The following is a 49,904-nucleotide window of genomic DNA, read 5'->3' as shown; positions in this document are numbered from 1 at the left end:
CCCGCCCCCCCACCCCCCCCCCCCCCCCCCCCCCCCCCCCCCCCCCCCCCCCCCCCCCTCCCCCCCCCCCCCCCTCCCCCCCCCCCCCCCCCCCCCCCCCCCCCCCCCCCCCCCCCCCCCACGCCGGCTCATGTCAGCGACGCCTGCGCGAGGGAGGAGCCGGCCACGCGGGGGAGTCCTCCGTACGGCCGGTCAGGGCAGGATCTCGACGTAGCCGTCGGTTCCGTGCACGCGGATGCGCTGTCCGTCCCGGATCAGCCGGGTCGCCTGGGCCACGCCCACGACGGCCGGCAGGCCGTACTCCCGGGCGATCACCGCGCCGTGGGTCATCAGGCCGCCCACCTCCGTCACCAGACCCGCGATCCCGACGAAGAGCGGCGACCAGCTCGGGTCCGTGAAGGTAGTGACCAGGATGTCGCCCGCTTCGAGATCGGCGTCCGCCATGTCCAGGATGACGCGGGCCCGTCCCTCGACGGTCCCCGCGGAGACCGCCAGGCCGGTGAGGGCGCCGTCCGGCACATCGTCGCGCTGGTACGACCCCGAGAGCGCTTCGCCGTCCGACGTGAGAACTCGGGGCGGTGTGAGCGCCTGGTACGCCCGGAACGCGTCCTTGCGCTCCCGGATGAGCCGGTCATCCACCCGGTTCGAGCGCACGGCGTCGTGGAACTCCTGGAAGGTGAGGTAGTAGACGTCCTCCCTCTCAGCGAGCACTCCTGCCCGGACAAGGCGGTCGGCCTCCTCCAACAGGGCCTTCTTGTAGATGAAGTAGCGGCTGACGATGCCGTACTTCGGGTACTCCCGGTATCCGGCGAACGCCCGGACCTGGTCGATCATCCGCTTGGTCTCGTCGGCTTTGCGGTCCCCGTCCGGCAGGGCCCGCAGCCGTGACAGCACGTCCTCTTCCTTGTTCTGCGCCTTCAACCGCCCCTGCTCGAAGCGCCGTTCGGCCGCTCCCGGTTCGAAGTTCCTGACGTTGTCGAGGATCACGGGCACGAGCGTGGTGGGGCGCTCGCGCCAACGTGGCCTCGTGATGTCGATCTCGCCGACGCAGCGCATGCCGTACCGGTCGAGGTAGCCCTCGATGGCGTCGCGCGCTTCGGTTCCGCCCGGGAGCTTGGCCAGCTCGTCCAGGAAGTCCTCGTCCTCGACGCCCTCCAGGAACGCCACCACCTCCGGCCACGGGCGGATCACGTCGGCGACGTCGAGCAGTGCCAGCCCCATCTCCGAGGTGACGTTGTCGGGGGCGGACAGCGTGAGCGTGTCAGCCACGTTCTTCTCGCCCAGCCACTCCTGCAGCCTGGCGTTGAGCCACCACGTGGCCTCCATCCCCGCCATGATCGCCTGCAGGTTCGGCGGATCACTGAGTACGCGCTTGTGTTCCCCGAACGCCTCCGTCAGGAACTCGAACAGCGCGGGCCCGGTCTTCGTCCGGATGTCGCGCGCCAGGGCGGCGTTGGACACCTGGCTGCGCTCGATCAGTTCGGTGACGATGGCGGGATCGGCCTCGGCCGGGGTGGGCGTACCGCCGGCCGGTGGCCCACCGGGGCCCGTGTCCGGGAGCGACGGGACGAAATCCTCGGCGAGTACGGTCTCCAGGGCATTCCTGACCAGCGGATCGCCCTTCCCCATGAGGTCCAGGAGGCCGGCCCGGCTCGCGGGCGAGGCCAGGCGCCGGGTGACGTCGACGAAGAGCCTCCCGCCGGCCGCGTGCATCGGTGCCATGGCCGTCAGCTGCCACATGGAGAGCCCCAAGGGCTTCATGGGGTCGGTCATCATCTGCTGATGGCCGACGGAGACGTAGACGTGATTCTCCTGGTCCTCGGCCTCGGGGATGGGGAACAGCGTCGTGATCGGCCGGCTCTGCACGATCTGGAAGCCGTCATCGACCAGGCACCACTCGATGTCCTGGGGGCGACCGAAGTGCGCTTCGATCCGCCGTCCGAGCCGAACGAGCCGTACGACCTGGGCATCCGTCAGCGACGGCTGCCCCTGCCGCTGCGAGTCGATTGTCACTTCCCGCGTGCCGCCGGCCGGCAGAGCATGGATGGCACGCTCTTTCGCGGCGATCGTCCTGGCGACGACCTCGCCGTCGCGCACCGTGAAGACGTCCGGGTTCACCAGGCCGGAGACCAGGGCCTCGCCCAGGCCGAATCCGGCGTCCACGGTGGAGACCTTCCGGTTGCCCGAGACCGGGTCGGCCGTGAACAGGATGCCGGAGGCCTGCGGGAAGACCATCCGCTGCACGACCACCGCCATGTGGACGGTGCGGTGGTCGATTCCGTTGCGTTGGCGGTAGGTCACGGCCCGCTCGGTGAACAGCGATGCCCAACACCGGCTGACATGCTGGAGGATCGCCGTCGGCCCCACGACGTTCAGATACGTGTCCTGCTGGCCGGCGAAGGAAGCCGTCGGCAGGTCCTCCGCCGTCGCGCTGGAACGGACGGCGTAGGCGTGTTGCTCGCCGAGCCGGCCGAGCGCATGGGTGATCGCCGCCGCGAGATCGCCCGGCATGGCGGTCCCCTCGATGGTCCGGCGGATCCCGGCACTGAGCGTGCGGATGGCTTCCCGGTCGTCGGGGTTCAGTCGCGACAGCTGATCGAGCTGCTCGTCGATCGAGGGCACTTCTGCCATGAGCCGCCGGAAGGCGTCCGTCGTCACGCAGAAACCACCCGGCACGCGGATGCCTTCGATCCGCGAAAGCCCGCCCAGATGCGCGCCCTTGCCCCCGACGAGTTCGGCCTGCGTCTCGTCCACGTCCTGAAGGCCCAGCACATACTGCTCGCTCACTTGGACACCTCCGTGGCAGCGATGCTCCGTCGCACGGCGAAGGCCGGTCGAATCACCGACGACTCCCACTCGGTCGAGCCTGTTGCCTGGTACGTCCTCATCCCCCGTTGCCTTCCTTCCGATGAACCGGGCGGCGGGCACCCCCGCACTTCCGCGCCGAGCCCCTGTAACCGAACTGCCGGTGCCACCACCGGTTCGGCGTCACCGCGTTTCCCATACGCCGACAACAACACACGCACGCCGTGCCCTCGTTTCCGCAGCTTGTGGCCTCGGCCGACGATTCTGCGCCGTCCCCGGGGCCTTGCCGCAAGCCCCCCTCTGCGTTATAACTTGAGAGAGGCAAGGAGAGTTCTCTCCTTGCCTTTGCCATGTGCGGTCCGGCGGGTGGACCCGGCTCTACGACTTCACGGCTGGTGGGTTCGGCCATGGACGTGCCCTGCCGGCGGTGGACATACGCGTATCGGGCTACGTAGTTCCACGGATGTCCGGCGTCGGGACAATGGGGAGACTTGCCCGGCGTGGGTATCGCCGGGTGGGTGATCCTTCCCGCGAGCCGGGGGCTGTCGCTGCGGCGCCGACGACTCGACGTGAACTGCCCTCGCTTTCACGCTTCGACGACCTCAACACAACGGAAGAGGCGACTTGTCCACGCGAACGGGCATCTCTGTGCAGGGGCGACACAACCCCATGCAGTTTTTTCTCTTTTTCGTACGCCTGACGATCGAGATCGACGGAAAGGCCCAGAGCGGTTCTTGGCGCGACCGCTTCATTGCGTTGACCCCCGGGTCACACAAGGTCGACGTCTATTTCCGGTACCTGTTCAAGGCACGCTGCTGCCCGGCCGGCACCACCGTCCAGGTCGCGGCCGGTGAGACGGTCACTCTGCAGTACCGCACTCCGCAGCTCATGACATCGCCCGGCCGTCTCGAGGTCGTCCGCTGAATCGCGCGCATCGAGTGCGGATACGACACGCCATGTCCTCTCCGCTGCTTTGACGAAGCCACCGGTGTCCCTCTGCGGCGGCTGGGCAGATGGCCCCCGCTGATTGTGAGACTCGCTCCATGATTCCCAAGTTGTCCTTGCACAGCCCGCGTTGGCGGGACCTTGACGGTGTGACCGCCGAGGAGGTGCAAGCGCTCCTGGAGCAGATGGCCTCCACGGCCTCTGCGGCCGCCACCGCCAGCAACGGGACCGGCGACGAATGGAAGCAGACCTGGGCGTATCTGTCCCAGGGCTTGATGGACGACGGAGTCCTCTTCGACGGGGCCTACGCAGCGCTGCCGTACGTCGTCGAGGCGGCCGCGACCCTGCCTGCGGGACAGACCGTCGAGTTCTGGGTGGACCTGGGGTTCATCGTGACCGCGGACCACAGGCCCCCCGTCCCGGCCGATCTTGAGGCGGGGTTCGGCGCCGCACTGTGTCTGGCTGAGCGGGCTGCCGTACGCAGTCTCCTTGCCGCCGGCACTCCCGCCCAGGTCTGCGCCCTCGCGCTCTCCTGCGTGGTCTTCGTCGGCCACCACATGGGCGAAGCACTGGGGCGGGTCGTCGATCTCCAGGAAAACGGCCTGCTGCTGTTGTCGTGTCCCGGGTGCGGGAGCGATACCGAGATCCCCGACTTCTTCGAGGAACCGGCACCTTTGCCCTTCGGTGCTCCGGGACTGCCTGATCCCGCCCCTGCCCGCCAGGAAGGGCATCCCTGGGACGAGCTCGCCGCGACTCTGCAGGAAGGTGCGCTGGGGGAGGAGTGGAAGCCCTTTATGCGCGTGGCACGCGAAACCGCGGTGGCAGGGGTAGCCCCCGGGACACCGGCGCAGGCCGTCCTGTGTCTGGTCGCCGGAACGGTCGCGGCCAAGGGCATCCCGCAGCAGGCCGGAAGGGAATCGGCCCGCCAACTGATGGCGCTCAACGGCCACTTCCGCTGCTGGGACTGCGAACAGACATGGACGATCGCCGACGGCCTGGCGGAGAACCCGTACGGTGCGCGCCCTCAGAACCATGTGATGGTGACGGAGCCGGACTCCGACAAGCCCGCTCCCGCCGGGCAGCCGACAGCGCCCGGCCGAACGACACAGGCGGCGACCCGGTTCCGGCAGGACGGGAACGCACTGCTCGCGGGCGACGGCACACCCTGGGGCCGTATGTCAGTGTTCTCGGATTCCGTGTCCGGCCCGTTCGGGGGTGTCGACTCGGTGACGGTGGTGGCCCGCCCCGGTCTGCCGGCACTCGTGGCCGGTGGCGGGGAGCAGGGCGTGGTGGGCCTGTGGGACGCGGCCGACGGCCGACTCGTCCAGGAGCCGATGCCGGGACATCCTGACCGTGTCCGCTCGATGACGTCCCTGCTTTTGCCCGATGGCCGCACCCTCGTGGCGAGCGGAGGCGACACCGGGACGATCGCCTGGTGGGACCCTGCCACCGGGCGGCCGGTTCGCGAACCTGTCGGCAACCGGCCGGGTGGAGTGACCGGCATGTGCACCGCGACCGTCCCGGACGGCCGGACCCTGCTCGTCACCGCCACTCCCCGAGGTGCGGTCAGCTTGTGGGATCCGGTCACCGGTGAGTCCGTCGGACGCCTCAACCCCTATGGCAGCCCGATCCAGTCGATCGCCGCCGTCCCGATCGCGGTCGGCCATGCCCTGGTCGCGGCCGCGGACACCGCAGGCCGCGTTCATGTGTGGGATCCAGCGGTGGACGACCCGTGGGAACGAGGGGCGGCCGTAGGGCTGAGCGGACGTGCGCTCGACGATGCCGATCACCGCGCGGCGGCTGTGGCGGCTGTGCCCACACAGGACCGGACCTTGCTGGCCACCGCTGACAACCGCGGGACGGTCATGCTGTGGGACCCTGCGACCGGCGCCCCGGTCGGTGACGGTCTGCCCGCCTCGACAGGCACCGCCGGCCTTCCCGTCCTCGCTGCCACCACCCTGGACGGTGGCCGTACCGTCCTGGTCACCGGCAGCAAACTGGGGCACAGGCTCCGGGTATGGGAACCGGAGACCGGCACGGTGCAGCACATCGCCCTGGACGTGGCGGTCACCTGCCTGGCCACGGCCGGCCCCGACCTGATCGTCGGACACGCCGGTGGAGTCCTCGGACTCCCGCTCACGAGGCAGTGAACGTTGCGGCCTCCCACTGGAGACGGGGGAGCCGCAGTCCCCTGCCGTGTCATCAGTGGGCGAGGTGGCGACTGATGACCAGCCGCTGGATCTGGTTCGTTCCCTCGAAAATCTGCATGATCTTCGCCTCGCGCATGTAGCGCTCGACGGGGAAGTCACGGGTGTAGCCGTATCCACCCAGCACCTGGACTGCGTCGGTGGTGACCTTCATCGCGGCGTCCGTGGCCACCAGTTTGGCGACGCTGGCCTGGCGGCTGAAGGGGCGGCCGAGATCGCGACGGCGGGCGGCGTCCAGGTAGGTGGCGCGGGCGGAATCCACCGCCGCGGCCATGTCTGCGAGGAGGAAGCCAAGCCCTTGGTGGTCGACGATTTTGCGGCCGAAGGTGGTGCGCTCGTTGGCGTAGGCGACGGCCGTGTCCAGGGCCGCCTGGGCGAGCCCGGTGGCGCACGCCGCGATCCCGAGCCGACCACTGTCGAGGGCGCTGAACGCGATCTCCAGGCCTTGGCCCTCGGCGCCGATGAGCCGATCGGTGCCGATGACCGCACCGTCCCACATGGCTGAGGTGGTCGGGATGGAGTGCAGCCCCATCTTGCGTTCGGGCCGCCCGAACGAGAGGCCCTCCGTCGCACCTGGAGCAAGGAAGCAGGAAATCCCCTGGCTGCCCGGCGCGGTGCGGGCGAAGAGGGCGTAGAAGTCGGCCTTGCCGCCGTGGGTGATCCACGCCTTGGTACCGGTGATGCGGTAGCCCTCCGCGGTGCGTTCGGCCTTGCAGGCCAGGGCTGCCGCGTCCGAGCCGGCCTGCGGCTCGGAGAGGCTGTAGCCGCCGAGGAGCTCACCGGCGAGCATCCGGGGCAGCCAGCCCTCCTTCTGCGCCGGGGTGCCGAACGCGTGCAGCGGGTGGCAGGCCAGCGTGTGCACGCTGGTGGCCACGGCGACCGCGGCCCACTGGCTCGCCAGTTCCTCCAGGACCTGCAGGTACACCTCGTACGGCTGACCTCCGCCCCCGAACTCCTCCGGGTAGGGCAGACCCAGCAGACCGGCCTGTCCGAGGACGGCGAACAGGCCCTCGGGGTAGGCCTCGTCGACCTCGTGCTCCTCGACCCGCTTGCCGAGTTCCTTCTCGGCGAGCTCGCGGGTCAGGGCGATCAGGTCCTCGGCCTCCTGAGTGGGAAGCATGCGGTCGACAGTCATCGGAGCTCCAAGCGGTACTCAGAGAGGTACGTCAGTACCGCTTAGCGTAGCTCTTATCGGTGGGATGTCACGCCTGGGATACTGACCGGATGATCAAGGCCTCCACCCCAACCGGCCCGAAGCCCGCGGGCCGGGGTGCCGCCCGGCGCTCCGAGCTGTTCGAGGCGCTCGTGGCGCTGCTCACCGAGGAGGGCTTCGTCCACTTCACCCTGGACGACCTCGCGGCCCGACTGCGGTGTTCGAAGCGCACGCTGTACGGGCTGGCCGGCAGCAAGGAACAACTGGTCCGGGCCGTGGTGGTGCACTTCTTCCGGGGGGCCACCGAACGAGTCGATGCGGCCTTGGCCGCCGAGAGCGATCCGGCGGCCAGGCTGGCGGCCTATCTCCACGCCGTGGCGGCGGAGCTCGGCCCGCTGTCTCCGCGGTTCTTCGACGACGTGGCGGGGTTCGAGCCCGCTGCGGAGGTGTACGAACGCAACACGCGAGCGGCCGCCGGTCGAGTGGAGCAGCTGATCGACGAAGGCGTCGCGGCGGGCGTGTTCCGCGAGGTGCACGTGGCCTTCGCCGCCGACGTGATCACCTCGGTGATGGTCCGGATCCAGCAGCGTCGGGTCACCGCGGCCACAGGCCTCGGCGACGCCGAGGCCTACGCCCAGCTCTCCGAACTCCTGCTGCGAGGCCTGACTCGCTGGACGCGCTGCAGTGCGGGCGGCTCATGAGCTGCCTCTGACGCAAGCGGAAGGCCCGGGGGACGTCAGCACCACGAAGTCCCCCGGGCCAAGACGCGGCAAGGGATCAGCCGCCGCACGCACTCCGCGGCGCGGTGACCGCTCAGCGGTCGGAATAGCTGAAGTCGCCCATGGTCCAGGCGCTGACGTCCTCGATCGCCACGCGGTACATCCCGCCCGTCTCCGGGATCCCGACCGTGCCCTGCAGGATGCGGGCGACGTGGAAGTGCAGGTAGGTGGGTGGGTCGTCCTTCTTCGCTGGGGTGGAGAACACGGCGGAGAACTCGCTCAGACGGGCGGAATCCATCAGCACGTCCGACACCCTCTGCCTCCACACTGCTTCGGGAGCCAGCCGGCCGGTGATGACAGCTCCACCGGTCACTACGGTCAGGGACATCTGATTGCTGTGCCCGGACTCCACCAAGGTGGCGATGTCAACGAGCAGTTCGTCAGGCTTCGGCATGACGCAGATTATATTTACCGGCCGCCCCGCTGATGACCAGGTGGCGCGACCGGGAAGTGCGGGCGGTCACCGTTGTGTCCCGGAGGGGGTCCGATGACCGCGTCGGCGCGGCCGCGATGACGTGGGCGAGGTGGTCCACCCCGGGCCGGCCGAAGCCGCCGGGGCTGCCCGGTCCAGCCGGGGGCACACGCTCGGGTCCGGATGTGCGGCTGTCGTACGGCACCGGGTCACCACCCGTCTCGCCGCGCCGTCACATGAGTGAACCCGACGGCGGCAGGGGGAGATGAGCGTGTTCGTCCGCGTCCGCGGGCGCCGCGCGCACAGTCTCGTGTGCAAGGTGATCGTTTCCTATGGTGACGCGGAGTGCGGGCGTGTAGCGTCAGCGTCAGCTGTCGTGGTTCGGAGTTCTCTCTAGCCCGCGCCTTTGGTGTGGGCATTTTGCTGTGCTGTGCCGCAGGGACCAGGGCGATCACCTCCGCCTGCCACATGGAGTGGGAGGCGTCACCGACTTGGAAGGCATTGACATGGCAACGGGAACTGTGAAGTGGTTCAACGCGGAAAAGGGCTTCGGCTTCATCGCCCAGGACGGCGGCGGCCCGGACGTCTTCGCGCACTACTCCGCGATCAACTCCTCGGGCTTTCGTGAGCTCCAGGAGGGTCAGGTCGTGACGTTCGACGTCACCCAGGGGCAGAAGGGCCCGCAGGCCGAGAACATCACCCCGGCCTGACTCGGGGCTCTGCCCGAGCGATCGCGTGCAACGCGGCAGGTGGCCGTCGCCCGTAACGGGGGCGGACATCGGACGTAGGGGCCTGCTTTCGTGCCGGGCGTGAACAGGAGCGGGGCCGCGCAGCGATGGCTGCGCGGCCCCGATCTGTTGTGGCGCTCCGGGGGACACGGTCACCCGGAGCAGCACACCCCCTTCGGCCCGGCCGAGGGCTTACCGGAACGGGACCGGAGAAGTCCCCGAGTCATCGCCCCGGACCGGTCCATCCCGTCCGTGATGCGGCGGAGGCGTCGCCGAGGTCGGCGCCGGTGTCGGCGTCCCGCTGGGAGTTCCCGACGCCGCGCCAGTCCAGGCACATGACGGTCGCGTCGTCCAGCAGGTGGCCTTGGTTGGCGTCCACGACGGCCGCGATGAGGGTGCGAGCGGCCTCACGGGGGTGCAGCGCACGGGTGCGGGTGATCAGGTCCGACAGATCGACCCGATTGGCGTTGCGCTCAAGCATGCCGTCGGTCAGCATCACCAGCCGGTCGCCCTCACGCAGGTCCAGCGTCTGGACCCGGTAGCTGTGAGGGGCGTCGAAGCCGAACGGCAAATCGACCTTCGGAGCGATCTCACGCACCTCACCGTCCCGCATCCGCAGCGGCCAGGGATGCCCGGCGTTGACGAACTCGGTCCTGCCGTCGATCAGGCTGATCCGCAGGAGCTGGCCGGTGACATAGCTCCCGCGGCCGTGTTCGCGCATTGCCTGGTCGGCCTGACGGGCCTGTTCGGCGAGATCGGCACCGGCCCGCCGGGCCCGGCGCAGGGCACCCACCAGGAGTGTCGCGAGCAGCGCCGCCTTCACATCGTGCCCCATGGCATCGGTGACGGAGAGCTGGACCGTGTCCCGGTCGATGACGTAGTCGAAGGTGTCGCCTCCGACGTGGTCGGCGGGTTCCAGTGCCCCGGCCACCGCGAACTGCGCCGCCTCGGACGCCAGCGACGCGGGAAGCAGCCGGTGCTGGATCTCCGCGGCAAGGCTCAGCGGGACGGTGCGGCGGCCCCACTGGTACACGTCGGTGAAGGACCGGTTCGCGATCACGATGTACGCCAGAGCGTGCGCGGCCTCGCCGATCTCCCGCATCACCTCCGCGTCCGGCGCCGTCGGCAGGAACAGTTCGAGGAGTCCGATGGCGTCCCCGCGATTGGTCACAGGAGCGACGATCCGGACCAGCGCGCCCTCGTCGCCGACGTCCACGCGGGGCCGCTGGGTGCGGATCACGTCGTCGTACAGGGTGCCCCGCAGTGTGATGCGCTGGGCGGGCTTGTCGGTCTCGACGCTGCCGGCCGCCCCCAGTCGTACGACCGAGCCGCCCGTGAAGTCGGTGATGAGGAACGACACGGACGCCGCCCCCAGATGCTCCTTGAGTATGCGCGCCACCACGTCGAGTGACTCCACGGGTGCGGCGGTCTCCGCGGCCGACAGCATCCCGGCCAAGGACATCGACCCGCTGCCCCGGCCGTCTGCGTTCTCCGGAATACGGGTGGTCGGCCCACCCTCCCCGTCAGGCCCGCATACGGTCACGGTGGCTCCTCGCCGCTCGCTGGTTGTCCAGGGTTGCGTCCCGGGTGCACGAGAGCCCGCGTCGAGTCCGGTGCCGGGCAGATGATATTGCACCGCAGGGTCCCTGAACGGCATTCCTCGGCCCAGTTCCGGTTTTCCCGTCGGCCGGCTGCCGGATCCGATCGGATGAGGCCAGGTGGTGTGACGCAAGGTCGGCGCTCGTGGCCGTTGCGGGGCGTCCAGTGGGTTCGTCGCGGTGGGGGCGGTGTGCAGGGGGCGGGGTTATCGGTCCGCTCGACACCCACGGTCACGGTGCGCGAGGCGGTGAAGGACGGCGGAGCCCCCGGGAAGAGGACGGGGACGTCGATGCGTACGCCGACGTCGCCCTCCACGACGGGTTCCGAGATGACGACGCCGTCCACGCCCTGCTCCAGCAGGGCCGCCACGGCGCCGGCGATGCTCGTCGGGTCGCCCGTCCGGGGTGTTGACCATGCGGAGCGCGTACCCCGCGTCGCGCACGGCCCGCTCGATGTGCACGAGCAGGGAAGCGGTTCCGTACCCGGCGGTGACCAGGGCGACCACACCGATGGACCCGGTACGCCCGGAGGCCGGTGTCCTGGCCGCCTGGTTCAGCCGGTGGCCGAGGTCCTCGGCGGCTGCGAGGACTTTCGTGCGGGCTTCCTCGGAGACGTACGGTTCGCTGTTGAGGACACGGGAGACCGTCTTGCGCGACACCCCGGCCAGCCGGGCTACGTCCGCGCTGCGCGGCACGGAGGAGCCTCGCTCCGTCCCACCACTGGCGCCATGAAGTCTCCCGACGGCCGTACGTCTGCATCGATCCAGGTCACCTGTATGACCACGCGGTCAGACCGCGTGGTCATGTCGACGCAGCCGGGAGCTGTACGTCAAGGGTTTGGGCGGCGACGGTTCCGACGGACGGTGGCGGACCGGGCCCTGTCACCCAGCCGCTGTGTATCCTCAGGCGGCCTTGCGCCCCCTTTCCGCGTGCGCCCTGACGATGTCCGCGTACCGGTGTCCGGTGCCCTTGATCGTGCGCTTCTGTGTCGTGTAGTCGACGTGGACCAGACCGAACCGCTTGTCGTAGCCGTAGGCCCACTCGAAGTTGTCGAGCAGGGACCAGGTGAAGTAGCCGGCCAGCGGGGCGCCCTTGCGGGCGGCGGACGCGCAGGCGGCCAGGTGGCTGATCAGGTAGTCCTGGCGTTCCGGGTCGTCGATGGTCCCGTCGGGCCGTACGACGTCGGGGTAGGCGGAGCCGTTCTCGGTGACGTACAGCTTGCGGGCGCCGTACTCGTTCGTGAGGCGGAGCAGGAGGGTCTCGATGCCGGAGGCGTCGACCTCCCAGCCCATGCCGGTGCGGGGCACGCCGGGTCGTGGGACCTGACGGGCCCGCGGCGCCGGTCCTGTGGGGTCGTCGGCGACGGTGGCCGGCATGTAGTAGTTGAGGCCCAGCCAGTCCAGCGGTGCGGCGATCACCGCCAAGTCGCCCGGCTTTTCCGGGAGTTCGACGCCGTACACGGCACGCATGTCGTCCGGGAAGCCGCGGCCGTGGATCGGGTCGAGCCACCAGCGGTTGGTGTGGCCGTCCATGCGGCGGGCGGCGTCGAGGTCGTCCGGCCGGTCGGTGGCGGCGTGGATCGTGGAGAGGTTGGTGACGATGCCGACCTGGGCACCCGGAGCCGCCGCGCGGATCGCCTGTGTGGCCAGGCCGTGGCCGAGGAGCAGGTGGTAGGAGGCGCGGACGGCGGCCGTGAGGTCGGTGAGGCCGGGGGCCATCGTGCCTTCCAGGTGGCCGATCCACGCCGAGCAGAGAGGTTCGTTGAGGGTGGTCCAGTGCTTCACCCGGTCACCCAGTCGCTCGGCCATCACCGAGGCGTACGCGGCGAAGTGCTCCGCCGTGTCGCGCGCCGGCCAGCCGCCGCGGTCCTGGAGCACCTGGGGCAGGTCCCAGTGATAGAGGGTGACGGACGGGGTGATGCCTGCCTCCAACAGGCCGTCGATCAACTCGTCGTAGAAGGCGAGCCCCTTGGGGTTGGCCGGGCCGTCGCCGCCGGGCAGCACGCGTGGCCAGGCGATCGACAACCGGTAGGCGTTGGTGCCGAGTTGCCGCATCAGGCCGATGTCCTCGCGCCAGCGGTGGTAGTGGTCGCAGGCCACGTCGCCGGTGTCACCGCCCGCGACCCTGCCCGGCGTGTGCGAGAAGGTGTCCCAGATCGACGGGGAGCGGCCGTCCTCGGCGACGGCTCCTTCGATCTGGTAGGCCGCCGTGGCGGTGCCCCACAGGAAGTCGTCCGGGAGTGCGGCGAGGTCGATGGTCACGCGGGTCCTTTCCGGTTCGGTCACTTGACGGCGCCCGCCGTCAGCCCCGCGACGAGGTAGCGCTGCAGCAGGAGGAATCCGGCGACCACGGGCACGCTGACGACCAGCGAGGCGGCCATGATCTGGTTCCAGTACACGTTGTTGAGCGTGGAGTAGCCCTGGAGGCCGACGGCGAGGGTGCGGGTGGTGTCGTTGGTCATCACCGATGCGAAGAGCACCTCGCCCCAGGCGGTCATGAAGGCGTAGACGGCGACCGCGACGATGCCGGGGATCGCGGCCGGTACGACGACCCGGAAGAGGGCGCCGAGCGGGCCGCAGCCGTCGACCAGAGCCGCCTCGTCCAACTCGCGCGGCACCGAGTCGAAGTACCCGATCAGCATCCAGATCGAGAACGGCAGCGAGAAGGTCAGATACGTCAGGATCAGGCCGCCGCGCGAGCCGAACAGGGCGATGCCGGTGGCGTTGCCGATGTTGACGTAGATCAGGAAGAGGGGCAGCAGGAAGAGGATGCCCGGGAACATCTGCGTGGACAGCACGGTGACCGTGAAGACCCGCTTGCCGCGGAACTCGTAACGACTGACGGCGTACGCGGCGAACACCGCGATCACCACCGAGCAGACGGTCGCCGCGCCCGCCACGATCAGTGAGTTCACGAAGTACCGCGCGAGCGGGATCGTGGACCAGATGTCGATGTACGGCCGGATGGTCACCTCGCTGGGCAGCCAGTGGAACTCGCCCGTGACGTCGGCGAGCGGCTTCAGCGAGCTGGAGACCATGACGTAGACCGGCAGCAGGACGAAGCCGGTGAGCAGGGTGAGGAAGATCCGCCGGGACCAGAAGAACGAACGCGGCGGAGCCATGGGCGAGTTGGTGCTAGCCATGGGCCGGCTTCCTTCCCCGTGAGGTCAGCAGGAGGTGGACGCCCGTCACCACGAGCAGGAACAGCAGCAGGAGTACGGACATTGCGGAGCCGGTGCCGAAGTTCCAGGTGACGAAGGACGCCTGGTAGATGTGCACCGAGATGAGGTCCGCCGCCTCCGGCGCCGACCTGCCGAACAGGACGTAGGGCGTGTTGAAGTCGTTGAACGTCCACAGGAACAGGACCAGGAGCAGGACCTGGTTGACCGGGCGCAGCGACGGAAGCGTGATGCGGCGGATCTGCTGCCACATCCCGGCGCCGTCCAGGGCCGCCGCCTCGTACAGCTCGCCGGGGATGTTCTGCAGGCCGGCCATGAGGATGAGGAAGGCGAACGGCCAACCCTTCCACACGGACACCGTGAGCAGTGTGTAGAAGCTGTTGTCGCCGATCAGCCAGAACGAGGGCTTGTCGGTGAGGTGGAGCTGGTCGTGCAGGACGTGGTTCACCAGTCCGTTGTCGTGCTGGAACATGAACACCCAGGTGATGACGGCCGCGTAGACCGGCAGGGCGTACGGGATGAGGAACAGGGCGCGCAGCAGGCCCCGGCCGCGGAAGGTGTCCTGAAGGTAGATCGCCGCCGCCGTGCCGATCAGCCAGCACAGGCCGACCGACAGGAGGGTGAAGGCGACGGTGACGAGGAAGGAGTGCAGCAGGGCCTGGCCGACCGGGGCGTCGAAGTCCACCGACACCTTGTAGTTGTCCAGGCCGGACCAGGGCGCGGTGCCCCAGTCGCGGATGTAGAACTGCGTGAGTTCCTTGAAGCTCATCACGATGCCGATGGCCATCGGCACCAGGTGGACGAGGAGTTCGAGGAGGAGGGCCGGCAGCAGGAGCAGATACGGCAGCCCGATGCGGCGGATCCTTCCGGGGCGGCGGCGGGGACCGGGCTCGGCCCCGGAAGGGTTCTTGCGCACGGCGGCCTCGGCGGGCGCGGTGGTGGTCATCGTGCTCACTTCGTCGGCATCTGCTGCTGGGCCTTCTCCAGCGCAGCCTTCACCGACTCGGTGGTGACCGCGCGTCCGGCGGCCGCGTCGGCGAACAGGTCCTTGACGGCGGTCCCTACGGCCGTCTCGAACTGCGACTCGTCGGCGACCTGCGGCAGCGCGGCCGCGCTGGTGGCAAGGGTGTCCTTGAGGACCGCGTTGGCGCCCGAGGCGAAGACGGAGTCCCCCTGCACGCTCTTCACCGGCGGGATGGAGCTGTATGCGGTGTTGAGGATCTTCTGCTCGGCGTCGCTGGTCATGAACTTCACGAACTTCTTGGCGCCGTCGATGTTGTCGGTGTTCTTGAAGACGGCCAGGTTGATGCCCATGACGGCCGAGTTGACCTGCGTGCCGCCGCCCGGGGCGCCGGACTGCACGGGCACGGGCGCGATGCCGTACTTGTCCTCGCTCATGCCCTGGGACTTGAAGTTGGCGGACGCGGACTGCCACAGCAGCATGGCCTGCTTGCCCTTGGCGAAGTCGCTCACGGACTGGTTCTGGGCGTACTCGGCGTCGCCGGTCGGGATGACCTTGTCCTTGGCCATGAGGTCGACGTACTGCTTGACCGCGGCCACCACGTTGTCGTTCGTGAAGTCGGGTTTGCCGTCGGAGGTGAAGAAGTCGCCGCCGTGCTGCTTGGCGAAGACGAAGACGTGGTGGATGTTCTCCGAGAGGTTCGCGCCCTCCGCGCCGAGCGCCGACTTGCCCTTGGCCTGGATCTTCTTGCCGTCGGCGATCAGTTCGTCCCAGGTGGCCGGGGGCTTGGTGATGCCGGCGTCGGCGAAGATCTCCTTGTTGTAGTAGAGGGCGTAGGACATCGAGTAGAGCGGGATCGCGGCCGGATCCTGGCCCTGGGCGCCGGTGGAGCCGAGGGCGGAGTCGACGAAGCGGTCCCGGCCGCCGATCGCGGCGAAGTTCTTGGCGTTCCAGGGCAGCAGCGCGCCGGTGGCCTGGAGAGAGGCGCTCCAGGTGTTGCCGATGTTCAGGACGTCGGGGCCCTGGCCGGAGGTGGTCGCGGTGAGGATCCGGTTGAGCAGGTCGGACCAGGGGACGACCTCGACCTTGACCTTGATGCCGGTCTGCTTCTGGAACTTCTCCAGCTCGGGCTGGAGGACCTTCTTGTCGACCTCGATGCTGGCGCCCTGGTTGGAGGCCCAGTAGGTCAGGGTCTTCGGCGAGTCGTTGGACCCGCCGCTGGTCGACGAGCCGCCGCCACAGGCGGTCACGGCGGTCAGCAGGGAGATGGTGACCGCACCGGCGGCCGCGGCTCGGGTTCTGCGCATGGCTCTGGCGTCCCTTCCAGGGGGGACCCATGCGTGCGTTCGCTTCCCGAACCACAGCGCATGAGTTAATTTAGAGCGTGATTTAAGACGCGAAGGAAAGGTGCGTCAAGGGATGGGACGGCGGTATCTTGCAGGTCGAGCCGATCGAAGGGGCGCAGCATGGCGGGGCGGAGCGGGCGGACAGTGCGTGACCTGCGGCGGGGCAATCGCACCGCCGTCATGCAACGGTTGTATTTCGACGGGCCGATGAGCCGCTTCGAGCTGGCCCCGGCCACCGGTCTGAGCGCCGGCTCCATCAGCAACGTGGTGGCGGAACTGGTCGAGGACAACCTCGTCGAGGAGGCCGGTACCGTCGAGTCCGACGGCGGCCGCCCCCGCACCCTGCTGCGCGTCGCCCCCGCCAGTGGCCACATGATCGGCGTCGACGTCGGCGAAACCCGCGTCCGCATCGAGCTGTTCGACCTCACGCTCACCGAACTCGCCCGCACCGAGCGGCCTTTGGAGCATCACGGTTACGACGTCGAGGTCATCGTCGGCCACATCCGGGACGGCATCGCCGAGGTTCTCGCGGAGGCCGGCATCGCCCCCGAACAGTTGCTGGGGGTGGGCATCGGTGTCCCCGGCATCGTGGCCCGTACCCCCGAGGACGGAGCCGTGGTCCACGGCCAGACGATCGGCTGGGACGCCGTCCCGTTCGAATCCCTGTTGCGTGCGACCTGTGAACTTCCCGACTCCGTCCCGTACTTCATCGACAACGGTGCCCGCACCCTGGGCCAGGCCGAACTCTGGTTCGGCGCCGGCCGCGGCTGCCGCAACGCGGTCGTCGTCCTCTTCGGCTCGGGCATCGGCGCCTGCCTCGTCACCGAGGAGGTCGAGTACGGCCGGCCACTGGAGTGGGGGCATGTGACCGTACAGGTCCGGGGGCGACGCTGCCGCTGCGGCGCCCAGGGATGCCTGGAGGCGTACGCGGGCGCGGGGGCACTCCTGGAGCGCTGGCGCGAGGACGGCGGGCACCCGCCGGAGGACACCGACGAGGAGACGGCGCTGGCCGCGATGCTCGCTGCCGCCCACCCGGCCGAGAGCGCCGACGCCGACCCGGTGGCCCTCGCCGTCCTTGACGACGCCGCCGAGTTCGTGGGCGCGGGCCTCTCCGACCTGATCAACCTCTTCCAGCCCGAGCGCATCCTCATCGGTGGCTGGGCGGGGGTTCTGCTCGGTCCCCGCTTCCTGCCCGCGGTACGCCGGCATGCCGCCGCGTACTCCCTGCACCACCCGGCCGAACGCGTCTCGATCGACCTCGGCAGGCTCGGCCCCGATGCGGTCACGGTCGGCGCCGCGATCCTGCCCCTCGCCGACTTCTTCGCCCGGGGCGGAGAGCGCGGGCCGCGCAGGCGGGAGGGCGAGGTCGCGCACGGTTGATCAGGCGAGGGCCGACGTGCTTCCCGTCCTCGCGGGGGAGGCCATCGGCCGGCGCGGCTCACCTGCCGGACCGGTGTCAGTGAGGCGATCGCCGCCACCGGTCGGGCCCCGGCTTGCGGGCCATGGCGGGAGCATGACCGTGGTGTCCGGCGTGGGCGCAGGGTTCTCGGTGGGGAGAGGCATCGAGGGCTGCCTCGGTGGGGGAGAGGCATCGGAGGGCTGCCTCCGCGCCGTACCGGTCGGTCCCCGCCAGCACACACCGTCGGCCGAGGAATCGAAGGTGCTGTCCGGGGCGGTCCCGCTCACCTCGGCACCGACAAGCTTGACGTGACGCGTTCCCGATGACACACCACACGGGAGTGCATCGCACCCGAGCTTCTCCGGTGCGATGCACTCCCGTGCCGGTCCCCGGTCGAACCGGGGACCGTGCTGCTGGGGTGTTCCTCAGGCGTCGATGATGACGGGGATGATGAGAGGCCTGCGGCGGTGGGCGCGGAACGCCCAGTTCGCCACGGCGCGGGCCAGGAGCTGTTCGAGCTGGCGCGCGTCGCCGACGCCTTCCTCGGCCGCGGTGGCCAGCGTTTTCTCGATGACGGGGATCACCGGCTCGAACGTGGTGTCGTCGTGGACGAAACCGCGCGCCAGGAAGTCGGGAGCCTCGGCGAGGGCCCCGGTGTCCGCGTCGACGATCGCCACCACCGTGACCACGCCCTCGGAGGCGAGGGTGAGGCGGTCCTTGAGGGACGCCTCGGTGGCGCCGCCGACCTCCATACCGTCCACGTAGACGTTGCCGGCGGGAACCTTGCCGGTGATGGACGCGCGCCCGTCGACGAGGTCGACGACGACACCGTCCTCGGCGATGACGACCCGGTCGGGGTCGACGCCGGTCCGGATGGCGAGGTCACCGTTGGCCCGCAGGTGACGCCATTCGCCGTGCACGGGCATGACGTTGCGGGGCTTGACGATGTTGTAGCAATACACGAGTTCGCCGGCGCTGGCGTGCCCCGAGACGTGCACCTTGGCGTTGCCCTTGTGGACCACGTGGGCGCCCCACCGGGTGAGCCCGTTGATCACCCGGTAGATGGCGTTCTCGTTGCCGGGGATGAGGGAACTGGCGAGCAGGACGGTGTCGCCCTTGCCGATGCGGATCACGTGGTCGCGGTTGGCCATGCGGGACAGCGCGGCCATCGGCTCGCCCTGGGAACCCGTGCACACCAGGGTGATCTTGTGATCCGGGAGCTTCTCCAGCTCCTTGGTGCTCACGACCAGACCCGACGGGACCTTCAGGTAACCCAGGTCACGGGCGATGCCCATGTTGCGGACCATCGACCGGCCGACGAAGGCGACCTTGCGGCCGTGCTGGTGGGCGGCGTCCAGGACCTGCTGGATGCGGTGCACATGGCTGGCGAAGCTGGAGACGATGACACGGCGCGGCGCGGTGCGCATCACTTGCTCGATCGCCGGGTTCAGCTCACGCTCGGAGGTCGTGAAGCCGGGAACCTCGGCGTTGGTGGAGTCGGTCAGGAAGAGATCCACACCCTCCTCGCCGAGGCGGGCGAAAGCGCGCAGGTCGGTGATGCGTTCGTCGAGCGGGAACTGGTCCATCTTGAAGTCGCCGGTGTGCAGCACCATCCCGGCGCCGGTGCGGATCGCGACCGCGAGGCCGTCCGGGATGGAGTGGTTGACCGCGACGAACTCGCAGTCGAAGGGCCCGAAGCCGCGCCGGTCGCCCTCCCGTACCCGCACCGTGCGCGGCCGGATGCCGTGCTCCTTGAGCTTGGCCTCCAGGAACGCCAGCGTCAGCTTGGAACCGACGACGGGGATGTCGGACCGCTCGCGCAGCAGATACGGCACGCCGCCGATGTGGTCCTCGTGGCCGTGGGTGAGCACCACGGCCACGATGTCGTCCAGCCGGTCCCGGATCGACGTGAAGTCCGGCAGGATGACGTCGACGCCGGGCTGGTTCTCCTCGGGGAACAGCACGCCGCAGTCGACGATCAGCAACTTGCCGGCGTGCTCGAAGACCGTCATGTTGCGGCCGATCTCACCAAGGCCGCCCAGGGCGACGACCCGCAGCCCTCCCTCGGGAAGAGGCGGGGCGGCTTTCAGTTCGGGGTGCGGATGACTCATACCTTGACGTTACCCGGAGAGTGGGACGTGCTGATCCATTGCCCCCTGTGCTGTCCGGCGAACCGGTGGGGACGATGCCGGAGAACTGGGGCCAATCGGCGTGGCGAGGCAGCAGGGCGGTGTCTTGTACGGCCGCGACAGCGTCGTCGATTCAGCCGGATTCGGTCGCCGAAGCCAGGCCCCGGCCGCCTGCTGCTTCGGCGGCTGACGAGGATTCCAGCACTTCAGGACTCCAGGCGACGGAATGTCGGCGAGCCTTCCGAGGGCGGTACCCGTGCCGGAACAACCCCTGGTCCCCCTGATCAGTCCTGCCGGCGTGGGGCCGACTTCCCCCGACGGCCCGCCCGGGAACCGCGGTACGCCGCACGGCGGGTCGTGGCGAGCGCGCCGCTCGGGGCGAGGCCGCTGACGCTGTGGTCGTAGATGTCGAAGTCCGGAGTCTCCTCCTGCCCATGAGGCAGGAGGAGGTGGCCCCGGCCACCCATGGGGCCCTTCATGTGCCCGCTCCCGGCGAGGGAGCCGTGCACGGAGGCTGGGGCGGGCGGCGCCGCACCGCGCTGCGCAGGACGGCCGTGGCCACCGCACTGGTCGGTGCGGCGGTGAAGGCCGGACGCCGGATGAGCCGGTCCGGGGCCTGACCGCCGGCAGCTGTGGCAGGCGCCTCAGCTGCCGCCTCGTCCCGCGTTCCGTCGGTCACCGTTCGCGAGGCGGTCCTCAGTTCGCCGGCTGTCGTGCTCGGCGGACCGCTGTCGGCACACGGACGGCGGCGATGACGAATCCACTGCGCACACGTGCCGGCAGGCGGTTCAGCGGGATCCACAGGTCCTGCCGGGGTACCGCGTATTCCAGCCGGGCCAGCCGCGGCACCAGGTCCCGCAGCAGCGCGACCGTGATGTCCTCGCCGGGGCAGCGGTGACCGGTGGCCGGGTCGTCCCCGCCCTGGGGTACGAGGTCGTCGCGATGAAGAGTTCGGTTCAGGAAGCGTTCCGGGTCGAAGGAGTACGGATCGTTCCAGAGCGAGGGATCGTGGTTCTGCCCGTACAGGTCGAGCAGGACCAGTGCACCGGAGGGGATGGGTTCTCCCCGCCATGTGAGGTCCGTTACGGCCCGCCCGCCGAGGAAGGGCGCGAAGGGGTAGAAACGGCGCAGCTCATGGGCGAACGCCAGGGCGTGGGCGTCGTCCTCCCGCAGCCGTTCCCGGACTTCGGGCCCGACGTGCAGGTGCAGGGCGTGACCGGCGTAGGCGACGAACCAGCAGACCGCGACGGTGGGGCGAATGATGTTGAGCACTTCGACGGCGGCGGTGCGCGGGTCCAGGAGCCGTCCGTCGAAGTCCCGGTGCCGGACCACCACGTCCAGCGGGGACCCCGGCGCCGCAGAGACGGCCCCGTCCCGCACCTCCTCGACCAGGTGTCCCAGCCACGCCCCGGAACGGGCCCGGGCTCGGCGGGCCCGCCAGTGGCGGGGGCCCGGAGTGGCGAAGCCGTCGACCATGGCGACCAGGTCGCAGGCCGTCTGCTCGGAATCGTCGAGAGGAATCCCGGCCCACCGGCAGACGCCTCGGGTGAGAACCCTGCTCGCTTCGTCGAACAGCACGACCGAGAGACGCGCGGACCACACGGCCTCGGCCTCGTCCCACCCCGCGGCGACCTGCTCCACCAGGCTCGCGACCGCCTGCGGCTCGGTGAGCGGGGAGAGGAACATCTGCTTGCGCACGCGATGAGCCGGCCCGGCCAGGGTGTGCACGGCCCCGTGGCCGAACAGCGTGCTCAGCACCGGGCCGGGAAGCGCTGTCCCGCGCTCCGCATGCTGTTCGTCGTAGAAGAACCGCACCGCTTGCGGGCCGTGCGGGGCGACGGTGTGCTGCCCCATGACCCGGGTGCGTATCAGGGGGCCGTCGGTACGGCGTCGGCGGTCGTGCAGCCAGGCGTATCCCTTGGCGAGGACGGCGAGCGAACTGCCTGCGAGCGGAAGGCGAGGACTGCGAGTCATGTCGTCCTGGGTGCCCGTCGGCCCCGACAGGAGACGAACCCGGTACGGCTCCGGGCGGCGCCCACCGGGTCAGGCCAGGCGGATGCCCACGATGCAGGTGTCGTCGTCGGTGTCGGACCTGCTGTGGGTGAGCAGCCGGTCCAGTTGCTGGTCCAGTGCGGGCAGCCCCGTGCGGGCGGCCGTCAGGAGCTGGGCCAGGGACTCCTCCACGGACCGGTCACGGCGTTCGATCAGACCGTCCGTGTACATCAACAAGGTGTCGCCCACGGCGAGTTGGACTTCGTGCTCCTCGTAGACGGCCTCCGGCAGGGCGCCGAGCAGCAGGCCCTTGACCAGGGGCAGTGGGGCCGCCTCGGCGGCGCGCACCAGGACGGGCGGGAGATGACCTGCCCGGGCCCAGCGAAGGGTGTTCAGGTCGGGGTCGTACAGGCCGCAGACCGCTGTGGCGGTGACGGCGCCCGTCAGATGGTGGGTGACCATGTTGAGCCAGGACAGCAACTGGCCGGGGCCGGCGCCCGTCACGGCGAGTCCGCGCAGTGCGTTGCGCAGGACGACCATGCCGGTGGCCGCCTCGATGCCGTGCCCAGCGACGTCCCCCACGCACAGCAGAACCATCCCCGACGGCAGTACGACCGCGTCGTACCAGTCGCCGCCGACCAGGTGCTGGGTCTCCGCGGGTCGGTAGCGCACGGCCACCTGCAGTCCCGGAACCTCCAGCGGCGCCTGGGTCGGGGGCATGATGGCGTGCTGCAACTGGAGGGCGAGCCGGTTGCGTTCGCTGGACTGCTGCTCGCTGTGGGCGAGTTGGTCACGGGTGGCCGCGAGGGCGACCTCGGTCCAGTGGTGGGCGGAGATGTCCTGGTAGGCGCCGCGCAGGGCGTTCACCTGGCCGTCGGAGTCGAGGACCGGCTCGGCCGCGACGCGGATGTGGCGGGTGACCCCGTCGGGTCGTTGCAGGCGGAAGGCGGCCGACGCGGGACGGTGGTGGTGAAGGACGGTGCGCACGAAGCGTCCGATGGCGACGGCGTCGTCGGGGTGGGCGTGGGCGGGCAGGTTCTCCAGGGACACGGGGGAGCTGGAGGTGGGCCTGCCGTAGAGCTCGTAGAGCTGTCCGTTCCAGGTGATCTCGCCGGTGAGGAGGTTCTCCTCGAAGCCGCCGATGCGGCCCAGGCGCTGGGCGTGCTGGAGGAGGCTGGCCAGGCGGGCCGTCTCGTCCTCGATGCGCCAGATGAGCAGGACGCTGCCGCCGTGGCGGCTGATGTTGATGTCGGCGACCGCCGCGAGGGGGACGTCGTCCACCAGGGCGGTGAGCCGCATGCGGTGGGCGCGGTAGGGCTCGCCGGTGGCATAGACCCGTTCGACGCGCTCGAACAGCTCGCTCTGCCCGGCGGCCATCGGATACGTCTCCAGCAGCAGCGCGCCGTTGATCACGCCTCGCGGCCGGCCTGCCGGGTCCAGGAAGCGGCTGTTGACATGGTGGATGCGGAAGTCGGCCAGCTCACCGTCGGAGTCCAGGTGCGGCACCAGCACCAGGGTCGGATCGTGGAGCCCGTCGGCCAGGTCCATGAGTTCGGTGACGTCCGGCAGGACCCCGGGCCCCGGGTCCACCTCACCGTGGTGGAGCGTGTAGGTCTCCAGCGTGTGCGCGCACAGCTCGGCCAGGGCCTCGATCTGGCGGACGATCTGCGGGCGGGGAGGGTCCAGGGGAGTGGGCCAGGAGATCTCCAGCACGCCGTGGATACGCCCGCCGGTCCCGGCCGGTACGGCGAACCGGCCGCCGTCGGGGTGGTGGTGCCGACCGATGGAGGGCAGGCCGGTCTCCGACAGGCTGCGGACCCAGTGCCCGGAGCGCTCACCGAGTCCGCGCCGCGCCACGGTCGCCACCCCGGGCGGCACATGCCGCCAGCGCTCGGCCTCGGCCGCGGAGAACCCGGCGCTGCCGGCCAGGGCGAGTGAGCCGTCGGCCCCCAGCGCCCAGATGGCCACCGCCTCCGCGCCCAGCGGGGTCAGGGCGTGCTCCAGCAGCGAGTCGGCGACGGCCTGGGTGTCCTGGGCGGCCAGCGCACCGCTCTCGGCGGCCCGCAGCCGTACGGCGGAGGAAGGGCTGTGCGGCGAGGCGTCGGCCTGGGTGTCCGCCGTGGTGGTGGCCAGGAAGGCGTTGGTCACCTCCGAGAGCCGGTCGCGCGAGGCCTGGTTGATGACGTCGACCGCGAACTCGAGCGGCGACACCCCTGCCTGCCCGGCGAGTTCGGCGAGCTGCCGCGCGGCCTGCGCGGGCCCGCACCTCAACCGCTCGACCAGGATGCCCTTGGCCAGTTCGATCAGGGCGCGCCCGTCCGCCTCGGCCTGCGCCTCCCGCACCTCGCGGCGCAGCCGCTCCACGGTCGCCGCGAGCCTGCCGACCGGGGAGGTCTGTTCCAGGCGGTCCGCCGCACCGTCGGCCACCGGTTCCTTCTCCCGCGAGGCCTGGGGGCTGCCCTGCGGTTCGAGCGGTTGCTGGAGATCACTCACGGTGCCTGTTCCTCATGCTGTCGGCTGATGGGCGCGGTGGCTGTGACGCCTGGTCACGCGGGCAGCCAGCTTCGGACGCGGGTGATGAGGTCATTGGTGTCGACGGGCTTGGTGACGTAGTCGTTGGCTCCTGAGGCGAGACTCTTCTCCTGGTCGCCCGGCATCGCCTTCGCGGTGACGGCGATGATGGGGAGCTCCGCGTACCGGGCCATCGTGCGGATCTCCATGGTGGCGGCGTAGCCGTCCATCTCCGGCATCATCACGTCCATCAGGACCAGCGAGATGTCCGGGTGGGCGAGCAGCATCTCGATGCCCTTGCGCCCGTTGTCCGCGTGCAGGACGTGGAAGCCGTGCAGTTCCAGCACCCCGCTGAGGGCGAAGAGGTTGCGTGCGTCGTCGTCGACCACGAGGACCGTACGGCCGACGAAGGAGTCGTCCACGACCTGCGCGGCGGGGCGGTGCGCGTCCTCGGCGCGCACCAGCGACAGCACGTCGCCCGGCTGCTCGGCCGACAGGTGCAGGGTGATGCGCTCGCGCAGTTCGTCCAGGCTGGCGAGGAAGTCCAGCGGCCGGTCGCCGGCGCGGGAGCGCAGGGTCTGCTCGTGGGCGAGGTCGACGCGATGGCCGGTGTGGACGAGGACGGGCACGCTGGCGAGCGCGGAGTCGCCGCCCATGGCCGCGAGGAAGTCCGCGCCCTCGCCGTCGGGCATGCCCAGTTCGAGGACGACGCAGTGGCAGGGCTCGGCGGCCAGGGTGGCGGCCGCCTCCTGGGCGCCGACGGCGGTGATGATGTCGATCGCCCCGTGCGGATCGTCGGGGTCCTGCGCGATGTCCGCTACTGCGCGCTCCGCGACGAGCGTGAGCAGACCGCGCGGGCGTTCCTCGATGACCAGCAGACGGCGCCTGCGGTGCTCGGACGCCGGCGTGGGACCGGACAGGGCACGGGGCGCCGGCGTGGACGCGGAGACGACAGGGGCGTCGAGCTGTTCCACCGGTCGGCCGCCGCCGTCCAGCAGTTCCTCGAAGTCGGCGCGCGCCACGGGAAGATAGAGCGTGAACGTGCTGCCCTGACCGGGTGTGCTGTCGACGGCGACGGCGCCGCCGAGCAGCTGGGCGATCTCCCGGGTGATCGACAGGCCGAGGCCGGTGCCGCCGTACTTGCGGCTGGTGGTCCCGTCGGCCTGCTGGAACGCTCCGAAGATCGTCTCCAGTTGCTGATGGGGGATGCCGATGCCGGTGTCCTTGACCCGGAACGCCACGACGGGCCCGCCCCGGAGCACGCTCGGCGGTACCTCACGGTCGGCGGCGGGTTCGATACGGAGTTCCACGCCGCCCTGCTCGGTGAACTTCACCGCGTTCGACAGCAGGTTGCGCAGGATCTGGCGCAGCCGGGAGTCGTCGGTGAGCAGGTCGGCCGGTGTGCCGGGCGCGGTGGCCACCGTGAAGTCGAGGCTCTTCTGCGTCGTCATCGGCTTGAACGTCGCCTCGACGTAGTCCAGAAGCTTGCGCAACGGCACCCGCTCGGGAGTGACGTCCATCTTGCCGGCCTCGACCTTGGACAGGTCGAGGATGTCGTTGATCAGCTGGAGCAGGTCCGAGCCCGCCGAGTGGATGATGCCCGCGTACTCGACCTGCTTCGGGGTGAGGTTGCGCGAGGGGTTCTGCGCCAGCAACTGGGCCAGGATCAGCAGGCTGTTGAGCGGGGTGCGCAGTTCGTGGCTCATGTTGGCCAGGAACTCCGACTTGTACTTGGACGCCAGCGACAACTGCTGGGCCCGGGTCTCCAGTTCCTGCCGTGCCTGCTCGATCTGGAGGTTCTTGGCCTCGATGTCGCGGTTCTGCGAGACCAGCAGGGAGGCCTTCTCCTCGAGTTCGGCGTTGGAGCGCTGCAGTTCGTCCTGCTGGACCTGCAACTCCTCGGACCTGGCCTGGAGTTCGCCGGTCAGGCGCTGGGACTCGTCCAGCAGTTCGTCGGTGCGGACGTTGGCCACGATGGTGTTGAGGTTGACGCCGATGGTCGGCATCAGCTGCGCCAGGAAGTCCTGATGGATCTGGGTGAAGCGGCTGACGGAGGCCAACTCGATGACGCCCAGGACCTGTTCCTCGGACACGATGGGCAGCACGACCAGGGCGCTGGGCACCGCCTGCCCGAGGCCCGAGGAGATGGTGACGTAGCCCTCCGGCAGCTCCTCCACGGTGACCGGACGGCGGTTGCGCGCCGCCTGGCCGACCAGCGACCGCCCGACGGGGATACGGGTGGGACGGTCCTCGTCGTCGGGATAGCCGTACGAGCCCACCAGCCGCAGTTCGGGACCGCGCTCGGTGTCCTCGGCCAGGTAGAAGGCTCCGTACTGCGCCGCGACGAGAGGTGTGAGTTCATCCATGATCAGCTCGGCGACCACGGGCAGGTCACGGTGGCCCTGCATCAGGCTGGAGATGCGGGCGAGGTTCGTCTTGAGCCAGTCCTGCTCCTGGTTGGCCCGCGTGGTCTCCCGCAGGGACTCCACCATGGAGTTGATGTTGTCCTTGAGATCGGCGACCTCACCCGAGGCCTCGACGGTGATCGAGCGGGTCAGGTCGCCCTCGGCGACGGCGCTGGTGACCTCGGCGATCGCGCGGACCTGCCGGGTGAGGTTCCCGGCGAGTTCGTTGACGTTCTCCGTCAGCCGCTTCCACGTGCCCTCGACACCCTCGACCTCGGCCTGGCCGCCGAGCCGGCCCTCGCTGCCGACCTCGCGGGCGACGCGGGTGACCTCCGCCGCGAACGACGACAGCTGGTCGACCATCGTGTTGATGGTGGTCTTGAGTTCCAGGATCTCGCCGCGGGCGTCGACGTCGATCTTCTTCGACAGGTCGCCGTTGGCCACCGCGGTCGTCACCAGGGCGATGTTGCGCACCTGCCCGGTGAGGTTGTTGGCCATCGAGTTGACGTTGTCGGTGAGGTCCTTCCACGTGCCGGCCACGTTCGGTACGTGCGCCTGACCGCCCAGGCGTCCCTCGGTGCCGACCTCGCGGGCGACCCGGGTGACCTCGTTGGCGAACGCGGACAGCGTGTCGACCATCGTGTTGATGACGTCCGCCAGGGCGGCGACCTCGCCCTTGGCCTCGACGGTGATCTTCTGCGAGAGGTCGCCGCGGGCCACGGCGGTGGCCACCTGGGCGATCGAACGGACCTGCCCGGTCAGGTTCGACGCCATCACGTTGACGTTGTCGGTCAGGTCCTTCCAGGTCCCCGACACGCCCCGGACGATCGCCTGCCCGCCGAGGTTGCCCTCGGTGCCGACTTCGCGGGCGACGCGGGTGACTTCGTCGGCGAAGGCGGAGAGCTGGTCGACCATCGTGTTGATGGTGTTCTTGAGTTCGAGGATCTCGCCGCGGGCGTCGACGGTGATCTTCTGGGAGAGGTCGCCCTGCGCCACCGCCGTGGCCACCTGGGCGATGTTGCGGACCTGTGAGGTGAGGTTGCCGCCCATGAAGTTCACCGAGTCGGTGAGGTCGCGCCAGGTGCCCTTGACACCCTTGACGTCGGCCTGACCGCCCAGCCGGCCCTCGGTGCCGACTTCTCGGGCGACGCGGGTGACTTCGTCGGCGAAGGCGGAGAGCTGGTCGACCATCGTGTTGATGGTGTTCTTGAGTTCGAGGATCTCGCCGCGGGCGTCGACGGTGATCTTCTGGGAGAGGTCGCCCTGCGCCACCGCCGTCGTCACCTGGGCGATGTTGCGGACCTGCGAGGTGAGGTTGCCCGCCATGAAGTTGACGGAATCGGTCAGATCGCGCCAGACCCCGCCGACCCCGGGCACCTGGGCCTGACCGCCCAGCCGGCCCTCACTGCCGACCTCGCGGGCGACGCGGGTGACCTCCGCCGCGAACGACGACAGCTGGTCGACCATCGTGTTGACGGTCTCCTTGAGCTGGAGGATCTCCCCGCGCGCGGGGACGTCGATCTTCTGGGAGAGGTCGCCCTTGGCCACCGCCGTCGCCACCTGGGCGATGTCGCGGACCTGTGTGGTCAGGTTGCCCGCCATGGCGTTGACCGAGTCGGTGAGATCCGCCCAGGTGCCGGAGACCCCCGGCACCTCCGCCTGGCCGCCCAGCGTCCCCTCCGTGCCCACCTCGCGGGCCACCCGGGTGACCTCGGACGTGAACACGGACAACTGGTCGACCATGCCGTTGAAGACCGTGGCGATGTCGCCGAGGAGCCCCTGCCCGTCGGACGGCAGCCGGGTGCCGAAGTCGCCGTCGCGCACGGCGGTCAGCCCCGCCAGCAACTGCCGCAGCTCCTGCTCCCCCGACGCCTTCTCCTGGACGTCCGTCTTGCCGCTCATGCGCATCCTCGTTCCGTTCCCCAAGAGTCCCCACCCCGAGGACTCGGAACCGCGCCGGGTCCGTCAAAGAACCCGCTCACCAGCGATAATCCCTCGGTTCGCGAATCTGCCCGCTGAGAAATCCGTCGAAGATTAACGCAGTTCCAGAGCCGCCACCAACGCTCGGCACGGGCGGCTGAACCCGTCGAAAAAAGTGTGGAGGAGTTGTGTATGGCGCGGCTGGATCGGGGTACCCGAAGAGATTTCGCTCTTCCGTTGCTGCCGATGGCGCATCCGGTCTGTACGGGGCGTGTGAGCGGGGGAGCGGCACCCGCGGGCGCGGGCAGACATCCTGATGGGGGGCGGTGATCAGGGCGCTCCGGCGGGACACGTGATGCCGACGAGGCCGTCCGTCTGTACGACGTCCGATCTCAGGACCGCGGCGTCGTACCGGGCGCAGTCGGCAGTCGGCTCTTCACGCTCGTCGACGGCGCCAATGGGGACGAGAGGGGCATACACAGGTAACTCGCGGCTCTCGGCGGAGCCGCTCCGCATCCATCACCCTCCCTCGGTGGTGCCGGCGGTCACGTGCGGGCGTCGACGGTCACGATGGGCCGGTGCGCTTCGCAGGGCGCTCGCCACCCCACGCGGACGCCTCGTCGATCCGCCGGCGGCCTGTGTGCTCAGCACGCACAGAAAGGCCGGAACCCGGCCGTCCCCTGGCCGAAACACCCACCGGCGACCTACAGGAGTCCTCGCCGGGCATCGGTCCGCATCGATGCCCTCCCGGCGAGCCATGCCGTGACAGGTCACGCCGCGGCCGCGTCCTCAACGGTCGGGTGACAGGTGATGACACTGTCGATTCCCACCAGCTGAAGGGTGCGCAGCACGGCCCCGTGCACCCCCGCGAGCCGCAGCCACCCCTTCCCGGCCGTGGCGGCCTGGTAGGCGATGATCAGGGCGTTGACGCCGCTTGAGTCCATGAAGGTCACATGGCTCATGTCGACGACGATCCGCTGCACGGCGCCGACGTCCGCCAACGGTATGGCCTGCGTCAGGGCGTCCACGGTCTGGTAGTCGATCTCCCCGTAGAGGCCGAGAACGGTGACACCGTCGGTGTCGGTGCGGATCACGGACAGTCCGCCGCGGCCCACTGCTTCCTGGTTGTCTGCCACTTCTGTCCTCCACGCGCTCGGTGGGGGCTGTGCCACGTCCCTGTTGCCATCGCTGCCCCGCGATCCCGGTGTGATGCCCCCAAGGGGCGCATTCATTACTCGTGGCGCAGGAGTAGTGCTGCAATTGCAGGGTAGGTGGGCCGCCATGAACGGGGTATTGCAGATCACCAGCAGGGAGCCCGTCCCGCCCGAGGAGTGTTCCCGGATGCCGGATGCCACGCCTGCCGAGGTAACCGTGGCACTGGACGGGGCGGACGGCTGTATCGCCGACGCACGGCGCCAGGCCGCGGCGTTCCTGACGCGGGCCCAGTCCGAGCACGGGGTACCGGTGTCGGCCCGCACCATGGACCTGGCGCAACTGGTTGTCAGCGAGTTGGTCACCAACGCGTTGAAATACGCGCCCGGACCCGTGCTGCTGCAGTTGCGCATCGTCGACAGTGCGCTCGAGATCGCCGTGTGGGACTCCGAGCCCGTGCTGCCGCTGGCGCGGGCGGCCGACGTCGGACGGGTGGGGCAGCACGGTCTGGAGATCGTGATGGCAGTGGTGCAGAGCTTCGAGGTACGGCGGGAGCCGGTCGGGAAGCGGGTCACCGTCAGACTCGCCCTGTTCGACGATCCGCTGCTGGGCTTCGACGGCTGACCGAGAGTGGAGACCGAGTCCTGATCTGATCCCGGACCCGACCGACGCAGCGGATCATGTAACGGGCAGCCGGTCGGGGCGGCCGCCTGGCAGAAGTCGCCCTCGAAGTACCTCGTCTGCGCCCAGGACCGGGGCACCCCGCCGCGGCTGCAGCGCGAGTTCGCCCGCAAGGCCGGCAACGTCGCCGAACTCGACGCAGGCCACCACCCGTTCCTGTCCAGGCCCGCCGCGGTCCGGGACGTGCTGCTGAGCCTGTGACGGCAACGGCGGACCATCCGGGCCGCCCGTCCGGAGGGCAGGGCTGGACGCATACCTCACCGCTCTGAGGGACTCGCCGAGTTGAACCGGGGGTTCGGGCGCGGGCACGGCGTCGAAACGCCAATGCCCGCGCCCTGCCTCGAATCACCCGGCGTCCACTACGCGCGGGGCCGTTCAAGGGTGAGGAGCAGGCCCTCGACCGCGCCGGGCCCGATACGGCCCTTGACGTCGGCGGACGTGATGGCCTTGAGTTGCCACCCGTCCTCAGCGTGCTTGTTGAGGACCTTCTCCAGCTTGTCGCTGTCCAGTGCGTCGCCGATCAGCGATTCCCTGAAGGTGACGACCTTGTACTCGTAGGTGTAGCTGCTGCTCATGGCTGCAACGTCCTTCCGGTGTGTGGCGGTTGAGATGAGCGGGGTCAGCCAATCACGGAGCTCACCAGGCGTGACAGGCCGGTCGCCGTCCAGCGGAGGAGCCGTGCGGCGCGGACCTTGGCCGTCACGTGTGGCGGGTGCCTGGCGGCAGCTTGGGCGTCCGGGTGAAGGCCGAAGGTGGCTTCTGGGCGGACTCCCGTCCCGCAACGACCTCTGAACGGTCCGCCCTTCATGGTCTTGCGTCCGGTGAACGGCATGGATCGGGGTACACGGGGCGGCATGGCACCGCACACTTATGACCATGGCCCCCGGACCGTACGGGCCGCGAGGCAACTGCGCCGCATTCGGGCTTTCTACGCGGTGGGCGTCGCCCTGTGGGCGGTAACGACCGCGTGGACGGCGTGGGACTCTCCCGGCAGTCGGCCCATGTGGACGTCGATGCTCCTCCTGGCCGTCTTCGGCTGTCTGCTGTTGATGGCTGAATGGTGGCTGCGCCACCTCAGGCTCGCTGATGGGCCCCGGCGTGTGCACCACGTCGCACCTCGCCGGGCGTCCGGGCGTCACGCGGTGTCCGAGTCCTGAACACACTTCGGGGCGGGTAGTTCTCCGAAGTGTGGCGGTGGATGACGAAAGGGCGTCCAGCGGCGGGTTCTCCTCCGACCCGAGTGGCCGAGTGGCCGTTGACCGCCGGTCAGCTGCTGGCGCCTCGCGCGACCCGCACCGCGATGGGGGCGCTCGGGCCGGGGCGGACACGCTGCAGCCGGCGTACAGCGCGCTGGTGGACCGGACAACCGGCGACTGACCACACCCGACGCGGACGGGATTCGCGTGCCCGGCACTCCGAGCGCAGAGGCAAGGCGGCTCGCGGTGTCCGTACGGAAGGAATCCCGCTCGTCAGTGGGGCGCCCGCGCCGGGCGCGCGGCGCTGCGGTTATCCGAAGACGTCCTGGGCACTTGGGGAGCGCCCCGGAGACGGGCGGACCCTCGGAAACACCTCAAGGAGCGACCGTGACGACACGCATCGGAGTCGAGGAGGAGTTCCACATCCTGGAGGTCGAGAGCGGACTGCTCGTGCCACGTGCGGAAGCGGTCCTGCGACGGCTTCCGCGGCGCACCTTCACCACGGAGCTGCACCAGTCCACCGTGGAGTCGAACAGCGCGGTGCACGTGTCCCTGGACGACCTGTACGCCGACCTCGCCAGAACCAGACGGCGGCTCGACGCGGCCGCCTCCTCGCTCGGGCTCGCGGCGGTGGCCGCGGGCACCGCCCCGCTGGCACCCTGCGCCTCCGGGCAGCCCACGGCCGACGCGCGCTATCGCCACATGGTCGAGGAGTACCGCCGCGTCGCCGACGAGCAGCTCATCTGCGGTGCCCAGATCCACGTGGACGTACCCGACCGCGACACGGCGGTGGGCGTGATGTGCGCGGTCTCGCCCTGGCTGCCCGTGCTGCTGGCGCTGTCCGCGAGCTCTCCCTTCTGGCAGGGATCCGACACCGGCTACGCGAGCTGGCGCACACTGCTGTGGCAGCGCTGGCCGACCGCGGGCCCCGTCGGCTGTTTCCCGAGCGCCGACGACTACGACGCCGCGGTACGCGACCTCGTACGAGCCGGGATCATCAGTGATCCGGGGATGATCTATTACGACGTACGCCCCTCCGCGCACCTGCCGACGCTGGAGCTGCGTATCTGCGACGCCTGCCCGCGGGCGGAGACCGTCGTGCTCGTCGCCGGTCTGTTCCGTGCCCTGGTGGCCGAGGCCCGCGAACTGCTCACGGCCGGTGCGGTGGTGTGCGACGGCCGTCACGAATGGCTGCGTGGCGCTTCCTGGCGGGCTGCCCGGTCGGGTCTGGAGGGCACTCTGGTGGATCCCGTGACCCACCGGGAGGCGCCTGCCGCCGATGTCGTGCTCCAGCTGCTCGCCCGGCTGCGTCCCGCGCTCGAGGCTCACGGAGACTGGCAGACCGTGCGAGACCTGACCGCGGCGGCCCTGGCCGACGGCAGCGCCGCCGAGCGCATGCGTGGCAGGGCGAGGGAAGAAGATCTGCTGGCCTGCACCGACATGCTGATCGCGGAAACGCGCGGTGAGCGGCGACATCGCAGGCCGGCCCCTGTCGCCCGCAGGAACATCCCGCCCACGATCGCGGGCACGGCGGGCTCCGGAGCGCCGGAGGTCCTCGGCAGCTGACCGGGCTCGCGTGGCGTACACCCGCTGTCCGTCCTTCACTGAACAAGCCCCCAGGAGAGGTATCGGCATGTCCTCCAGCGATTCCGCCCTCGTCGCGACCGGCAGGCGCGACCCGGCGCCTCCGTCCCCGCTCGCGAATGACGGTGTTCGGGAAGGGAGTGGCGCCTCATGTGCGGTCTGAGCGGGGAGATCCGTTTCGACGGCCGGCCACCGGATCTCGCGGCCGTGGAGCGCATGACCGACCGGCTGGCAGCCCGCGGGCCCGACGGCCGGGGCATCTGGACACAGGGCGCGGTGGCCCTGGGACACCGGCGGCTGAAGATCATCGACCTGTCCGACCTCGGGGCCCAGCCGATGACCGACGCCGACGGCGAGATCACCGGAGTCTTCAACGGCTGCGTCTACAACTACCGGGAGCTGCGCGACGAGCTCCGGCGCCTGGGCCATCGCTTCGAGTCCACGTCCGACACGGAGGTGGTGCTCCACGCCTACCGGCAGTGGGGGACCGCCTGTGTGGAGCGCTTCTACGGCATGTTCGCCTTCGCGCTCGTCGAGCACCGGACCGGCCGTGTCGTGCTGGGCCGCGACCGGCTCGGGATCAAGCCGCTGTATCTGGCGCCCGCGCCGGACCGCTTGCGGTTCGCCTCCTCCCTGCCCGCCCTGCTCGCCGCGGGCGACGTGGACACCTCCGTCGATCCGGTGGCCGTGCACCAGTACCTGAGCTGGCACGCCACGGTCGCCCCGCCGCACACCGTCCTCAACGGCGTACGCAAACTGCCGCCGGCCACCGTCCGGGTGATCGAGCCGGACGGCAGTCACCGCGACCACCGGTACTGGCAGCCCTCGTACACGCGACGCGCCGAGTACGCGGACATGGGGCCCGACGAATGGCGTGACGCGGTGCTGGAGGCGCTGCGCACCGCCGTACGTCGCCGGATGGTCTCCGACGTGCCGGTCGGCGTCCTGCTCTCCGGCGGCCTGGACTCCAGCCTGATCGTCGCGTTGCTCGCGGAGGAGGGGCAGCGCGACCTGAAGACGTTCAGCGTGGGGTTCGAGGCCGAGGGCGGGGAGGAGGGCGACGAGTTCCGCTACTCGGACCTGGTCGCCCGGGAGTTCGGCACGGACCACCGTCGGATGATGGTTCCCTCCAGCCGGGTCTCGGCCGCTCTGGACGACGCCGTCGCCGCGATGAGCGAGCCGATGATCAGCCACGACGTGGTCGCCTTCCACCTGCTGTCCGAGCAGGTCTCCAAGGAGGTGAAGGTCGTCCAGAGCGGGCAGGGCGCCGACGAGGTGTTCGCCGGGTACCACTGGTATCCGGACCTGGCCGCTGCCTCGCGCGAGGAGGAGCCCGACAGGTACGCCGAGACGTACTTCGACCGTCCGCACGCCGACCTCGCGAAGATCCTCCAGCCGCACATGCTGCTGCGGGACGACGTCTCGGGCCGCTTCGTCAGGGAACACATGGCGGTTCCCGGCGCGCAGACCGCCCTGGACGCGGCGCTGCGGCTCGACACGCACGTCATGCTGGTCGACGACCCCGTGAAGCGGGTCGACAACATGACCATGGCCTGGGGCCTGGAGGCCCGCGTGCCCTTCCTCGACCACGAACTGGTGGAGCTGGCCGCGGCCTGCCCGCCGGAGCTGAAACTCGCCGACGGCGGCAAGGGCGTGCTGAAGGAAGCGGGCCGCAAGCTCCTGCCGCAGGAGGTCGTCGACCGTCCCAAGGGCTATTTCCCCGTCCCGGCGATCCGGCACATGGCGGGCCCCGTCCTGGACCGGGTGCGCGAGGCACTGGAGGCACCCGAGGCGAAGAAGCGGGGGATCTTCCGGGAGCCGTACGTGGCCGAGCTCCTGGCGGCGCCCGACGAGCACCGCACCAAGCGCGGCGCCAACGCCCTGTGGCAGGTGGCACTCCTGGAGATATGGCTGCAGACGCACGGAATCACGTGACCGGCGAGCACGGCACCGGGCCCTCGCACACGGCGGCGGCTCCGCGGGCGTTCGGGATGCGGCAGATACCGACGCACCCGCCCGCCTGTGCCGCGGCCCCCGCTCCGGTGCTGTTGCCCGCGACGGCAGGCCCGCGGGATGCCGTGACCCGGCTGCACGCGCACGGCTGCTGGTACCCCTCCGCCGATCCCGAAGGCACCCGGGCGGCCTTCATCTGCGACCGGGGAGGTGTCCCCCAGCTGTGGGCCGGACCCGTGGACGGGGGCGAGGTCCGGCTGCTCGACTCGTCCCCGGACCCCGTCAAGGAGGTGTCCTGGTCACCCGACGGCCGCTGGATCGCCTACACCACCGCACCGGGCGGCGGTGAGCACACAAGGGTGCTGTGCGTGCGGCCCGACGGGACCGGCCGTCGCCTGCTGGCCGGTGCCGATCCGGACAGTTCCGCCTACCTCGGCTGCTGGGCGTACGACGGTTCGGCCGTCGCCGTCACCCTCGCCGCACCGGCCGGCGCCGGCGTCGGCGCGGGAGGAGACCGCGCGTGGCACCCGACGGACGGCGACCCGGCCGCCTGGGCGGTCCGGGACGGCAGAGCGACCCTCCTCGGCGGGGCCGCGTACGACGTGGGGCCGGGCGCGACGCCGTTCGGTGCGCTCGCCGCCGGGACACCGGCGGCCCGGCCGGGCGGCGGCCTGTCCGCCTACCTGGTCGACCCCGAGGGTCTGGCGTCCTCCGTGCTGCTCGCCACGGAGACGGACGCCCCGACTCTCCGGGTGTGCGACCTCAGCCGTGACGGCGGGCTCGCGCTGCTGCGCCGGGGGCCGCGCGGACGGCGCGAGGCCGTCGTCCGGCGCACGGCCGACGCGGCGACGACGCTCACCCTGCCGGTCGCCGACGGTGACCCGTGGATCGGCCGTTTCTCCCCCGACGGGCGGACGCTGTGGCTGCGCAGCGACGCCCACCGGGAGTACGCGGCCCTGATCGCCGTCGCTCTCGATGCCGACGGCACACCGCACGGCAGAACGGTCGTGTCGGAACGCGAGGACGGTGACCTCGAACTGCTGGAGATGGCGCACGACGGCCGCACGGCCGTGCTGGCGTGGAACATGAAGGGCGCCAGCGACCTCGAGGTCGTCGAGATCCCCCAGGCGCCAGGCATCCCCGGCGTCCCCCGGCCGACGCAGCCGGTGCCGCTGCCCCACGAGGTCGTCACGCGGGTCGTGTCGGCCGGTGCGGGACGGCTGCTGTTGGCGCTCTCCGGTTCGCAACGCCGTCCCGGCGTGTGGTGGACCCCCGAAGGCGTGTCCCTGCTGCGCACTCCGTGGTCCTCCCGGGACGAGGACGCCGTACCGCCGGGCCGCCCGCCGGTACGCCCCGTGCTCTCGCGTCTCGCCGCCCGGGACGGGCTGCCCCTCAACGGCTGGTACTACCGGGCTCCCGGACATGCGCCGGGCGAGCCGGCGCCCTGCGTGATCCACCTGCACGGCGGCCCCGAGGACCAGGAGCGCCCGGTGTTCGACCCGCTCTACCACGAGCTGCTGGGGCGCGGCCTTGACGTGTTCGCCCCAGACGTCCGCGGGTCCGGCGGACACGGCCGGTCCTTCGTCGACGCCGACCTGGGCGCCGGGCGCTTCGCCGCCCTCGACGACGTCGCGGACTGCGCTGCCCACGCGGTCGCGGCGGGTCCCGCGGACCCGGCCCGGCTGGCGGTGATGGGGCGCTCGTACGGCGGCTATCTGACGTTCGCCTCGCTCGTGTGGCATCCGGATCTGTTCCGCACCGGGGTCGCGGTCTGTGGCATGTCCGACCTTCTGACCTTCTTCGCCGGCACCGAGCCCTGGATCGCGGAGTCGGCGGCGCACAAGTACGGCCACCCGGAGCGCGACCGCGAGTTGCTGCACTCCCTGTCGCCGATGAGCCGCATCGACGCGCTGCGGGCCCCGCTGCTCGCGGTCCACGGCGAGCACGACACCAACGTGCCGCTGGGGGAGTCGGATCAGTTCGTACGGGCCGCGCGGGAACGCGGTGTCCCTGCCGAACTCCTGGTCCTGCGGGACGAGGGACACGATTTCCTGCGCGCGGACAACCGGCGACTGTTCCGCCGGGCCGCCGCGGACTGGATGGAACGCCACCTGCACCCCGCCTGAGTCCGTCGGCGAGGGGACGGCGGGTCCTCGGCCATCACGGCTTCGGTCCCCGGGGGCCGGGCACGCCACCTCGTCGGCGACGCTTGGCTCAAGGGCGTCGGCACCCGATGTCCCTGATGAGACCTCCTGCTCCCTCGGTGGCCGAATCCGGTCGTGCCCGCGTCCCGCCGTACGTCCAGCGAGCCGGAGTTCCGTTCTGTCTACGCAGGCAGAGCCGACTCGTCAAGGCTTGGTACAGCCTCGGAAATTTCGCTCGCCCGGGGATGTCCGGAGGAGGCCTGCCAACCTGAGTTCGACGCCTGCGCAAGGTTACGAATCCGTTTCGGGCGCTTGACGGGCATCGTATGACTGCGTAGACATGGCAGCGCAGTCAGACGGAACCCGGCCCACGCCGGACGCGATCATCTGGAGACTCCATGAGGCGAGGCACACGGCGGAGCGGGAGTTCCGGCGCACCACGCAGTGTGGATGTGGCCCAGTTGGCGGGCGTCTCGCAGAAGACCGTGTCCCGGGTCTACAACGACGAGCCGTACGTCTCGGCCGACGTGCGCCGACGCGTCCTGGAAGCCGGCGAGGAACTCGGCTACCGACTGAACAACGCGGCAAGGGCGCTGGCCTCCGGCCGCACACGGTCCATCGGTGTGGTGACGCTGGGAACCGCCCTGTACGGACCCGCCTCACTGATCATGGGGGTCGAACGTGCCGTACGGGACACGGGATACGCCCTCCGCGTCGTCAACACCCTGGAAGGCGACCCGGCGGGTGTCGCCGGTGCCGTCGACTCACTTCTGGAGCAGGGCGTCGACGGCATCGTCATCTCCGAGCCGATCGACGACGGGCACAGCGATGACCTCGCCGCCCGTGTCGACGTACCGGTACTCGTCCTCGGTTCGCCGCCCCTGCCCACGGCCAGGACCCTGGCCGCCGGCGTCGGCGCCGATCTGATGGCGCGCACGGCGACCGAGCATCTGCTGGAACTGGGGCACAAGACCGTGCACCACCTCGCCGGTCCGCAGCAGTGGTACGCGGCCCGGGACCGGCTGGAGGGCTGGAGGTCGACGCTCGCCGCGCACGGCAGGGTGATACCCCCCGTCGTCGAGGGCGACTGGTCGGCCGCGACCGGCTACACGGCCGGCCGCGAACTGGCCTCCGACGGTGACATGACCGCGGTGTTCGCCGCCAACGACGACATGGCGATCGGTCTGATCCGCGCACTGGCGGAAGCCGGCCGACGCGTGCCGCAGGACGTCAGCGTCGTGGGCTTCGACGACATCCCTGTCGCCGCCTATGTGACTCCTCCGCTCACCACGATGCGCCAGCCCTTCGACACCGTGGCGCAGGAGGGACTCAAACGCCTCGTGCACTCCATCGAGAACCCGGACGCGCCACCCCTGTCGGCCGCTGAACCGCCGGTCGACCTCGTGATCCGCGCCTCGACCGGACCCCCGCCGCCGACCCGGACGACCCCGGGGCGACATCGGGCCCTCGCCTCGTTTCCGAGCGGGGGTCGATCCGGCCCACTCCGGGACGGAGGTGCAGCCGCCTACAACTGACCGACACCGATCGGCCCGAGGAACAGCTTTCCTCGCCGGACAGGCATCGGTGAGGCGAGCCGCCCTACGGCGCTTCCCCGGTTGATCCCTCGCACCCTGCGGGCGGACCGTCACACCGACGACGCGCCCCTCCGCTCCTCCGATCCGAACGGCAGCCGGACCAACCCGGCCGCCACAGCTCTCCGCTCCACCCGTGACCTCCCCGCCCCCGGGCCTCCTCCTCCGCAGCAGGTGGAACTCCCACCGGGCGGCGTCCGCGAAGACGCGCACCCGTGCCATGCCGACCTCCGTGTCGTGGCGGTCGCGTCCGAGCTGCCTGTCTCCTCATCTCTCACATCACCCTCATCGCACGCCCGTGCTCGGCGTGCCATTTCCTCAGCCATCGGCGGGAGTTCGTCATGCGCAGATCCAACTCCACCCCCAGTCAGTCCCAGATGAGCCGTCGGCTCCTGCTCACCGCCGCGGGAGCGGTCTCGCTGGGAGCCGCCCTGACCGCCTGCGGCGGTGGTGACAGCGGCGGCGGGTCGGCCTCCTCGTCCTCGAAGCCGGTCAGCCAGGCCGACATCGACAAGGCGATGAAGCAGCCCACCGAGCTGACGTTCTGGACGTGGGTCCCGGACATCGACCAGGAGGTCGCGCTCTTCGAGAAGAAGTACCCGGCGATCAAGGTCAAGGTCGTCAACGCCGGTCAGGGCGTGCAGCACTACACGAAGCTGCGCACGGCGATCAAGGCAGGCAACGGCGCCCCGGACGTGGCGCAGATGGAGTACCAGGCCATCCCCACGTTCACGATCACGGACAGCCTCCTGGACCTGAGCCCGTACGGCGCGGCCAAGCTGAAGGACACGTTCGTCGACTGGACCTGGGGGCAGGTCAGCGGACCCAAGGGTGAGATCTGGGCGATCCCGCAGGACACCGGCCCGATGGGCATGCTGTACCGGGCGGACATCTTCGAGAAGCACGGCATCGAGCCGCCGAAGACCTGGGACGACTTCGCCGCCGCGGCCCGCAAGCTGCACAAGGCCGACCTGGAGATCTACCTGACCAACCTGGCCGGCAACGAGGCCGCCGCCTGGCACGGCCTGCTCTGGCAGGCGGGCGCCAAGCCCTACGCCACCTCAGGCAAGGGAAACGTCACCATCGACGTCGACGACGCGATCTCCAAGAAGCTCGCCGCCTACTGGGGCGGGCTGGCTCAGGAGGGTGTCATCGGCGTCGAGCCGGACTTCACCGACGCCTGGTTCTCCGCGCTGAACAAGGGAAAGTACGCCACCTGGATCACCGCCGCCTGGGGCCCGGTCTTCCTCGCCGGTTCGGCCAAGTCCACGGCGGGCAAGTGGCGCGCCGCCCCTCTTCCCCAGTGGGACGCGTCGAAGCCCAGCTCGGGCAACTGGGGCGGCTCCACCAGCGCGGTCATCAAGGCGAGCAAGAACCCGATCGCGGCCGCCGTGTTCGCGCAGTTCCTCAACAGCGACCCGGCCAGCGCGAAGCTGTTCAACACCAAGCAGTCGTTCTTCCCGGCGACGAAGCCGCTGCTCGCGGACCCGTCCTTCACCGGCGCCGCGGCCTCCTTCTACGGCGGCCAGAAGGTCAACCAGGAGTTCGCCGCCATCGGCGAGACGGTCAGCCCCGACTTCCAGTGGCCGCCCTTCCTCGACCAGGCCGTCACCGACTGGACCGAGACCGTCGGCACGGCACTCACCAGGAAGAAGGACGCCGTCGCCGCGCTCGACGCGTGGCAGTCGCGCCTCACCACCTACGCCAAGGCCCAGGGCTTCACCGTCAAGACCCCGTGACGACCGGCGGGTCCCGCATCGATGCCCCCGGTGACGACGTGGGACCCGCCCCCGGCCAGCCCTTCCCCCAAGAAAGGCCCGATGATGACTGCCACAACCGTGGCCTCCACCGAGGAGCCGCGCCGAGCGGGGCCGAAGAGTCGCCGACTCGGTGGCCTGCGTCAAGGTGCGGCAGGTCCGCTGTTCGTCGCACCCTTCATGGTGCTGTTCCTGCTGGTGTTCCTCGCGCCGCTCGGGTACGCCGCCTATCTCAGCCTGTTCCGGGAAAAGCTCATCGGCGGCAACGCGTTCGTCGGTCTTGACAACTACGTGACGGCCCTGAAGGACCCGCTCCTGCGGGAAGGGGTCGTCCGGGTCGCGACGTTCTTCGTGATCCAGGTCCCACTGATGCTCGTCCTGGCACTGGGCTTCGCGCTCGCCCTCGACAGCGGCCTGCTGCGCCTCGCCCGGGTGATCCGCCTGGGCATCTTCGTCCCCTACGCCGTCCCCAGCGTGGTCGCCACCCTCATGTGGGGCTACCTGTACGGGCCGGACTACGGGCCGTTCGCCCAGCTCAGCGAGAAACTCGGCCTGCCGGTCCCGCACTTCCTCAGCGACGGATGGATGCTGGGCAGCCTGGCGAACGTCGTGACCTGGGAGTTCGTCGGCTACAACATGATCATCCTGTACGCCGCCCTGCGGACCGTCCCCCAGGAGCTGTACGAGGCGGCGGCCATGGACGGCGCCGGTGCCTGGCGGACCGCCTGGTCCATCAAGCTCCCCGCCCTGCGCCCCGCGCTCCTGCTCACCCTGCTGTTCTCCGTGATCGGCAGCTTCCAGCTCTTCAACGAACCGAAGCTGCTGCAGCCCATCGCGCCCGACGTCATCGACAACTCGTACACCGCGAACCTGTACGCCTACTCGCTCGCCTTCACCGGCCAGCAGGTCAACTACTCGGCCGCGGTGTCCTTCTTCCTCGGCCTGGTCATCGTGATCTTCTCCTACGCCGTCCTGTTCCTCGCGAACCGCAGGAGGACCTCGTGACGACCACGACCCCCGCTTCCCCGTCCCCGTCGGCCACCAGCGCCACCACGACCGGCACCTCGCGGACGGCTCGGCGACCCCGCCGGCGGTCGACCGGCGGCCGCAGCACACCGCTGACCATCGTCATGCTGGCCGTCCTGGCCTACTTCCTCCTGCCGCTGTTCTGGCTCGCAGTCTCCGCGACCAAGAGCACCCAGGACCTGTTCACCAGCTTCGGCCTGTGGTTCTCGCACACGCCGCAACTCCTGGAGAACATCCGGGAGACGTTCACACACGACGACGGCGTCTTCCTGCACTGGCTCCTCAACACGGTCCTGTACTCCGTCGGCAGCGCGATCGGTGCCGCGCTCCTGGCCGCCGCCGCAGGCTACGGATTCGCCAAGTACCGGTTCCGGGGCAACAACGCGGCCTTCGCCCTGGTACTCGGCGCCATCATGATCCCTACCACCGCCCTGGCCATCCCCACCTACCTGCTCTTCGCGAAGGTGGACCTGGTCAACACCCCCTGGGCGATCGTCCTGCCCTCCCTGGTCAGCCCGTTCGGCCTGTACCTCATGCGCGTCTACGCGGCGGACGCGGTCCCGGACAGCCTCCTGGAGGCCGCGCGCATCGACGGGGCCGGCGAACTGCGGATCTTCCTCACCATCGCGATGCGGCTGCTGGCCCCGGGCCTGGTGACCGTGGTGCTGTTCACGCTCGTGGCGACCTGGAACAACTACTTCCTGCCGCTGATCATGCTGAACGACCCGAAGCTGTACCCCGTCACCGTCGGCCTCTCCTCCTGGGCGTCCCAGGCCGTCGGCGGTGGAAGCGGCGCGAACAGCAACATGCTCGCGCTCGTCGTGACCGGTTCCCTCATCTCCATCCTCCCGCTCGTCGTCGCCTTCCTGCTCCTGCAGCGGTACTGGCAGAGCGGCCTGGCCACCGGCGGCGTCAAGCAGTAACGCCCGTCCGGCCACAGCGCCGACGCACCCGCCCACTTCCCCCCATCGACTCTTCGGAGGTTCCCCCATGGCGGTTCTGCCCGCCCGTGTCCTCTTCGGCGCCGCGTACTACCACGAGTACACGCCCGCCTACGACCCCCGACTGCAGCCCGGCGAACGGCTGAAGGCCGACCTCGACCTGATGGCCCAGGCGAACTTCACCGTGATCCGGGTCGGCGAGTCGGTCTGGTCGACCTGGGAACCGGAGAACGGGACGTTCGACCTCGACTGGCTGCAGCCGGTCCTCGACGGCGCCCACGAGCGCGGCATCTCTGTCGTCCTCGGCACGCCGACATACGCCGCACCGCTGTGGCTGGCCCGGCAGTACCCGGAGATCACGGGGGAGCGGCGTACCGGCGAGCGGATCGGCTGGGGCGCCCGGCAGGAGGTCGACTTCACCCACCCCGCCTTCCGCTTCCACGCCGAGCGGATCATCCGCAAGATCGCCGCACGCTACGCCGACCACCCGGCGATCATCGGCTGGCAGGTCGACAACGAGCCCGGTCTGCACCTCTTCCACAACCGCGGGGTCTTCCAGCGCTTCGTGGACCACCTGCGCGAGAAGTACGGCGCCGTCGAGACCCTCAACCGGGAATGGGGCCTGGTCTACTGGTCGCACCGCCTGTCGACCTGGGCCGACCTGTGGACCCCGGACGGCAACGAACAGCCCCAGTACGACGTGGCGTGGCGGGAGTTCCAGGCCCGCCAGGTCACCGAGTTCATCGGCTGGCAGGCCGACCTGGTCCGTGAGTACGCGGGGCCCGAGCACTTCGTCACCACGTGCATCTCCTACACCCGCCAGGGGGTGGAGGACGACGAGATGACCGACCGACTCGACATCGCCTCCGGCAACCCGTACTACGACATGCAGGACGGCCTGGCGCTGCCCGACCCCACCCCGGACCAGCACGAGCAGATCTGGAAGACCACCGGCGTGTGGTCGATGTACCAGACCGCGGACTGGATGTTCTCCTCCCGCCAGGCACCCTTCCTGGTCACCGAGACCAACGCGAACTCCATCGGCTACCCCTGGGACAACCGCCCCGGCTACGACGGCCAGTGGCGCCAGACCGCCTGGGCCCACGTGGCTCGCGGCGCCCGCATGATCGAGTACTGGCAGTGGCAGACCCTGCGCTTCGGCGCGGAGACCTACTGGGGCGGAGTCCTGCCGCACAGCGGCCGGCCCGGCCGCACCTACGCCGAAGTCGCCCGGCTGGGCGCCGAGTTCGACAAGGCAGGCCCGCTGGTCGCCGGTCTCGAACCGGACGCCGACATCACGATGGTCTACTCGACGCCGAGCAAGTGGCTGATGCAGAAGTACCCGCCGCTGTCCAAGCCGGACGGCTCCCCGGACCCGGCTTCCTACCACCGCATCTTCGACCCCTTCTACCGGGGCGCTTTCGACGCCGGCCGCCAGGTGCGGATCGTCCACGCCCGCCAACTGCACGACCCCAGCGGGCAGCGGCAGGGGATGACCCCCGAGGACGCCGTACGGCGCCACCCCGTCCTCGTCGCCCCGGCCCTGTATCTCGTCGACGACGCCACGGGCGACTGGCTCGCCGCCTACGCCCACGCGGGCGGCCACCTGGTCATAGGCCCCCGCACCGCGTACGCCGACCACGAGGCCCGGGCCCGTATCGAACCGGCTCCCGGACGCCTCGCCGGGGCCGCGGGCGTCGAGTACGACGAGTTCAGCAACCTGCCGGTCCCGGTCCCCGTCCGCGCCGTACCCGGTGGCCCGCTCCACATATCCGCAGCCGCGACGGCGACGCACTGGGCCGAAGGCCTCACGGTCGTCGACGCCGACGTACTGGCCTCCTACGAGCACCCCCACTTCGGGCGCTGGCCGGCCGTCACCACCCGCCGCCACGGCGCCGGCCGTGTCACCTGCGTGGGCACCGTCCCTGACCGCGACCTCGCCCGGACGCTGGCCGCCTGGATGGCTCCGGACACGCGTGGCGGCTGGAGGGACCTGCCCGAATCCGTGACCGCGACGACGGGCACGTCCCCCGACGGACGTCGCGTCCACATCGTCCACAACTGGAGCTGGGAGCCCACCCGGGCGCACACCCCGGTCGACCTGTCCGACGTCCTGAACGGCGGCCTCGTACCAGCCGGTGCCGCGCTGGACCTGGGCCCCTGGGACGTACGCGTCCTCGTCGCCGAGGCCCCCGGTACGACCCCGGACGCCTGAGCGGGCGTCCCTTCCTGACCGGGTCACCGGGCGGCCCCACAGAGCAGTGCACCGCGCCGGTGACCGAAGCCCCGCATCACCGTGATCATTTCTGAAGGAGGAGTTATGCAGAGAAGAACCCTGGGAAGGGCACTGGGTACCTTCGGCGCGGCGGCCGCGCTGCTGGCCGTCCCCGCGTCCGCCGCGCAGGCGTACAACCCGACGGGTGGGATCCTCTACCAGCTCGGCAGTGATGCGTGCCTGAAGGGACGAGGCAACTGCGCCGTCTACCCGAAGTCTGCCGAACTGCCCGGCGGGCGGCTGGTCGCGTCGTTCGAGAAGTCCACCGTCGTGCCGAAGTCCGGCAGCGCCGACGGGCAGACCCTGCCCGTCTACAAGAGCGACGACCACGGCACCAGCTGGCAGCCACTGTCCGAGGTCAAGGCACCGGCGTACCTTTCCAACGACCCCAAGTACGCCAAGTACACGAGCAACTGGACCAACCCGTACCTCTACGTGCTTCCGCAGAGCGTCGGCGCACTCAAGGCCGGCACGCTGCTCCTGGCGAGTGTCGTCTCCGGCGACGACTACTACTACAAGGAGCACAAGGCAGCCGATCCGAACTGGACCCCGTCCAACGACGGTGACCGCAGCGACCTGGCCATCGCCCTGTACTCCAGCACCGACCAGGGCAGCAGCTGGAAGGTCGTCAACGTCGTCGCGACCGGCGGCTGGCAGGGCGGCAGCGCGGGCGCGGTCGGCCAGAACATCGCGGCCGCCAACAAGAACCAGCAGGTGGACCCCCTCTGGGAGCCGTACCTGATGGTCTACCAGGGCAAACTGGTCTGCTACTACTCCGACGAGAACGACTACACCGGCTTCGACCCGGTCACCGGCGTCCCGAAGAAGGACCCCGCCAACGACACGGCGAACGACTCGCACGGCCAGATCCTCGTGCACCGCACCTGGGACGGCAGGAAGGCCGACTGGAGCGACCCCGTCGTCGACATCTCCGGATCCGTCCAGGACATGGGCGGCGGCAAGACCGCGATCGGCGGCGGCAGGCCCGGCATGACCAACGTCGTCCCCACCACGGACGGCAAGTGGCTGTTCACCTTCGAGTACTGGGGCGGCGGCGCCAACACGCGGTACGCGATCGCCGCCAACCCGCTGAAGTTCTTCCGCGGCACCCAGACCGGCATGTCCGTCGGCTCGCTGCCCGTCGTCGCCGGTTCCCGTCCCCTCGCGGGCGGCGGCAGCCCGGTCCTGATCAGGCTGCCCGACGGCCGCCTGGTGTACAACGCGTCGAACAGCGGCGACGTCTGGGTCAACGAGACCGGCCGCAGCGACGGCGTCTGGACGGAGTACCAGACCACCTCACCGGCCGGGTACAGCCGCAACCTCCAGTACGTCGACAGCACCGGCCGCATCGCGATCCTCAACAACCAGGGCGCCTCCACGATCGCGTACGCCGAGATCGACCTCGGCGACTCGGACGGCACCTACTACCAGCTGGTCAACCGCAAGACCGGCCAGGTGATCGGCACCGGCAACAAGACCAACGACGCCAACCTCGGCAACGGGGACACGCCCGACGTGGTGCTGGAGGACGCCGGAGCTGCGGCGGACACGGACACCCAGTACTGGCACGTGGTGACCGAGCCGAACGGTGGCACCACGCTGCTGAACAAGTCGGGCGGGCGCGCGGCGGCCATCTGGACGGGCAACGCCACAGTCGGCCAGCGGATCGGCCAGTGGGTCGACAACAGTGCGTCGGGCAGCTGGAACCTCGTCAAGACCTCGGACGGCTACTACCGGCTCCAGGCAGCCAAGAACACCGCCCTCTACATGACCGGCGCGTCCACCGGAGCACCCCTCACCCTCCAGAACGCGGCCGCCGACGGCTCGCAGGACTGGAAGCTCGACCGCTAGACCTGCTGTTCTCCAGATCCTTTAATAGGGACAGTGGTCGGGGTCCGGCGATCCAGCCGGCCCCCGACCACTGTCCCTGCCGGTTCAGAGGACATCGGACCTCCACCCATGAACTCGAACGACATACGAAATGCCGAACAGAAGGCGCGTGCGATGGTGAATGACGAGAACATAGGACAGCCCTCGACCGATGTGTATGTGGTGGGGGTGGATTACGGGACGTTGTCGGGGCGGGCTGTGGTGGTGCGGGTCCGTGATGGGGCGGAGTTGGGTTCCGCGGAGTATGCGTATCCGCATGGGGTGTTGGACCGTGTGCTGCCGGACGGGACGCGGTTGCCGCCGGACTGGGCGTTGCAGGTGCCGTCGGATTATGTGGATGTGCTGCGTCATGCGGTGCCGGCGGCGTTGACGGCCGCGGGGGTGCGTGCGGAGCAGGTGGTGGGGATCGGGACGGATTTCACGGCGTGCACGATGGTCCCTGTGCTGGCCGACGGGACGCCGTTGTGTGAGCTGCCGGGTCTGTCGGGCCGTCCGCATGCGTATGTGAAGTTGTGGCGTCATCATGCGGCGCAGGCGCAGGCGGACCGGATCACGGCGTTGGCGGGTGAGCGTAAGGAGTCGTGGCTGCCACGGTATGGGGGGAAGATTTCTTCGGAGTGGGAGTTCGCGAAGGCGTTGCAGTTGCTGGAGGAGGATCCGGAACTGTATGCGCGGACGGAGCGGTGGGTGGAGGCGGCGGACTGGATCGTGTGGCAGTTGTGCGGCACGTATGTCCGTAATGCCTGCACGGCCGGTTACAAGGGCCAGCTCCAGGACGGCGTGTACCCCTCCCGTGAGTATCTGGCGGCGCTGAACCCGGACTTCGCCGATTTCGTGGCGGACAAGCTGGAGCATCCGATCGGGCAGCTGGGTGAGCGGGCGGGGTCGCTGACGGCCGAGGCGGCCGCCTGGACGGGGTTGCCTGAGGGTATTGCGGTGTGTGTCGGCAACGTGGACGCGCATGTGACCGCTCCCGCGGCCGGAGCCGTTCAGCCGGGGCAGATGGTGGCCATCATGGGCACCTCGACGTGTCATGTGATGAGTTCGGACCAGCAGGGCATGGTGCCCGGCATGTGCGGGGTCGTCGACGGGGGGATCCTGCCCGGGCTGTGGGGGTATGAGGCCGGGCAGAGCGGGGTCGGGGATATTTTCGGCTGGTTCGTGCGCACCGGTTTCCCCGCCGCCTACGCCGAACAGGCCGCCGCCCAGGGCCAGGATCCGCACGAGTACCTGACCGCGCTGGCGGCCGGGCAGCGGGTGGGGGAACACGGACTGGTCGCGCTGGACTGGCACAGCGGCAACCGCTCCGTCCTGGTCGACCACGACCTCAGCGCTGTCATCGTGGGGCAGACGTTGTCGACGCGGCCGGAGGACATCTACCGGGCCCTGCTGGAGGCGACCGCGTTCGGGACGCGGACCATCATCGAGGCGTTCGAGGCGTCGGGGGTGCCGGTCGGGGAGCTGATCATCGCGGGCGGGCTGACGAAGAACGCCCTGCTGATGCAGATCTACGCCGACGTCACCCGGCGTCCGCTCAGCGTGATCGGCTCCACCCAGGGCCCCGCGCTGGGTGCCGCCATGCACGCGGCCGTCGCGGCCGGTGCCTACCCCGACATCCAGGCCTGCGCCCGCTCGATGGGCAAGGCCGAACAAGGCGTCTACCAACCCGACCCCGGCCGGGCGGCCGCCTACGACCGCCTGTATGCCGAATACCAGCTGCTGCACGACTACTTCGGCCGCGGCACCAACCAGGTCATGCACCGCCTGCGCGCCCTCCGCGCCCAAGCATCCGCCTGACCACACCCCGTCCGTTGTGGTCGATCCCCTTTTTTTGGAAGGAACACCTTGATGAGCAACGACAGCACGACGTCTTTCCCGAGCCAGGAGATCTGGTTTCTGACCGGCAGTCAGGGCCTGTACGGCGATGACGTGCTGGAGCAGGTCGCCGCGCAGTCCCGGGAGATCTGCGGCCTGCTCGATGCGAACGCGCAGATCCCGGTCCGGATCGTGTGGAAGCCGGTCCTGACCGACGCCGAAGCGATCCGCCGCCTGTGCCAGGAAGCATCCGCCTCCGACACCTGCATCGGTGTGATCGCCTGGATGCACACCTTCTCCCCGGCCAAAATGTGGATCGCCGGCCTGTCCGCCCTGGACCGGCCACTGCTGCACTTCCACACCCAGCACAACCAGTCGCTGCCCTGGCCCAGCATCGACATGGACTTCATGAACCTCAACCAGGCCGCCCACGGCGACCGCGAATTCGGCCACATCGAAGCCCGCGTCGGCGTCAACCGCAAAATCGTCGCCGGCCACGCCACCGAACCCCGCGTCATCGGCCGCATCACCGCCTGGGCCCGCGCCGCCGCCGGCCGCCACGCCTCCCGCACCCTGCGCCTGGCCCGCTTCGGCGACAACATGCGCGACGTCGCCGTCACCGAAGGCGACAAAGTCGAAGCCCAGTTGCGGTTCGGCTACTCCGTCAACACCTACGGCGTCAACGACCTCGTCACCGTCATCGACACCATCGAGGACAAGGCAGCCCGCGAACTCGCCACCGAATACACCGACCTGTATGACGTGGTGCCCGAGCTGCGTCCGGGCGGTGCCCGCCACGACTCCCTCGTCTACGCCGCCCGTCAGGAACTCGGTCTGCGTGCCTTCCTCACCGAAGGCAACTTCACCGCCTTCACCACCAACTTCGAAGACCTCGGCGGCCTGCGCCAACTCCCCGGCCTGGCCGTGCAACGCCTCATGGCCGACGGCTACGGCTTCGGCGGCGAAGGCGACTGGAAAACCTCCGCCCTGCTACGCACCATGAAGGTCATGGCCGCCGGACAACACGGCGGCACCAGCTTCATGGAGGACTACACCTACCACCTCGGCCCCGGCACCCCCCGCGTCCTGGGCGCCCACATGCTCGAAGTCTGCCCCACCATCGCCGCCACCCGCCCCAGCTGCGAAATCCACCCCCTGTCCATCGGCGGCCGCGAAGACCCCGTCCGCCTCGTCTTCGACGCCGCCGAAGGCCCCGCCGTCGTCGTGGGCCTGTCCGACCTCGGCGACCGCTTCCGCCTCACCGCCAACACCATCGACGTCGTCCCCCCCACCGAAGCACTCCCCAACCTCCCCGTCGCCCGCGCCGTCTGGACACCCCGCCCCTCACTCGCCGAATCAGCCGAAAGCTGGCTCCTGGCCGGCGCCCCCCACCACACCGTCCTCAGCACCGCCCTCACCCCCGAAACCCT

At 70.0% G+C, this 49,904-nt stretch carries 32 protein-coding genes and 2 pseudogenes; 19 read left to right on the top strand and 15 right to left on the bottom strand.

All coding sequences use genetic code 11. The features are described from left to right. Positions 1–192: 192 nt before the first annotated feature. Positions 193–2,787 carry a rifamycin-inactivating phosphotransferase gene (gene rph / locus ACZ48Z_RS41650; RefSeq protein WP_468741139.1) on the bottom strand — a complete coding sequence of 865 codons (2,595 nt, stop codon included), beginning with the start codon at positions 2,785–2,787 and terminating at the stop codon, positions 193–195. A 642-nt stretch (positions 2,788–3,429) separates the two neighbouring features. On the opposite strand from rph, the gene ACZ48Z_RS41645 reads away from it, so the two are divergent. Further along, complete coding sequence (locus tag ACZ48Z_RS41645; RefSeq protein ID WP_468741138.1) at positions 3,430–3,729, top strand: hypothetical protein; 300 nt, start codon at positions 3,430–3,432, stop codon at positions 3,727–3,729. 170 nt (positions 3,730–3,899) lie between these two features. After that, positions 3,900–5,900 carry a WD40 repeat domain-containing protein gene (locus ACZ48Z_RS41640; protein WP_468741137.1) on the top strand — a complete coding sequence of 667 codons (2,001 nt, stop codon included), beginning with the start codon at positions 3,900–3,902 and terminating at the stop codon, positions 5,898–5,900. 52 nt (positions 5,901–5,952) lie between these two features. Here the strand turns inward: ACZ48Z_RS41640 and ACZ48Z_RS41635 are convergent, their stop codons facing one another. Further along, on the bottom strand, positions 5,953–7,092 hold the full coding sequence (locus tag ACZ48Z_RS41635; RefSeq protein WP_468741136.1) for an acyl-CoA dehydrogenase family protein: 1,140 nt from the start codon (positions 7,090–7,092) through the stop codon (positions 5,953–5,955). A gap of 89 nt (positions 7,093–7,181) precedes the next feature. Here ACZ48Z_RS41635 and ACZ48Z_RS41630 point away from each other — a divergent pair, with 89 nt between their 5' ends. Continuing rightward, entirely contained in the window at positions 7,182–7,811 is a 630-nt protein-coding gene (locus ACZ48Z_RS41630) for a TetR/AcrR family transcriptional regulator (protein WP_468741135.1), read from the top strand. Between the two features lie 112 nt (positions 7,812–7,923). Here ACZ48Z_RS41630 and ACZ48Z_RS41625 read toward each other — a convergent pair whose 3' ends face one another. Further along, a complete protein-coding gene (locus ACZ48Z_RS41625) occupies positions 7,924–8,283 on the bottom strand; it encodes a hypothetical protein (protein ID WP_468741134.1) in 360 nt (119 codons plus the stop codon). Positions 8,284–8,807: 524 nt separating this feature from the next. On the opposite strand from ACZ48Z_RS41625, the gene ACZ48Z_RS41620 reads away from it, so the two are divergent. Continuing rightward, entirely contained in the window at positions 8,808–9,011 is a 204-nt protein-coding gene (locus tag ACZ48Z_RS41620) for a cold-shock protein (protein WP_030303412.1), read from the top strand. A gap of 241 nt (positions 9,012–9,252) precedes the next feature. Here the strand turns inward: ACZ48Z_RS41620 and ACZ48Z_RS41615 are convergent, their stop codons facing one another. The 6 genes and pseudogenes from ACZ48Z_RS41615 to ACZ48Z_RS41590 form a co-directional block, all read right to left on the bottom strand. Continuing rightward, positions 9,253–10,491 carry a PP2C family protein-serine/threonine phosphatase gene (locus tag ACZ48Z_RS41615; RefSeq protein WP_468741133.1) on the bottom strand — a complete coding sequence of 413 codons (1,239 nt, stop codon included), beginning with the start codon at positions 10,489–10,491 and terminating at the stop codon, positions 9,253–9,255. Between the two features lie 356 nt (positions 10,492–10,847). Beyond that, a pseudogene (locus ACZ48Z_RS41610) lies at positions 10,848–11,322 on the bottom strand (LacI family DNA-binding transcriptional regulator); the annotation flags it as partial. 207 nt (positions 11,323–11,529) lie between these two features. Next, the gene (locus tag ACZ48Z_RS41605) at positions 11,530–12,888 is read right to left on the bottom strand and encodes a GH1 family beta-glucosidase (RefSeq protein ID WP_468741132.1); all 1,359 of its coding nucleotides are present in this window, start codon (positions 12,886–12,888) and stop codon (positions 11,530–11,532) included. A gap of 20 nt (positions 12,889–12,908) precedes the next feature. Beyond that, on the bottom strand, positions 12,909–13,748 hold the full coding sequence (locus ACZ48Z_RS41600; protein ID WP_468741142.1) for a carbohydrate ABC transporter permease: 840 nt from the start codon (positions 13,746–13,748) through the stop codon (positions 12,909–12,911). Between the two features lie 13 nt (positions 13,749–13,761). Next, the gene (locus ACZ48Z_RS41595) at positions 13,762–14,751 is read right to left on the bottom strand and encodes a carbohydrate ABC transporter permease (protein ID WP_468741131.1); all 990 of its coding nucleotides are present in this window, start codon (positions 14,749–14,751) and stop codon (positions 13,762–13,764) included. A 5-nt stretch (positions 14,752–14,756) separates the two neighbouring features. Next, positions 14,757–16,073, bottom strand: a complete 1,317-nt coding sequence (locus ACZ48Z_RS41590) for an ABC transporter substrate-binding protein (RefSeq protein WP_468741130.1) — start codon at positions 16,071–16,073, stop codon at positions 14,757–14,759. Positions 16,074–16,232: 159 nt separating this feature from the next. On the opposite strand from ACZ48Z_RS41590, the gene ACZ48Z_RS41585 reads away from it, so the two are divergent. After that, a complete protein-coding gene (locus ACZ48Z_RS41585) occupies positions 16,233–17,492 on the top strand; it encodes an ROK family transcriptional regulator (RefSeq protein WP_468741129.1) in 1,260 nt (419 codons plus the stop codon). 444 nt (positions 17,493–17,936) lie between these two features. Here ACZ48Z_RS41585 and ACZ48Z_RS41580 read toward each other — a convergent pair whose 3' ends face one another. Then, positions 17,937–19,622, bottom strand: a complete 1,686-nt coding sequence (locus ACZ48Z_RS41580; RefSeq protein ID WP_468741128.1) for a ribonuclease J — start codon at positions 19,620–19,622, stop codon at positions 17,937–17,939. Between the two features lie 452 nt (positions 19,623–20,074). On the opposite strand from ACZ48Z_RS41580, the gene ACZ48Z_RS41575 reads away from it, so the two are divergent. After that, positions 20,075–20,260 (top strand): hypothetical protein, encoded by a 186-nt coding sequence (locus ACZ48Z_RS41575; protein ID WP_468741127.1) that lies wholly within the window; start codon positions 20,075–20,077, stop codon positions 20,258–20,260. A gap of 76 nt (positions 20,261–20,336) precedes the next feature. On the opposite strand, the gene ACZ48Z_RS41570 is transcribed toward ACZ48Z_RS41575, so the two are convergent. The 4 genes from ACZ48Z_RS41570 to ACZ48Z_RS41555 all read right to left on the bottom strand — a co-directional run bounded on the left by ACZ48Z_RS41570 (position 20,337) and on the right by ACZ48Z_RS41555 (position 29,604). Further along, a complete protein-coding gene (locus ACZ48Z_RS41570; RefSeq protein WP_468741126.1) occupies positions 20,337–21,614 on the bottom strand; it encodes a cytochrome P450 in 1,278 nt (425 codons plus the stop codon). 69 nt (positions 21,615–21,683) lie between these two features. Further along, positions 21,684–24,125 carry a SpoIIE family protein phosphatase gene (locus ACZ48Z_RS41565; protein ID WP_468741125.1) on the bottom strand — a complete coding sequence of 814 codons (2,442 nt, stop codon included), beginning with the start codon at positions 24,123–24,125 and terminating at the stop codon, positions 21,684–21,686. 53 nt (positions 24,126–24,178) lie between these two features. Then, the gene (locus ACZ48Z_RS41560; RefSeq protein ID WP_468741124.1) at positions 24,179–28,456 is read right to left on the bottom strand and encodes a HAMP domain-containing protein; all 4,278 of its coding nucleotides are present in this window, start codon (positions 28,454–28,456) and stop codon (positions 24,179–24,181) included. Between the two features lie 782 nt (positions 28,457–29,238). Next, positions 29,239–29,604 (bottom strand): STAS domain-containing protein, encoded by a 366-nt coding sequence (locus ACZ48Z_RS41555; protein WP_468741123.1) that lies wholly within the window; start codon positions 29,602–29,604, stop codon positions 29,239–29,241. A 145-nt stretch (positions 29,605–29,749) separates the two neighbouring features. On the opposite strand from ACZ48Z_RS41555, the gene ACZ48Z_RS41550 reads away from it, so the two are divergent. Together ACZ48Z_RS41550 and ACZ48Z_RS41545 are read left to right on the top strand one after the other, a co-directional pair. After that, the gene (locus ACZ48Z_RS41550) at positions 29,750–30,244 is read left to right on the top strand and encodes an ATP-binding protein (RefSeq protein WP_468741122.1); all 495 of its coding nucleotides are present in this window, start codon (positions 29,750–29,752) and stop codon (positions 30,242–30,244) included. Positions 30,245–30,319: 75 nt separating this feature from the next. Further along, a pseudogene (locus ACZ48Z_RS41545) lies at positions 30,320–30,502 on the top strand (alpha/beta fold hydrolase); the annotation flags it as partial. A gap of 158 nt (positions 30,503–30,660) precedes the next feature. Here the strand turns inward: ACZ48Z_RS41545 and ACZ48Z_RS41540 are convergent. Further along, positions 30,661–30,876, bottom strand: coding sequence for a DUF4177 domain-containing protein (locus ACZ48Z_RS41540; protein ID WP_468741121.1), 216 nt, complete (start codon positions 30,874–30,876; stop codon positions 30,661–30,663). A 1,008-nt stretch (positions 30,877–31,884) separates the two neighbouring features. Here ACZ48Z_RS41540 and ACZ48Z_RS41535 point away from each other — a divergent pair. From ACZ48Z_RS41535 to araA, 11 genes are all read left to right on the top strand, one after another. Next, positions 31,885–33,063, top strand: coding sequence for a carboxylate-amine ligase (locus ACZ48Z_RS41535; RefSeq protein ID WP_468741120.1), 1,179 nt, complete (start codon positions 31,885–31,887; stop codon positions 33,061–33,063). A 168-nt stretch (positions 33,064–33,231) separates the two neighbouring features. Further along, positions 33,232–35,016: an N-acetylglutaminylglutamine amidotransferase gene (locus tag ACZ48Z_RS41530; protein WP_468741119.1), complete on the top strand. Its 1,785-nt coding sequence runs from the start codon at positions 33,232–33,234 to the stop codon at positions 35,014–35,016. Further along, positions 34,989–37,160: a S9 family peptidase gene (locus tag ACZ48Z_RS41525; RefSeq protein WP_468741118.1), complete on the top strand. Its 2,172-nt coding sequence runs from the start codon at positions 34,989–34,991 to the stop codon at positions 37,158–37,160. Before ACZ48Z_RS41530 ends, ACZ48Z_RS41525 begins: the two co-directional genes overlap by 28 nt. A 416-nt stretch (positions 37,161–37,576) precedes the next feature. Next, positions 37,577–38,713, top strand: a complete 1,137-nt coding sequence (locus ACZ48Z_RS41520) for a LacI family DNA-binding transcriptional regulator (protein WP_468741117.1) — start codon at positions 37,577–37,579, stop codon at positions 38,711–38,713. Between the two features lie 398 nt (positions 38,714–39,111). Continuing rightward, positions 39,112–40,509 carry an ABC transporter substrate-binding protein gene (locus ACZ48Z_RS41515; RefSeq protein ID WP_468741116.1) on the top strand — a complete coding sequence of 466 codons (1,398 nt, stop codon included), beginning with the start codon at positions 39,112–39,114 and terminating at the stop codon, positions 40,507–40,509. Positions 40,510–40,593: 84 nt separating this feature from the next. Further along, positions 40,594–41,532 carry a carbohydrate ABC transporter permease gene (locus ACZ48Z_RS41510; RefSeq protein WP_468741141.1) on the top strand — a complete coding sequence of 313 codons (939 nt, stop codon included), beginning with the start codon at positions 40,594–40,596 and terminating at the stop codon, positions 41,530–41,532. Then, positions 41,529–42,476 (top strand): carbohydrate ABC transporter permease, encoded by a 948-nt coding sequence (locus ACZ48Z_RS41505; RefSeq protein WP_468741115.1) that lies wholly within the window; start codon positions 41,529–41,531, stop codon positions 42,474–42,476. Before ACZ48Z_RS41510 ends, ACZ48Z_RS41505 begins: the two co-directional genes overlap by 4 nt. A gap of 67 nt (positions 42,477–42,543) precedes the next feature. Next, positions 42,544–44,709, top strand: a complete 2,166-nt coding sequence (locus tag ACZ48Z_RS41500) for a beta-galactosidase (RefSeq protein WP_468741114.1) — start codon at positions 42,544–42,546, stop codon at positions 44,707–44,709. 105 nt (positions 44,710–44,814) lie between these two features. Continuing rightward, the gene (locus tag ACZ48Z_RS41495) at positions 44,815–46,620 is read left to right on the top strand and encodes an RICIN domain-containing protein (RefSeq protein WP_468741113.1); all 1,806 of its coding nucleotides are present in this window, start codon (positions 44,815–44,817) and stop codon (positions 46,618–46,620) included. A gap of 153 nt (positions 46,621–46,773) precedes the next feature. Next, positions 46,774–48,456 (top strand): ribulokinase, encoded by a 1,683-nt coding sequence (gene araB / locus ACZ48Z_RS41490; RefSeq protein ID WP_468741140.1) that lies wholly within the window; start codon positions 46,774–46,776, stop codon positions 48,454–48,456. Positions 48,457–48,507: 51 nt separating this feature from the next. Next, the coding region (gene araA / locus ACZ48Z_RS41485; RefSeq protein WP_468741112.1) for an L-arabinose isomerase at positions 48,508–49,904 on the top strand (1,397 nt) is incomplete at its 3' end.

The sequence above is a fragment of the Streptomyces sp. NPDC031225 genome (genome assembly GCF_055570355.1).
This window is presented reverse-complemented; position numbering and strand designations above follow the sequence as displayed.

Bases quoted from the DNA above. Each gene is read 5' to 3' on its own strand.
- ACZ48Z_RS41540 (WP_468741121.1), bottom strand. From the start codon at position 30,876: ATGAGCAGCAGCTACACCTACGAGTACAAGGTCGTCACCTTCAGGGAA.
- ACZ48Z_RS41550 (WP_468741122.1), top strand. From the start codon at position 29,750: ATGAACGGGGTATTGCAGATCACCAGCAGGGAGCCCGTCCCGCCCGAG.
- ACZ48Z_RS41575 (WP_468741127.1), top strand. From the start codon at position 20,075: ATGAGGCAGGAGGAGGTGGCCCCGGCCACCCATGGGGCCCTTCATGTG.
- ACZ48Z_RS41625 (WP_468741134.1), bottom strand. From the start codon at position 8,283: ATGCCGAAGCCTGACGAACTGCTCGTTGACATCGCCACCTTGGTGGAG.
- ACZ48Z_RS41510 (WP_468741141.1), top strand. From the start codon at position 40,594: ATGACTGCCACAACCGTGGCCTCCACCGAGGAGCCGCGCCGAGCGGGG.
- ACZ48Z_RS41520 (WP_468741117.1), top strand. From the start codon at position 37,577: ATGAGGCGAGGCACACGGCGGAGCGGGAGTTCCGGCGCACCACGCAGT.
- ACZ48Z_RS41585 (WP_468741129.1), top strand. From the start codon at position 16,233: ATGGCGGGGCGGAGCGGGCGGACAGTGCGTGACCTGCGGCGGGGCAAT.
- ACZ48Z_RS41530 (WP_468741119.1), top strand. From the start codon at position 33,232: ATGTGCGGTCTGAGCGGGGAGATCCGTTTCGACGGCCGGCCACCGGAT.
- ACZ48Z_RS41615 (WP_468741133.1), bottom strand. From the start codon at position 10,491: ATGTCCTTGGCCGGGATGCTGTCGGCCGCGGAGACCGCCGCACCCGTG.
- ACZ48Z_RS41600 (WP_468741142.1), bottom strand. From the start codon at position 13,748: ATGGCTCCGCCGCGTTCGTTCTTCTGGTCCCGGCGGATCTTCCTCACC.
- ACZ48Z_RS41515 (WP_468741116.1), top strand. From the start codon at position 39,112: ATGCGCAGATCCAACTCCACCCCCAGTCAGTCCCAGATGAGCCGTCGG.
- ACZ48Z_RS41495 (WP_468741113.1), top strand. From the start codon at position 44,815: ATGCAGAGAAGAACCCTGGGAAGGGCACTGGGTACCTTCGGCGCGGCG.
- ACZ48Z_RS41590 (WP_468741130.1), bottom strand. From the start codon at position 16,073: ATGCGCAGAACCCGAGCCGCGGCCGCCGGTGCGGTCACCATCTCCCTG.
- ACZ48Z_RS41595 (WP_468741131.1), bottom strand. From the start codon at position 14,751: ATGACCACCACCGCGCCCGCCGAGGCCGCCGTGCGCAAGAACCCTTCC.
- ACZ48Z_RS41570 (WP_468741126.1), bottom strand. From the start codon at position 21,614: ATGACTCGCAGTCCTCGCCTTCCGCTCGCAGGCAGTTCGCTCGCCGTC.
- ACZ48Z_RS41500 (WP_468741114.1), top strand. From the start codon at position 42,544: ATGGCGGTTCTGCCCGCCCGTGTCCTCTTCGGCGCCGCGTACTACCAC.
- araB (WP_468741140.1), top strand. From the start codon at position 46,774: ATGGTGAATGACGAGAACATAGGACAGCCCTCGACCGATGTGTATGTG.
- ACZ48Z_RS41525 (WP_468741118.1), top strand. From the start codon at position 34,989: ATGGCTGCAGACGCACGGAATCACGTGACCGGCGAGCACGGCACCGGG.
- ACZ48Z_RS41560 (WP_468741124.1), bottom strand. From the start codon at position 28,456: ATGCGCATGAGCGGCAAGACGGACGTCCAGGAGAAGGCGTCGGGGGAG.
- ACZ48Z_RS41620 (WP_030303412.1), top strand. From the start codon at position 8,808: ATGGCAACGGGAACTGTGAAGTGGTTCAACGCGGAAAAGGGCTTCGGC.
- ACZ48Z_RS41630 (WP_468741135.1), top strand. From the start codon at position 7,182: ATGATCAAGGCCTCCACCCCAACCGGCCCGAAGCCCGCGGGCCGGGGT.
- ACZ48Z_RS41580 (WP_468741128.1), bottom strand. From the start codon at position 19,622: ATGAGTCATCCGCACCCCGAACTGAAAGCCGCCCCGCCTCTTCCCGAG.
- ACZ48Z_RS41635 (WP_468741136.1), bottom strand. From the start codon at position 7,092: ATGACTGTCGACCGCATGCTTCCCACTCAGGAGGCCGAGGACCTGATC.